At 35.2% G+C, this 57,671-nt stretch carries 50 protein-coding genes, 3 tRNA genes and 1 pseudogene (2 of these 54 cut by a window edge); 27 read left to right on the top strand and 27 right to left on the bottom strand.

From position 1 onward, the window contains the following. The 3 genes in view from ispH to ileS are tightly spaced (at most 55 nt apart) and all read right to left on the bottom strand, a layout consistent with a single transcriptional unit that may run on beyond the window. Positions 1 to 553: the 5' portion of a 4-hydroxy-3-methylbut-2-enyl diphosphate reductase gene (gene ispH / locus ACFQ02_RS06985; RefSeq protein ID WP_380820973.1), read on the bottom strand. The gene continues 389 nt to the left of window position 1, outside the view; 553 of the gene's 942 nt are visible here — the first part of the coding sequence; the start codon lies at positions 551 to 553; its stop codon lies beyond the left edge, outside the window. Further along, positions 550 to 1,047, bottom strand: a complete 498-nt coding sequence (lspA, locus tag ACFQ02_RS06980; protein WP_380820970.1) for a signal peptidase II — start codon at positions 1,045 to 1,047, stop codon at positions 550 to 552. The genes ispH and lspA overlap by 4 nt, the downstream gene beginning before the upstream one ends. Positions 1,048 to 1,102: 55 nt before the next feature. Next, on the bottom strand, positions 1,103 to 3,913 hold the full coding sequence (gene ileS / locus ACFQ02_RS06975; RefSeq protein WP_380820967.1) for an isoleucine--tRNA ligase: 2,811 nt from the start codon (positions 3,911 to 3,913) through the stop codon (positions 1,103 to 1,105). A 175-nt stretch (positions 3,914 to 4,088) separates the two neighbouring features. Between ileS and ACFQ02_RS06970 the strand changes: the two genes are divergently transcribed. Beyond that, on the top strand, positions 4,089 to 4,394 hold the full coding sequence (locus ACFQ02_RS06970) for an MTH1187 family thiamine-binding protein (RefSeq protein WP_380820964.1): 306 nt from the start codon (positions 4,089 to 4,091) through the stop codon (positions 4,392 to 4,394). 2 nt (positions 4,395 to 4,396) lie between these two features. Here the strand turns inward: ACFQ02_RS06970 and coaD are convergent, their stop codons facing one another. From coaD to tpiA, 3 genes are all read right to left on the bottom strand, one after another. Beyond that, positions 4,397 to 4,867 carry a pantetheine-phosphate adenylyltransferase gene (gene coaD, locus ACFQ02_RS06965; protein WP_380820960.1) on the bottom strand — a complete coding sequence of 157 codons (471 nt, stop codon included), beginning with the start codon at positions 4,865 to 4,867 and terminating at the stop codon, positions 4,397 to 4,399. 2 nt (positions 4,868 to 4,869) lie between these two features. Continuing rightward, positions 4,870 to 6,144, bottom strand: a complete 1,275-nt coding sequence (gene waaA, locus ACFQ02_RS06960) for a lipid IV(A) 3-deoxy-D-manno-octulosonic acid transferase (RefSeq protein WP_380821039.1) — start codon at positions 6,142 to 6,144, stop codon at positions 4,870 to 4,872. Between the two features lie 145 nt (positions 6,145 to 6,289). Then, entirely contained in the window at positions 6,290 to 7,057 is a 768-nt protein-coding gene (gene tpiA / locus ACFQ02_RS06955) for a triose-phosphate isomerase (protein WP_380821036.1), read from the bottom strand. Between the two features lie 164 nt (positions 7,058 to 7,221). On the opposite strand from tpiA, the gene ACFQ02_RS06950 reads away from it, so the two are divergent. Further along, on the top strand, positions 7,222 to 7,662 hold the full coding sequence (locus ACFQ02_RS06950; RefSeq protein WP_380820957.1) for a GNAT family N-acetyltransferase: 441 nt from the start codon (positions 7,222 to 7,224) through the stop codon (positions 7,660 to 7,662). Between the two features lies 1 nt (position 7,663). Here the strand turns inward: ACFQ02_RS06950 and yggU are convergent, their stop codons facing one another. The 5 genes from yggU to trmB form a co-directional block, all read right to left on the bottom strand. Continuing rightward, positions 7,664 to 7,963 carry a DUF167 family protein YggU gene (gene yggU, locus ACFQ02_RS06945; RefSeq protein ID WP_380821033.1) on the bottom strand — a complete coding sequence of 100 codons (300 nt, stop codon included), beginning with the start codon at positions 7,961 to 7,963 and terminating at the stop codon, positions 7,664 to 7,666. A gap of 62 nt (positions 7,964 to 8,025) precedes the next feature. Next, a complete protein-coding gene (locus tag ACFQ02_RS06940; protein WP_380820956.1) occupies positions 8,026 to 8,595 on the bottom strand; it encodes a YggT family protein in 570 nt (189 codons plus the stop codon). A 26-nt stretch (positions 8,596 to 8,621) separates the two neighbouring features. Continuing rightward, the gene (corA, locus tag ACFQ02_RS06935) at positions 8,622 to 9,569 is read right to left on the bottom strand and encodes a magnesium/cobalt transporter CorA (protein ID WP_380820955.1); all 948 of its coding nucleotides are present in this window, start codon (positions 9,567 to 9,569) and stop codon (positions 8,622 to 8,624) included. Positions 9,570 to 9,995: 426 nt separating this feature from the next. After that, positions 9,996 to 10,340: a YggL family protein gene (locus ACFQ02_RS06930; RefSeq protein ID WP_380820953.1), complete on the bottom strand. Its 345-nt coding sequence runs from the start codon at positions 10,338 to 10,340 to the stop codon at positions 9,996 to 9,998. 21 nt (positions 10,341 to 10,361) lie between these two features. After that, positions 10,362 to 11,111 carry a tRNA (guanosine(46)-N7)-methyltransferase TrmB gene (trmB, locus tag ACFQ02_RS06925; RefSeq protein WP_380820951.1) on the bottom strand — a complete coding sequence of 250 codons (750 nt, stop codon included), beginning with the start codon at positions 11,109 to 11,111 and terminating at the stop codon, positions 10,362 to 10,364. Positions 11,112 to 11,505: 394 nt separating this feature from the next. Between trmB and ACFQ02_RS06920 the strand changes: the two genes are divergently transcribed. The 14 genes from ACFQ02_RS06920 (at position 11,506) to ACFQ02_RS06855 (ending at position 31,863) form a co-directional block, all read left to right on the top strand. After that, complete coding sequence (locus tag ACFQ02_RS06920) at positions 11,506 to 12,516, top strand: ABC transporter permease subunit (protein ID WP_380820949.1); 1,011 nt, start codon at positions 11,506 to 11,508, stop codon at positions 12,514 to 12,516. A gap of 12 nt (positions 12,517 to 12,528) precedes the next feature. Continuing rightward, on the top strand, positions 12,529 to 13,428 hold the full coding sequence (dppC, locus tag ACFQ02_RS06915; protein WP_380820946.1) for a dipeptide ABC transporter permease DppC: 900 nt from the start codon (positions 12,529 to 12,531) through the stop codon (positions 13,426 to 13,428). Between the two features lie 9 nt (positions 13,429 to 13,437). Then, the gene (dppD, locus tag ACFQ02_RS06910; protein ID WP_380820943.1) at positions 13,438 to 14,421 is read left to right on the top strand and encodes a dipeptide ABC transporter ATP-binding protein; all 984 of its coding nucleotides are present in this window, start codon (positions 13,438 to 13,440) and stop codon (positions 14,419 to 14,421) included. Next, complete coding sequence (locus ACFQ02_RS06905; protein WP_380820940.1) at positions 14,414 to 15,418, top strand: peptide ABC transporter ATP-binding protein; 1,005 nt, start codon at positions 14,414 to 14,416, stop codon at positions 15,416 to 15,418. Before dppD ends, ACFQ02_RS06905 begins: the two co-directional genes overlap by 8 nt. 361 nt (positions 15,419 to 15,779) lie before the next feature. Further along, the gene (rplJ, locus tag ACFQ02_RS06900) at positions 15,780 to 16,271 is read left to right on the top strand and encodes a 50S ribosomal protein L10 (protein ID WP_380820938.1); all 492 of its coding nucleotides are present in this window, start codon (positions 15,780 to 15,782) and stop codon (positions 16,269 to 16,271) included. Positions 16,272 to 16,322: 51 nt separating this feature from the next. Continuing rightward, on the top strand, positions 16,323 to 16,691 hold the full coding sequence (gene rplL, locus ACFQ02_RS06895) for a 50S ribosomal protein L7/L12 (protein WP_380820935.1): 369 nt from the start codon (positions 16,323 to 16,325) through the stop codon (positions 16,689 to 16,691). Positions 16,692 to 16,943: 252 nt separating this feature from the next. Next, on the top strand, positions 16,944 to 20,972 hold the full coding sequence (rpoB, locus tag ACFQ02_RS06890; protein ID WP_380820933.1) for a DNA-directed RNA polymerase subunit beta: 4,029 nt from the start codon (positions 16,944 to 16,946) through the stop codon (positions 20,970 to 20,972). A gap of 91 nt (positions 20,973 to 21,063) precedes the next feature. Then, entirely contained in the window at positions 21,064 to 25,323 is a 4,260-nt protein-coding gene (gene rpoC / locus ACFQ02_RS06885; RefSeq protein WP_380820931.1) for a DNA-directed RNA polymerase subunit beta', read from the top strand. A gap of 190 nt (positions 25,324 to 25,513) precedes the next feature. Next, positions 25,514 to 26,314 carry an NAD(+) diphosphatase gene (gene nudC / locus ACFQ02_RS06880; RefSeq protein WP_380820929.1) on the top strand — a complete coding sequence of 267 codons (801 nt, stop codon included), beginning with the start codon at positions 25,514 to 25,516 and terminating at the stop codon, positions 26,312 to 26,314. Continuing rightward, a complete protein-coding gene (hemE, locus tag ACFQ02_RS06875) occupies positions 26,311 to 27,387 on the top strand; it encodes a uroporphyrinogen decarboxylase (protein ID WP_380820927.1) in 1,077 nt (358 codons plus the stop codon). The genes nudC and hemE overlap by 4 nt, the downstream gene beginning before the upstream one ends. A 3-nt stretch (positions 27,388 to 27,390) precedes the next feature. Beyond that, positions 27,391 to 27,981, top strand: coding sequence for a YjaG family protein (locus tag ACFQ02_RS06870; protein WP_380820925.1), 591 nt, complete (start codon positions 27,391 to 27,393; stop codon positions 27,979 to 27,981). Positions 27,982 to 28,136: 155 nt separating this feature from the next. Then, entirely contained in the window at positions 28,137 to 28,409 is a 273-nt protein-coding gene (locus tag ACFQ02_RS06865; protein ID WP_380820923.1) for an HU family DNA-binding protein, read from the top strand. Positions 28,410 to 28,627: 218 nt separating this feature from the next. Further along, positions 28,628 to 30,460, top strand: a complete 1,833-nt coding sequence (gene glmS / locus ACFQ02_RS06860; protein WP_380820921.1) for a glutamine--fructose-6-phosphate transaminase (isomerizing) — start codon at positions 28,628 to 28,630, stop codon at positions 30,458 to 30,460. 188 nt (positions 30,461 to 30,648) lie between these two features. After that, complete coding sequence (locus ACFQ02_RS06855; protein ID WP_380820919.1) at positions 30,649 to 31,863, top strand: MFS transporter; 1,215 nt, start codon at positions 30,649 to 30,651, stop codon at positions 31,861 to 31,863. 65 nt (positions 31,864 to 31,928) lie between these two features. On the opposite strand, the gene ACFQ02_RS06850 is transcribed toward ACFQ02_RS06855, so the two are convergent. From ACFQ02_RS06850 to metN, 3 genes are read right to left on the bottom strand one after another with little or no spacing between them, the layout of a single operon-like run. Then, the gene (locus tag ACFQ02_RS06850) at positions 31,929 to 32,765 is read right to left on the bottom strand and encodes a MetQ/NlpA family lipoprotein (protein ID WP_380820917.1); all 837 of its coding nucleotides are present in this window, start codon (positions 32,763 to 32,765) and stop codon (positions 31,929 to 31,931) included. Positions 32,766 to 32,793: 28 nt separating this feature from the next. Then, positions 32,794 to 33,483 carry a methionine ABC transporter permease gene (locus ACFQ02_RS06845; protein WP_380820915.1) on the bottom strand — a complete coding sequence of 230 codons (690 nt, stop codon included), beginning with the start codon at positions 33,481 to 33,483 and terminating at the stop codon, positions 32,794 to 32,796. Beyond that, entirely contained in the window at positions 33,473 to 34,510 is a 1,038-nt protein-coding gene (gene metN / locus ACFQ02_RS06840) for a methionine ABC transporter ATP-binding protein MetN (protein ID WP_380820913.1), read from the bottom strand. Before metN ends, ACFQ02_RS06845 begins: the two co-directional genes overlap by 11 nt. A 154-nt stretch (positions 34,511 to 34,664) precedes the next feature. Here metN and gmhB point away from each other — a divergent pair, with 154 nt between their 5' ends. Beyond that, the gene (gene gmhB, locus ACFQ02_RS06835) at positions 34,665 to 35,237 is read left to right on the top strand and encodes a D-glycero-beta-D-manno-heptose 1,7-bisphosphate 7-phosphatase (protein WP_380820912.1); all 573 of its coding nucleotides are present in this window, start codon (positions 34,665 to 34,667) and stop codon (positions 35,235 to 35,237) included. A 50-nt stretch (positions 35,238 to 35,287) separates the two neighbouring features. Here the strand turns inward: gmhB and ACFQ02_RS06830 are convergent, their stop codons facing one another. The 6 genes and pseudogenes from ACFQ02_RS06830 to ACFQ02_RS06805 all read right to left on the bottom strand — a co-directional run bounded on the left by ACFQ02_RS06830 (position 35,288) and on the right by ACFQ02_RS06805 (position 38,122). Continuing rightward, positions 35,288 to 35,617, bottom strand: coding sequence for a hypothetical protein (locus tag ACFQ02_RS06830; RefSeq protein ID WP_380820909.1), 330 nt, complete (start codon positions 35,615 to 35,617; stop codon positions 35,288 to 35,290). A 25-nt stretch (positions 35,618 to 35,642) separates the two neighbouring features. Next, a pseudogene (dnaB, locus tag ACFQ02_RS06825) lies at positions 35,643 to 37,040 on the bottom strand (replicative DNA helicase). A 45-nt stretch (positions 37,041 to 37,085) separates the two neighbouring features. Further along, complete coding sequence (locus ACFQ02_RS06820) at positions 37,086 to 37,736, bottom strand: ParA family protein (protein WP_380820907.1); 651 nt, start codon at positions 37,734 to 37,736, stop codon at positions 37,086 to 37,088. Between the two features lie 110 nt (positions 37,737 to 37,846). Continuing rightward, positions 37,847 to 37,933 (bottom strand) — tRNA-Leu (locus ACFQ02_RS06815). A 28-nt stretch (positions 37,934 to 37,961) separates the two neighbouring features. Beyond that, positions 37,962 to 38,035, bottom strand: a tRNA-Cys gene (locus ACFQ02_RS06810). A gap of 11 nt (positions 38,036 to 38,046) precedes the next feature. Then, positions 38,047 to 38,122 (bottom strand) — tRNA-Gly (locus ACFQ02_RS06805). Between the two features lie 312 nt (positions 38,123 to 38,434). On the opposite strand from ACFQ02_RS06805, the gene ACFQ02_RS06800 reads away from it, so the two are divergent. From ACFQ02_RS06800 to nrfF, 9 genes are all read left to right on the top strand, one after another. Further along, a complete protein-coding gene (locus ACFQ02_RS06800) occupies positions 38,435 to 39,544 on the top strand; it encodes a methionine biosynthesis PLP-dependent protein (protein ID WP_380820905.1) in 1,110 nt (369 codons plus the stop codon). A gap of 183 nt (positions 39,545 to 39,727) precedes the next feature. Further along, positions 39,728 to 40,051, top strand: coding sequence for a thioredoxin TrxA (gene trxA / locus ACFQ02_RS06795; RefSeq protein WP_380820903.1), 324 nt, complete (start codon positions 39,728 to 39,730; stop codon positions 40,049 to 40,051). Between the two features lie 346 nt (positions 40,052 to 40,397). Further along, positions 40,398 to 41,861 carry an ammonia-forming nitrite reductase cytochrome c552 subunit gene (gene nrfA / locus ACFQ02_RS06790; protein ID WP_380821030.1) on the top strand — a complete coding sequence of 488 codons (1,464 nt, stop codon included), beginning with the start codon at positions 40,398 to 40,400 and terminating at the stop codon, positions 41,859 to 41,861. Between the two features lie 81 nt (positions 41,862 to 41,942). Continuing rightward, on the top strand, positions 41,943 to 42,548 hold the full coding sequence (gene nrfB, locus ACFQ02_RS06785; RefSeq protein WP_380820901.1) for a cytochrome c nitrite reductase pentaheme subunit: 606 nt from the start codon (positions 41,943 to 41,945) through the stop codon (positions 42,546 to 42,548). Further along, positions 42,545 to 43,222 carry a cytochrome c nitrite reductase Fe-S protein gene (gene nrfC / locus ACFQ02_RS06780; protein WP_380820899.1) on the top strand — a complete coding sequence of 226 codons (678 nt, stop codon included), beginning with the start codon at positions 42,545 to 42,547 and terminating at the stop codon, positions 43,220 to 43,222. The genes nrfB and nrfC overlap by 4 nt, the downstream gene beginning before the upstream one ends. Next, entirely contained in the window at positions 43,219 to 44,187 is a 969-nt protein-coding gene (gene nrfD, locus ACFQ02_RS06775; protein ID WP_380820897.1) for a cytochrome c nitrite reductase subunit NrfD, read from the top strand. Before nrfC ends, nrfD begins: the two co-directional genes overlap by 4 nt. A 103-nt stretch (positions 44,188 to 44,290) precedes the next feature. Beyond that, a complete protein-coding gene (locus tag ACFQ02_RS06770; RefSeq protein ID WP_380820895.1) occupies positions 44,291 to 46,207 on the top strand; it encodes a heme lyase CcmF/NrfE family subunit in 1,917 nt (638 codons plus the stop codon). Further along, positions 46,200 to 46,730, top strand: a complete 531-nt coding sequence (locus ACFQ02_RS06765) for a DsbE family thiol:disulfide interchange protein (RefSeq protein ID WP_380820893.1) — start codon at positions 46,200 to 46,202, stop codon at positions 46,728 to 46,730. The genes ACFQ02_RS06770 and ACFQ02_RS06765 overlap by 8 nt, the downstream gene beginning before the upstream one ends. A 15-nt stretch (positions 46,731 to 46,745) precedes the next feature. Continuing rightward, positions 46,746 to 47,792, top strand: coding sequence for a heme lyase NrfEFG subunit NrfF (gene nrfF / locus ACFQ02_RS06760; protein WP_380820891.1), 1,047 nt, complete (start codon positions 46,746 to 46,748; stop codon positions 47,790 to 47,792). Between the two features lie 16 nt (positions 47,793 to 47,808). Here the strand turns inward: nrfF and ACFQ02_RS06755 are convergent, their stop codons facing one another. The 3 genes from ACFQ02_RS06755 to ACFQ02_RS06745 form a co-directional block, all read right to left on the bottom strand. Next, the gene (locus tag ACFQ02_RS06755) at positions 47,809 to 49,254 is read right to left on the bottom strand and encodes a surface lipoprotein assembly modifier (protein WP_380820890.1); all 1,446 of its coding nucleotides are present in this window, start codon (positions 49,252 to 49,254) and stop codon (positions 47,809 to 47,811) included. Positions 49,255 to 49,322: 68 nt separating this feature from the next. Continuing rightward, the gene (locus ACFQ02_RS06750; protein ID WP_380820888.1) at positions 49,323 to 51,554 is read right to left on the bottom strand and encodes a TonB-dependent receptor domain-containing protein; all 2,232 of its coding nucleotides are present in this window, start codon (positions 51,552 to 51,554) and stop codon (positions 49,323 to 49,325) included. A gap of 24 nt (positions 51,555 to 51,578) precedes the next feature. Continuing rightward, the gene (locus ACFQ02_RS06745; protein ID WP_380820885.1) at positions 51,579 to 52,727 is read right to left on the bottom strand and encodes a hypothetical protein; all 1,149 of its coding nucleotides are present in this window, start codon (positions 52,725 to 52,727) and stop codon (positions 51,579 to 51,581) included. A gap of 301 nt (positions 52,728 to 53,028) precedes the next feature. Here ACFQ02_RS06745 and rho point away from each other — a divergent pair, with 301 nt between their 5' ends. Next, complete coding sequence (rho, locus tag ACFQ02_RS06740; RefSeq protein WP_380820884.1) at positions 53,029 to 54,291, top strand: transcription termination factor Rho; 1,263 nt, start codon at positions 53,029 to 53,031, stop codon at positions 54,289 to 54,291. Positions 54,292 to 54,470: 179 nt separating this feature from the next. On the opposite strand, the gene ACFQ02_RS06735 is transcribed toward rho, so the two are convergent. The 4 genes from ACFQ02_RS06735 to fabD all read right to left on the bottom strand — a co-directional run. Then, positions 54,471 to 55,799 (bottom strand): anaerobic C4-dicarboxylate transporter, encoded by a 1,329-nt coding sequence (locus ACFQ02_RS06735; protein ID WP_380820882.1) that lies wholly within the window; start codon positions 55,797 to 55,799, stop codon positions 54,471 to 54,473. A gap of 203 nt (positions 55,800 to 56,002) precedes the next feature. Continuing rightward, positions 56,003 to 56,233 (bottom strand): acyl carrier protein, encoded by a 231-nt coding sequence (gene acpP, locus ACFQ02_RS06730; RefSeq protein WP_380820880.1) that lies wholly within the window; start codon positions 56,231 to 56,233, stop codon positions 56,003 to 56,005. Between the two features lie 271 nt (positions 56,234 to 56,504). Further along, positions 56,505 to 57,233, bottom strand: a complete 729-nt coding sequence (gene fabG, locus ACFQ02_RS06725) for a 3-oxoacyl-ACP reductase FabG (protein WP_380820878.1) — start codon at positions 57,231 to 57,233, stop codon at positions 56,505 to 56,507. Position 57,234: 1 nt separating this feature from the next. Continuing rightward, a protein-coding gene (gene fabD, locus ACFQ02_RS06720; RefSeq protein WP_380820875.1) for an ACP S-malonyltransferase crosses the window boundary here: on the bottom strand, positions 57,235 to 57,671 show its final stretch. The gene runs 508 nt beyond the window's last position; only the last 437 of its 945 coding nucleotides appear in the window; its start codon lies off the right edge, out of view; the stop codon is at positions 57,235 to 57,237.

Below are 57,671 nucleotides of genomic sequence, written 5' to 3'. Positions count from 1 at the left end.
ATTTTTCTTTTAGTGCTTCAATTACTTCGCTAGTATCATCAATAGACAATGTTGTTTGTGTCATAAAAGTGATCTCATCATCACTTTTTAAAGTAAGTTGAGCTACATCTTCAACATTTTCAACTAAAAATATACCGCCTTCTGAATTATCATATTGTCCCATCGTACCCTCTACTTCTGGATGACCTTCATGACCAATTAGCACAGCCTTAGTGCCTTTTCGGCTAGCACGAGCGACTTGCATATGCACTTTAGTTACTAGAGGACAAGTTGCATCGAAGATTTTTAGTTCACGCCGTTTAGCTTCTTGACGAACAGCTTGTGATACTCCATGAGCAGAAAAAATAACGATTGCTCCGTCGGGAACTTCATTTAATTCTTCTACAAAGATTGCCCCACGTTCACGTAAACCGTGTACAACAAAGCGGTTATGTACTACTTCATGACGAACATAAATAGGTGCTCCGTGAATCTCCAACGCTAGTTCAACGATGCTGATAGCTCGATCTACACCTGCACAAAATCCACGTGGATTAGCTAAAATAATTTTCAACTTTTTTTACCGCTCTTTTTATCACTATTTTTGATAGAATCCAATACTAAACAAGTAGCTCCTATACAAATTGCAATATCTGCAATATTAAACACAGGATAGTGCCAATCACGCCAATAAAAATCAAAAAAGTCAACGACAAAACCATGATAAGCTCTATCTGTAGCATTTGCTAATGCTCCACCGATAATTAATGAATAAGCACAATTTTGTAATTTTTGTGTGTCATTATTTTTATATAGCATTATCAGTAACACGAGTGAAATGACTATGGCTAAACCAATAAAAAAGATTTTTTGCCAGCCAGAATGATCTGCTAAAAGACTAAAAGCAACGCCATAATTTCGCACATAGGTAAGGTTAAAAATAGGTAATATATTGATACTATCGTAAAGACTAAAGCGAGTTACAACAAAATATTTAGTTAAAATATCCAGTATGAAAGTTAGAATTGCGAGCCATAAAAAATGGAGACCTGTTCTTGGTTTTATCATAATAAATCCTTAAGTTGAGAGAAAGTGCGGTAAAAAATACCGCACTTTCAATAAATTAAGCGAATTTTCTAATTTCGCCATCACCTTCTACATTTTCTATGCAACGTGAGCATAATGAAGAACTGTCTCTACTATCTGAATAGTGCCAACACCGTGGACATTTGTGATTTTGTGAGCGTATTACTTTTACGGCAAAACCTTTAATTTCACCTTCTGTAATATCAGCTTGAGTAAGTGGTTCCACTTCCGCTTTTGAGGTGATTAATACAAAACGCAGTTCATTTTCTAATTTTTTCAGTAAATCAGAAATTTCATCATTAGCAAAGATAGTTAATTCTGCTTCTAGTGCGGAGCCAATTATCTTATCATTACGTGCTTGTTCTAATACTCGATTAACCTCATCTCGTAAAGTTAGCACTTGTTGCCAATAATTGTCATTCATGATTTCTTTCTCATCAAGAGCAAATAGACCATTGTAAAATTCTTCAGTGAAAACAAATTCACTACGTTTACCAGGTATATGATGCCAAATTTCATCAGCAGTAAAAGATAAAATTGGCGAAATCCAACGAACTAAAGCTTCAGCAATATGCCATAATGCAGTTTGGCAACTACGTCTAGCAAGGCTATTTGCTTTAGTTGTATATTGACGATCTTTAATAATATCTAAGTAGAATGAACCCATTTCGATAGAGCAGAATTTCATTAAGCGTTGAACTACGGTATGAAATTGATAATTATCATAAGCATCTTTAATTTCATTCTGGACTCGTAATGCACAATCCACAGCCCATCGATCCAAGGAGATCATTTGCTCAGGTTTAACAAGATCATTCTCTGGATTGAAGCCATTTAAGTTTGCGAGTAAGAAACGAGCAGTGTTGCGGATACGGCGGTAGCTATCTGCGGCACGTTTTAAAATTTCATCAGATACAGACATCTCCCCTGTATAATCAGTGGAAGCTACCCATAAACGTAAAATATCGCCACCAAATTTATCCATTACTTGTTGTGGTGTCACAATATTGCCGATAGATTTTGACATTTTACGTCCTTGACCATCTACAGTGAAACCATGAGTTAATACTTGTTTATAAGGTGCCTCACGATCTGTTGCTGTGGACAACATTAGTGATGACATAAACCAGCCTCGGTGTTGATCTGAACCTTCTAAATATAGGTCCGCACGTTGACCATTAAATTCAGAACGATTTTTTACTACCGTATAATAAGTTGCTCCAGAATCGAACCATACGTCAAGAGTATCGGGAACTTTTATATAATTTTTAGCATCCTCTTCTCCTAATAACTCTTTTGGATCTAGATCCCACCATGCTTGAATACCCGTTTTTTCTACTCGTTTGGCTACTTCTTCTATTAGTTCTAAAGTGCGTGGGTGTAACTCTTCACTATCTTTGTGAATAAATAAAGCTACGGGTACACCCCAAGTACGTTGGCGAGATATACACCAGTCAGGTCGATTTTCTACCATTTTTTCAATACGAGCTTGACCCCAATCAGGAATCCACCGCACTTTTTTGATTTCATTTAAAGCTTGTTCACGTAATCCTTGAGTTTCCATTCCTACGAACCATTGTGGTGTAGCTCTGAAAATGATAGGAGTTTTATGACGCCAACAATGCGGATAGCTGTGGCGAATTTTTTCTAATTTTAACAATCTGTTAGTTTCTTTTAATTTAGCGATTACTAAGTCATTGCTTTCAAATACGCCTTTCCCTGTAAAAAATTCTGCATTATCGTTGAATACACCTGCATTGTTAATCAATCCAGCCATTTCTAAATTATATTTTTTCGCAACGATAAAGTCATCTTGACCATGATCTGGTGCAGTGTGAACTAAACCTGTTCCCCCATCTGTAGTAACATGATCTCCTAAAATAAATGGTACTCTGAAATTATAGAATGGATGGTTAAAATACAGTAGTTCTAAGTCTGAGCCTTTAGCTTCTCCTTGTACTGGTAATGCTTCGACACCGAGAGCTTGTCGTACATTTTCTACTAACTCTTTAGCTAAAATTAGACGTTGGTCATTGAACTGCACTAGCTGATAAGTGAGTCCAGGGTTCAATGCTATTGCTCGATTTGATGGTAAAGTCCAAGGCGTTGTTGTCCAAATTACGGCAGAGATTTGACCTTTACCCTCACCTTGTAAATTAAATTTTTTTAATACCGCACTTTCATTTTCCGCTGGAAAGGTAACATAAATTGACGGTGAAGTTTTATCTTCATATTCTACTTCCGCTTCCGCTAGAGAAGAAGCACAATCTAAGCACCAATGTACAGGTTTATAACCTTTGTATAAATGCCCATTTGATACCATTTTACCGAAAGCACGAATAATATTAGCTTCCGTATCAAAATTCATCGTTAGATAGGGATTATCCCAGTCACCTAATACACCTAATCGAATAAAATCTTTTTTTTGTGCAGCAACTTGTTCTTTCGCATACGCACGGCATTCTTCACGAAATTGTGCTTCTGAAATTTTTTGATTTGGTTTGCCTACTAAGCCTTCTACTTTCAATTCAATTGGTAATCCATGACAGTCCCAACCAGGTATATAAGGACTATCATACCCAAGAGCAGTTTTAGATTTTACAATGATGTCTTTTAAAATTTTATTCACTGCATGACCAATATGAATTGTTCCATTTGCATAAGGGGGACCATCGTGTAGGATAAATGATTTTTTCCCTTTTGATGCTTCACGTACTTTTTGGTACAAGTTTTTATCGTACCAGTTTTTTAGCATAGCTGGTTCTCGTTTTGCTAAATCCCCACGCATTGGAAAACCTGTTTCAGGTAAATTGAGTGTGTTTTTATAATCGACAGTTTGATTAGACATATTGTTATTCCATCTTGTAATAATAAATTAGGTAGTTTTTATGCAAAATAATCCAAGCATTATACGCATAAATCAAGTAAGATTAAAGATTGAATTACAGTCTAGATTCTACCAATATAAAAATTTCATGAATAATTTTTCATCATATTATAAAGTTTAATAGAGGAACAAGAAAATGGCAGTATTAGAACTCTGTGTGATCCCAATTGGTACAGATAATACATCAGTAAGTGACTATATTGCTAAGGCAATACAAGTATTACAGCACCATAATATTGAATTTGAATTAAATGCTATGGGGACGGTGATGCAAGGAGATATTGATCTTTTACTGAAAGCTACGAGGGAAATTCAAGAAACTATTTTCAATACTGGTGTAAAAAGAGTTTATTCAGTTATTAAAATTGATGATAGACGAGATAGAAATGTAAATATGCAAGATAAAGTTAGTTCAGTAGAAAAAAAGTTATCTTGCCTGTAAAGTTATTTTTGTTTTAGTGCATTTAGCACTACATTGGGTACCCAATGACTAACATCTCCACTGTGAAGATGCACTTCTCGTACGATAGTTGAACTGAGATAACTCCATTCTTCCTTGGGTGGAAAGAAGAGGCTTTCAACGCCATTAGTGAGAACACGGTTTAAACTTGCTAGTTGGCGTTCATATTCAAAATCTGTGCTATCTCGTACTCCACGAATTATGGCATCAATATTATTTTGCTTAATCACATTAGCGAGTAGATCAGAAAAACCGATTACTTTTACATTTGATAAGTGTAAAGTAGCATTCTCTACTAATTCTACTCGTTCTTTTAGACAGAAGAGCGGTTTTTTAGTTGGATTTTCTGCTACAGCTACAATAATTTTATCAAACAATATTGCACTTCTCTCAATAATATCTAAATGTCCATTAGTAATTGGATCAAATGTTCCTGGATAGATAGCAGTTTTCATTGTTATTTCTCTAAAAATGGTTTTAAAAGGTTAAATAAGCGTTGTAAAGCACCACGATTTTCAGTTAATACTTTATGACTCGCATTACCATATTGATAGCGAAGTGAAGGAGAGTTTAGAAAAATTTTCACTGTTCTCGCTAGAGTTTCGCTGTCGCTGGCAATTTGTATCACACCACGTACATCACAGAGTTTTCCGAAAATTTCAGGAAAATTAAAGGTGTGTTTTCCACTAATAATAGGTAATTTAAATGATGCAGGTTCAAGAGGATTATGCCCACCATGTTTTACTAGACTACCCCCGACAAAAGCGACATCAGATACGCCATATAATAACATCAATTCTCCCATAGTATCCCCAATCAAGATCTGCGTATCCGCTTGCGGAGTAATATTTTGACTACGTAGCACATAATTAAGCTTTTGATTTTTAGCCAAATTTTCTACAAACGAAAATCTTTCAGGATGACGAGGCACTAAGATTAGTAAGAGATTGGGAAATTGTTGTAACAAAGAGCGGTGACTTTGTAGAATAATTTCCTCCTCACCTTCATGAGTACTTGCAGCTATCCAAATAGGTCGTTTCCCTAAACTGAGTTTCAGTTCATTAATATCGGCTAATAATTTATTTTTAATGACTAAATCAAATTTAATATTGCCTGTTAATTTTAGTTTGAGTGAATTGTAGCCTAGTTGTAAATAACGTTTCTCGCTGATCTTATCTTGTGGTGCAATAAGAGTAATTTCTTGTAGTATTGGCTGTATTATATTTTTCACTAGAGCATAGCGTTGACTAGAACGAGCAGACAATCTTGCATTAGCAATAATGAAAGGCGTTTGGCGTAAGTAAAGTTGATGAATAAGATTTGGCCAAATTTCGGTTTCTATCACGATACATAGTTTTGGTTGTACGAATTGTATCAATTTTTGAATAGAATAAGGCAAATCGTAAGGCAAATAAACATGAAAAACGCTGTCTCCAAAAGCAGATTTAACTCGCTCTGATCCTGTTGGTGTTACGGTTGTAACTGTAATTGGTAGATGTGGATAATTTTGCTGGATCTTTTTGATCAATGATGTAGCAGCAATAACCTCGCCAACAGAAGCAGCATGAATAATGATGCCATTTGGTTGAAGTGCGGTTAATTTATGATAAATTCCATAGCGTTCAGGAAGGCGTTTTCGATAATTGGGTGATTTTATACTGCGTAGCAGCATAAATAACAATACAAAGGGCTGTATCAAGTACATTAGAACAGTATAAAGAAAACGCCACATTTCATTCAACCGATTAAGACGAAAAAGTGCGATTATTTTACCGCACTTTATTACAGAAAACATCAGAATTACTGATTTGACTTACAGATTAATATGAACCTATAGAAACTAACTATATTAAATATAAATAGTTTTTTATAAGCTACTAAGCTTTTGCCTTTTCAGCAGCCTTAACAATAGTAGCAAAAGCAGCAGCTTTTAATGATGCCCCACCAACTAATGCACCGTCAATATCTGGTTGAGTGAATAATTCTGCAGCATTTGCATCATTAACTGAGCCACCATACTGAATGATAACTTGTTCTGCTACTGTAGAAGATTTTTTTGCAATATGCTGACGAATAAAAGCATGGACTGCTTGTGCTTGTGCTGGTGTTGCTGATTTTCCTGTACCAATTGCCCAAATTGGCTCATAAGCGATAACCGCATTATTGAAAGCTTCTACACCTAATGTATTGATCACAGCATCAATTTGTCTGGCACAAACTTCTTCAGTTTTGCCTGCTTCATTTTCAGCTTCAGTCTCTCCTATGCATAGCACAGGCGTTAATCCTGCATCTTTTAAAAGCTGGAATTTTTTAGCAATAAATTCATTGCTTTCTTTGTGATAAGTGCGGCGTTCAGAATGCCCAATAATAATGTATTTTGCACCAAATTCTTTTAACATTACGGGTGAAATATCACCTGTAAATGCACCTTGCACGTTTACATCAACATTTTGTGCACCTAGTGCGATCTTACTATCAGTAAGTAAATTTTCAGCTTGGGCTAAGTACATCACAGGTGGTGCAATTGCTACATTACAACCTTTTACATCAACTAATGCAGTTTTTAATTCTGAAATTAAGCTGTCACAAAATGCTTTGCTACCATTTAATTTCCAGTTTCCCATGACTAGGGGAATGCGTGCCATAATTTTTCTCCCAAATAAAGTAAATAAAACTGGAGATAATATACCAATTTTATTATTTTTCGGCAATTTTTCCTTTTCTTTTGACTAAATTTTTTGATGATTATTTTTATTTTAAAAGTTACAATCTACTGTATAAAACTAACAAAAAATGAGCAGAACTAGTTATGAATATTTTTAAAGCAGAACAATGGAATCTTGAAAATTTACTGCCAATTTTTGAAGAGTATCGTGTAGCACAGGGAATGATGCAGAATCCTGACCGCACTTTTGCTTTTTTAAGTAATCGTATTCGTTTTAGTGAAAGCATCTTTTTTATTGCTGTTGATAGCAATAAAAGTGCGGTTGGTTTTGTGCAACTTTATCCACGTATTTCATCACTGCGTTTGCAGCGTTATTGGCAATTAGCAGATATTTTTGTGCGAGAAATCAAAGATAAAAATGAAATTTACGCTGAACTTTTAGCAAAAGCAAAAGAGTTTGTCCGTTATACTCAATCTACATGGTTAGTTACTGAACAATTAAGTGAGTACCAGCCCTTGTTAGAACATGAAGGTTTTCGTCGTAATCCACAAAAAAATATTTTTGAGTTAAATTTAACAGATTAATTTATTTAATAAAGTCTTTAATTTTACTCGGTAATTGTTTAGGGTCTAATATTAATAATTGTTTATGTCGATTAAGCTCGCCTTTTTTCAAAATGACCGCACTTTTAGCTACTTTAAAAGTTTTGCTTAAAAACTTAATCAAGTGTGCATTAGCCTGTCCTTCTGATGGTGGAGCTGTAATTGCAATCTTTAATTCATCATTATGCAATCCAACGATTTCATCACGGCTAGCTTTAGGTTGTAGAAAAACTCGTAATTTTAAATTATTACCCTGCTTTTCTATCGGTTTTTGTGATTCCATTGAATTTAGTTTTTCATTGGATTGCATAAATGTTTAAAATTCCCCGTTAATAAGAAGTTAAATTATGCTAATGACCAAAGGACAGGGAATAAGTCGTAACAAACTCGATTTAGATAAAATAATATGAAAGCCAGAATCATTGGTGAAAAATCGATCATTCCTGTATTAGGTAAAATGTTTCTAATTGGCTTTAAAAGTGGCTCCGTTAAATGATATAAAGTGAATTGCAAAACAGATTGCCCTCGATTAAACCAGCTTATAATCGCACCAACAAAAATTACATAAAGTACGGTTTCACCAATCGTACGGCAAAAATGCAATATCCCAACTAGGAGGTAAGTGTTCCAATAGGTTACAATGATTTTGTCGCCCATTAAGTTAATGAGTGGATATTTGATTACCCCTAGAATAAATAGTAATGTAATTCCTGCTAAGTTAATATTTTTAAAAGAAGGAATAATTTTTTGCAAAGGCAATAATAATGGATTAGTTAGCTTTGCTAGCGTTTGTGAAAGTGGATTATAAAAATCAATGCGACTAAATTGAAACCAAATACGCAGTACTAACACAAAGCAATATACATTAATTAACGTATGAATTAAAAATTGAATAGAATTTAAATTTAAAGCCATCACTTTTCCTTAAATCAGTTTTAAAATTAGAGCCAACCTTTACGTTTAAAATACCAGTAAGGTGCGAATGCTGCAAGTGCCATTAGTCCTAGGGCAAAAGGATAACCAAAAGAAAATCCTAGTTCAGGCATATTACTGAAGTTCATGCCGTAATTAGAAGCAACTAGTGTTGGCGGTAAGAAAATGACTGATACAACAGAGAAAATTTTAATAATACGGTTTTGCTCAATATTAATGAAGCCCATTGCAGCTTGCATTAGAAAATTAACTTTTTGGAATAGAGATTCATTATGAGGTTGCAAAGACTCGATGTCTCGTAAAATTTCACGTGCTTGTTCGAGCTGATTCGCTGGCAAACGAGTTTTTCGCACTAAAAAACTTAAAGCACGCTGAGTATCCATTAAACATAACCGCACTTTAGAGCTTGTATCTTCTTGCTCAGTAAGCGTTGCTAAAGCTTGGTCAAATGCTTCTCCTTGTGTACCATTTAAAATTACACGGCTTAATTTTTCTAAGTCTGCGTACACATTTTCTATTACGTCTGCTAATTGTTCGATTTTAGTTTCTAATAAATCCAACAAGACTTCGTAAGCGTTACATTCTACTAGTCGTTGGCTACGAGAACGCATACGATATAAACGAAAAGCTGGTAGATCACGATCTCGTAAAGTAAATAGACGTCCTCCACGAATAGTAAAAGCGACACTTGCGAGGTCAGCGTAATCTTCCTCATCTTCACAGTAAAAAAATGAGTGCAAATGTAAACCGTCTTCATCTTCAAAAAAACGAGCAGAAGCTTCAATATCTTCTAATTCTAAAAAGGAAGCAAGATTTTGCCCCAAACCATCTTGTAAAACTTCTCGTTCTTCAGTGGTTGGCTCGACTAAATCAAGCCAAATAGCCGAATTTAATTCAGCATTAGTTTCATCAATGCGAACTAAGCGACTTTCTAATAGAGTAAAAGCATTTATCATTTTGCATCTCCATTTAAACAATGGCACAAACGCATTGAACGCAACATTCCTATAACAACGAAACATACAAAAGTGCGGTGAAATTTGCTATAAATTATAGGAGTTCAAAAGATACCTGAATAGGTAATAACACTTACCTGCGATCCCGCCGATAAGTAAAAAGGCAGGATTTAGAAAATAAATTGCAACTGGTATCGACTGTGACTGTCCAAAGTGAATGTCCTCTTATTACTAAATCGTTGCGAATGTTACGCCTGAAAGCCTGTTTCGTCAAGATTTTTATTATTTGTGCTTCTCAATTATCTAATCCTATTTAGCTAGTTAAATTTTATTATTAATTAGAGATAGTCTTGATAAATTCGACGTACAACATATTATAAAGTGCAGCAAAATCTACCGCACTTTATCTTGTACTTAGTATTAAAATTAATTTAATTTTGTTGGGTAGTCCCACCAAATATCAAATAACTCGCTTAATTCGATATGCTGTAAACCATTTTTTTCTAGCCAATCTTTGACTAAAGAGCGATGATTTTCATCACATTTTCCAATTTTTTCTAAACAAACTAGCCCTTCCCAGTGTAGATAGCCACTACCCTCATAAGCTAAACCGTTGGGGCGAATTACTTCTGCAATAAAGCGATCTAAGGTAGCATCAATTTCAGCTACGGGTGTGTTATCTGCAAATTGCCAATTTACTAAAAAACCTAATTCTTGATATTCAGCAAGATGCATTTTTTTACGTTGTCGTTGGTTACGTTTAATTGCCATAATATTTTCCTTCTTATAGAGTTATGAAGTTTTGATGAAATAGAGATCCCACACACCATGCCCTAGATTACGTCCACGTTGTTCAAATTTAGTTAGTGGTCGAAAATCAGGGCGGGGAATGTAGTCATTACTAATAGAAGTATTCTGCAAACCTATTGTGCATTGTAATATTTCTAGCATATGTTCAGCATAATTTTGCCAATCTGTTGCCATATGAATAAAGCCCTGAGACTTTAATTTTTGCATTATCGTATTTATAAAATGTAGTTGTACAATACGGCGTTTGTGGTGCTTAGCTTTATGCCAAGGATCAGGAAAGAATAACTGTAAGCCACTAAGACTTTCTGTCTCAATACAGTCACGTAAAATCTCAGTAGCATCATGACAAATTACACGGAGATTTTTTACTTTTTTTTCTACTGCATAAGCAATACAAGCTCCTACACCAGGCGTATGCACTTCAATGCCAAGATAATTTTTGTCAGGATTTTGCTCTGCCATTTCTACTAACGATTTACCCATGCCAAAACCGATTTCTAAAATTACGGGATTGTGATTTCCATAAATAGTTGGAAAATCAAAAAACTGACTTTGATATTCTAATCCGTAGAAGTTCCAGTGAGCATTCATCATATCACGTTGAAAATTACTTAGTCGTCCTGTACGTAATACAAAACTACGAACTTTGCGTTTATAACGACCATCTTCAGTAAATTCTGCGGTTTCAATTGTTTTACGTTTGTGATCAGCAAAAGTTTCTATTATTGACATTTATTTTCCAGTAATTGTGTAATTTAAGAGATTGAAAATGTTTCTTGTTGTTTTGTTATATTTTACACATCTAGTAATCTAAATAAAAATTAATTTATTAGTGAAATAAATGATTGGATAAATGTTATTAATTTGTTTTGAGTTTTAAATATCTTTGATAAAAAAGTTGACCTATTAGCCTAACCTGTTTTATCTTCTTTTTAAGGAATCAACATTTTTAACTTAGTTATGCCGAATTGGAAAAAGTGACTATCAAAAATGAGATATTGATTTAGCCGATAAATAACATTTCTTATACAATGATAATACTAGTGTATATGCCAGCATTATTATTTGAAAGTGCGGTGGTTTTTTCGGATTATTTGCGACAAATTTTTATTTTAAGAGAAAATTTATGTTTCAATTTCTTTTTAAGCGAATTTTTATGGTAATACCGACTTTTATTGGTATTACAGTACTCACTTTCGCGTTGATCCATTTGATACCAGGTGATCCTATTGAAATTAGAATGGGAGAGCGAGGTTTAACACCTGAAATGCATGAAGAAATGAAAAAACAATTAGGCTTAGATCAGCCTTTGTATATTCAATATGCTAAGTACGTAAAAGGTATTTTTCAGGGGGATTTAGGGGAGTCTTTTAAAAATAATATACCCGTGATGGATGAATTTCTATCGCTTTTCCCTGCTACTATTGAATTGACAGTTTTTGCTATTTTATTCGCTATCATTGTGGGAATTCCTATAGGGGTTTTAGCAGCAGTAAAAAGAGGATCTGTTTTTGACCACACAGTCATGGCAGTGTCACTGACGGGCTATTCAATGCCGATCTTTTGGTGGGGATTGTTATTAATGTTAGTAATGTCAGTACAGCTTGATATTACACCTGTGTCAGGAAGAATTGGAGCTGAGTTTTGGATTGATGATATAACGGGATTTATGTTAATAGATAGTTGGCTTTCAGAAGAAAATGGTGCATTTAAATCCGCAGTTTCACATTTAGTATTACCGTCAGTTGTACTCGGTACGGTGCCATTAGCGGTTATTTCAAGGATGACTCGTTCTTCTATGCTAGAAGTGTTAGGGGAAGATTATATCCGTACCGCAAGAGCCAAAGGACTTGCACTAATTCGAGTGATTATTGTACACGCATTACGAAACGCATTAATTCCCGTGGTTACAGTGATTGGTCTGATTGTTGGACAAATGCTTTCAGGTGCGATTTTAACTGAAACTATTTTTGCATGGCCAGGTATTGGGAAGTGGGTGATCGAAGCTATTCGAGCGAGAGATTACCCTGTGGTGCAGGGAGCGGTATTAATTATTGCAACTATCATTATTTTAGTGAATTTATTTGTTGATTTGATGTATGGCGTGCTAAATCCACGTATTCGTCATAAGAAATAAGTGGGAAAATGTATGACTAATAATTCAGAAATTACTACTAATGTTCCTATTCAGCAGTCACCACTGCGAGAGTTTTGGCTTCATTTTAGCCATAATAGAGGAGCAGTAATAGGGCTGATTTATATTATTGTAGTATTTTTTGTTAGTGTATTTGCTGATTTTGTATCGCCACATGATCCAATTGCACAAGCCAGAGATTATTTATTAATGCCACCTGCTTGGTTAGAAGGAGGAAGTTGGGATTTCATTTTAGGTACTGATGACGTTGGGCGTGATATTTTGTCTCGTTTAATTCATGGTGCTAGATTATCGTTATTTATTGGTTTGTTAGTAGTATCGCTATCTTTTATTTTAGGTGTATCACTGGGATTGGTTGCTGGTTATGTAGGTGGCGTTGTAGATATTCTAATTATGAGAATTATTGATATCATGCTAGCTATGCCAAGTTTGTTATTAGCAATAGCAATTGTCGCAATTTTAGGTCCCTCTTTACTTAATGCTTCATTTGCTATTGCCTTAGTTTCGTTGCCTAGTTATGTACGATTAACTCGAGCTTCAGTGTTAAATGAAATTAATCGAGATTATGTTACAGCTTCTCGTGTTGCTGGAGCGAAAGCATTGCGTTTAATGTTTATTGTTATTTTGCCAAATTGTGTTGCACCACTAATTGTGCAAACTACACTTGGATTTTCTAATGCTATTTTGGATATGGCAGCTTTAGGGTTTTTGGGGATTGGTGCACAGCCACCAACGCCAGAATGGGGAGCAATGCTTGCAGAAGCACTGCAATTTGTGCAACGAGCTTGGTGGGTAGTCACTTTTCCAGGCGTGGCAATCTTATTTACTGTGCTTGCATTCAATTTGATGGGTGATGGGTTACGTGATGCTCTTGATCCAAAATTGAAACAATAAGGAAAGAATATGTCATTATTAACAGTAAGTAATCTCTCAGTGTCCTTTGGTGATGAAAAAACATTGTTCAAAGCAGTAGATCGTATTAGCTATGAAGTTAACAAAGGTGAAGTACTCGGAATTGTTGGCGAATCAGGTTCTGGGAAATCAGTAAGTTCTTTGGCAATTATGGGATTGATTGATTACCCAGGAAGAGTAAAAGCTACCGCACTTTCTTTTGAAAATATTGATTTACTATCTATTAATGAAAAAGAAAAGCAGAAATTAGTAGGTGCGGATATTTCGATGATATTCCAAGATCCGATGACTAGTTTAAACCCATGTTATAGCGTTGGGTTTCAAATTATGGAAGTCTTGAAAGTTCATCAAGGAGGAACTAAGAAAGAGCGTCGTCAACGTACGATAGAATTATTGCGAATGGTAGGGATCCCTGATCCTGAATCTCGTTTGGATGTGTATCCGCATCAGCTTTCGGGAGGAATGAGCCAAAGAATAATGATCGCTATGGCGATTGCCTGTAAGCCAAAGTTATTGATTGCAGATGAGCCGACCACCGCACTTGATGTTACTATTCAAGCTCAGATTGTAGATTTATTATTGGATTTACAGAAAAAAGAAAATATGGCGTTAATCTTAATTACACATGATTTAGCTTTAGTAGCGGAAGCTGCACATCGTATTATTGTGATGTATGCGGGACAGATTGTGGAAGAGGGCAACGCTGAAGAAATTTTTAAATTACCAAAGCATCCTTATACTCAAGCTTTATTGCGATCTTTACCTGAATTTGTAGAGGGAAAATCACAATTACATTCTCTTTCAGGTGTTGTACCTGGAAAATATGATCGTCCTCAAGGTTGTTTATTAAATCCACGTTGCCCATATGCAACTGAGCATTGCCGTCAGGTTGAGCCTGAGCTACGCCCATTTGAACAAGGGAGAGTGAAATGCCATACTCCATTAAATTCACAAGGAGAACCGAGCTATGCTTAATCAGAACTTAGAACAAACAGAGCCGTTACTTGAAGTAATTGATTTAAAAAAATATTATCCAGTGAAAAAAGGATTATTTTCTTCTCAAAGATTAGTAAAAGCGTTAGATGGCGTTTCTTTTTGCTTAAGTAAAGGGAAAACTCTTGCTGTAGTAGGTGAATCAGGCTGTGGAAAATCAACTCTCGCACGTTTATTGACAATGATTGAACACCCAACAAATGGAGAGCTTTATTTTAATGGACAAAATTTTTTAGAAAACGATAAAGAAACACAAAATTTACGTCGACAAAAAATCCAAATCGTATTTCAAAATCCTTATGCTTCATTAAATCCACGTAAAAAAATAGGTATGATTTTAGATGAACCTTTGCTAATTAATACCGCACTTTCTAAGACGGAACGTAAAGCAAAAGTTCTAGAGATTATGGAAAAAGTAGGGCTTCGAGCAGAATTTTATGATCGTTATCCTCACATGTTTTCTGGTGGACAACGCCAACGCATTGCGATTGCTAGAGGGTTAATGCTTAACCCCGATATTATGGTGGCTGATGAACCTGTATCTGCTTTAGATGTATCAGTACGAGCCCAAGTATTAAATTTAATGATGGATTTGCAAAAAGAACTTGGACTTTCTTATGTGTTTATTTCTCATGACTTATCAGTAGTAGAACATATTTCTGATGAAGTAATGGTGATGTATTTGGGACGATGTGTAGAATATGGTACAGTAGAGCAAATATTTAAATATCCTAAACATCCTTATACTCAAGCTTTATTATCAGCTACGCCAAGACTTTCTTTAAATACACGCAGGGAACGTATAAAATTGGAAGGAGAATTGCCAAGTCCATTGAATCCACCACTGGGTTGTGCATTTCATGCTCGTTGTCGTTTTGCTCAGGAATACTGTAGAAAGGTCCAACCACAATTACAAATTCATAAAGATGGTACGAAAGTAGCATGTTTCGTAGCTGAGTTAAATGAACAGTCGAAATAATAAAGAGCGGTTAGTTTTCGCTATGATCTGTGGGATTGTAGTAATAATGAAAATGAAATTAATGGCTTAATTTTATTTTTTATTGCTTTACAACTGATCAATTTGTGATATAATCCGCCACCTAAATTTCACTTAATTGTGGAATATTACTGATGGTGCTTGCCAATCAAGCCCCATCGAAGACCGTAGGTGAAATTGTGTTAGCAATTTCTTAATTTTTTGACCTACGTAGATGGTGAACAGACAGAATTTTCTGCTTCTGGACACCTTAACATCAATAAACCCTATGATAAAATTATAGTGTTTTTTGATATATTTAGTCAGTTCCGCTTCGGCGGAGTGTATCAGGAGCTAAAAGCCAATGGCATTAAATCTTCAAGACAAACAAGCAATTGTTGCTGAAGTAAATGAAGCAGCCAAAGGTGCCCTGTCAGCAGTGATTGCAGATTCTCGTGGTGTTACTGTTGATAAAATGACTGAGCTACGTAAAGCAGCTCGTGAAGCTGGCGTTTCAATGCGTGTTGTACGTAATACTTTATTGCGTCGTGCAGTGGAAGGTACAGATTATGAATGCTTAAAAGATACGTTCATCGGTCCAACACTTATCGCATTTTCTAACGAACATCCAGGTGCAGCAGCACGTTTGTTTAAAGATTTTGCAAAAGCAAATGATAAGTTTGAAATTAAAGGTGCAGCCTTTGAAGGTAAGATTCAAGATGTTGAATTCTTAGCAACATTACCAACTTACGATGAAGCGATTGCACGTTTAATGGGTACAATGAAAGAAGCTGCAGTAGGAAAACTTGCTCGCACTTTGGCAGCGTTACGCGACAAATTACAAGAAGCAGCTTAATTAAAGCTTTTCTTAATTGGTTTAATTTATTTACTTTAGGAATTGATTGTTATGTCATTAACTAACGAACAAATTATTGAAGCTATTGCTTCTAAAACTGTAACTGAAATCGTAGAATTAATTACTGCGATGGAAGAGAAATTTGGTGTTTCAGCAGCTGCAGCTGCAGTAGCTGTGGCAGCTGGTCCTGCTGAAGCAGCAGAAGAAAAAACTGAATTTGATGTTGTACTTGCAGCAGTTGGTGCAAATAAAGTAGCTGTAATCAAAGCTGTACGTGGAGCAACAGGTTTAGGCTTAAAAGAAGCTAAAGACCTTGTTGAGTCTGCGCCTGCAGTATTGAAAGAAGGCATTGCTAAAGCGGAAGCTGAAGCACTTAAGAAAGAATTAGAAGAAGCTGGTGCACAAGTAGAAATCAAATAATTTTTGGTTGACTTTGCCCTGTTTTTTCAGGCTTAATGGCTGGTGGATTTCCATCGGCCATTTTGTGTTATCCCGATATAGAAATAAATCTACCGTTTATCTATTTCTATTGATTCAAATAAGGTATATTATTTGAATGTCACCCCACTACAGAAGTAAGGTTCAGAGTGCGGTCATTATTAAACGGATTAATTGCCGCAATGTGATAAGTATTGTGCGGTTGGACCACTGAAAATTAAGTAGAGGAAACCCATGGTTTACTCATATACCGAGAAAAAACGAATTCGTAAAAACTTCGGCAAACGTCCGCAAGTTTTAAATGTACCTTATTTATTGACTATCCAACTTGATTCGTTCGATAAGTTTATTCAAAGAGATCCTGAAGGACAACAAGGCCTAGAGGCTGCATTTCGCTCAGTATTTCCAATAGTCAGCAATAATGGTAATACAGAACTACAGTATGTTAGCTATCAATTAGGTGAGCCAGTCTTTGATGTAAGAGAATGTCAAATTCGTGGTACTACCTACGCAGCTTCGTTACGCGTCAAATTACGTCTTGTAAGTTATGATAAAGACGCAGCACCTGGCACAATCAAAGATATAAAAGAACAAGAAGTTTACATGGGTGAAATTCCATTGATGACCAATAATGGTACTTTTGTAATTAATGGTACCGAGCGTGTTATTGTGTCACAGTTACATAGAAGCCCAGGTGTGTTCTTTGACAGCGATAAAGGGAAAACTCACTCATCAGGTAAAGTGCTTTATAATGCACGTATTATTCCTTATCGTGGATCATGGTTAGATTTTGAATTTGATCCAAAAGATAATCTATATGCTCGTATTGACCGCCGTCGTAAATTACCAGCGACTATTATTTTGCGAGCTTTAAACTATTCTACAGAAGAAATTTTAGGACTTTTCTTCGACAAGATTACTTTTGAGATTCAAGATAACAAATTGTTAATGACATTAGTTCCAGAAAGATTGCGAGGGGAGACTGCATCTTTTGACATAGAAGCTAATGGTAAAGTTTATGTGGAGCGAGGTCGTCGTATTACGGCTCGTCATATTCGAGTATTAGAAAAAGATCAAATTACTCAAGTAGAAGTGCCGACAGAATATATTGTTGGTAAAGTTATAGCGAAAGATTATGTTGATCTAGATACGGGTGAATTAGTTTGTGCTGCTAATACTGAGATTACTTTAGAGCTATTGGCTAAGCTGTCACAAGCAGGTTATCAAGTTATTGAAACTTTATTTACTAATGACTTAGATTTTGGTCCTTATATTTCAGAGACTTTACGCGTAGATCCATCTAGTGATCGATTAAGTGCGTTAGTTGAAATTTATCGTATGATGAGACCAGGTGAGCCACCTACAAAAGAAGCAGCAGAAGGCTTATTTGATAATTTATTCTTTTCTACCGAACGTTATGATTTATCCGCAGTTGGGCGTATGAAATTTAATCGCTCTTTAGGTATTGAGGATGTTACTGATAGCGGCACTTTAAGTAAAGACGATATTGTCAATGTAATGAAGAAATTAATTGACATTCGTAATGGTCGTGGCGAAGTGGATGATATTGATCATTTAGGTAATCGTCGTATTAGATCTGTAGGTGAAATGGCAGAAAATCAATTCCGAATTGGGCTTGTTCGTGTTGAAAGAGCAGTAAAAGAGCGGTTATCTTTAGGAGATCTTGATTCTGTTACTCCACAAGATTTGATTAACGCAAAACCTATTTCTGCAGCAGTGAAAGAATTTTTTGGTTCTTCTCAGCTTTCACAATTTATGGATCAAAACAATCCATTATCAGAAGTGACACATAAACGTCGTATTTCAGCATTAGGTCCTGGCGGGTTGACTCGTGAGCGTGCTGGTTTTGAGGTACGTGACGTACACGCAACTCATTATGGTCGCGTTTGCCCTATAGAAACACCTGAAGGTCCAAATATCGGATTGATCAACTCTCTTTCTGTATATGCTCGAACTAATGATTATGGATTTTTAGAAACACCATATCGTAAAGTAGTAAACGGTCAAGTAACAGAAGAAATTGAATATTTATCTGCAATCGAAGAAGGTAAATATGTGATTGCACAGGCTAACTCTAATCTTGATGAGGATCTTCGTTTTACTGATGCCTTTGTTACTTGTCGTGGTGAGCATGGTGAATCAGGCCTATACCGCCCAGAAGATATTCACTACATGGATGTTTCAACTCAGCAAGTTGTTTCTGTTGCGGCTGCACTCATTCCATTCTTAGAACACGATGATGCGAACCGTGCATTGATGGGAGCTAACATGCAACGTCAAGCGGTTCCAACTTTACGTGCAGATAAGCCGTTAGTTGGTACTGGTATGGAAAAGCCAGTTGCACTTGATTCTGGTGTTGCGGTAGTAGCAAAACGAGGCGGTACAATTCAATACGTAGATGCTTCTCGTATCGTAGTAAAAGTAAATGAAGATGAAACTTTTGCTGGAGAAGCGGGAATTGATATTTATAACTTAGTAAAATACACTCGTTCAAATCAAAATACTTGTGTTAATCAAATTCCTTGCGTTAAATTAGGTGAACCTATTGAACGTGGAGAAATTTTAGCAGATGGTCCATCTACTGATCTTGGTGAACTCGCATTAGGACAGAATATGAGAGTGGCATTTATGCCATGGAATGGTTATAACTTTGAAGATTCTATGTTAGTTTCTGAACGAGTAGTGCAAGAAGACCGTTTTACTACTATTCATATTCAAGAGCTTTCTTGTATAGCTCGTGATACTAAATTAGGTTCCGAAGAAATTACTGCAGACATTCCAAATGTAGGTGAAGCCGCATTGAGCAAGCTTGATGAGTCAGGTATTGTATATATTGGTGCTGAAGTAAAAGGTGGGGATATTTTAGTTGGTAAAGTTACACCGAAAGGTGAAACTCAGCTTACGCCAGAAGAAAAATTGTTAAGAGCAATTTTTGGTGAAAAAGCATCTGATGTAAAAGATTCCTCGTTACGAGTTCCAAATAGCGTATCAGGTACAGTTATTGATGTACAGGTCTTTACTCGTGATGGTGTTGAAAAAGATAAACGAGCTCTAGAAATTGAAGAAATGCAACTTAAACAAGCGAAAAAAGATCTTGTGGAAGAGCTAGAAATCTTAGAAGCTGGTTTATTTGCTCGAGTGCATTCGTTATTAATTTCAAGTGGTATCGATGCGAAAACTTTAGATAAATTGAACCGCACTCAATGGCTAGAGCAATCTCTTGATGATGAATTGAAGCAAAATCAGCTTGAGCAACTTGCAGAACAGTATGAAGAATTGCGTAAAGATTTTGAACATAAATTAGAAGTTCAACGCAGTAAAATTATTCAAGGTGATGATCTTGCTCCAGGCGTGTTGAAAGTCGTAAAAGTTTATCTTGCAGTAAAACGCCAAATTCAACCAGGTGACAAAATGGCTGGTCGTCATGGAAACAAAGGGGTAATTTCGAAAATTAATCCTGTGGAAGATATGCCATATGATGAAAATGGTCAGCCTGTGGATATTGTGTTAAATCCATTAGGGGTACCTTCTCGTATGAATATTGGTCAGATCCTTGAAACTCACTTAGGTTTGGCAGCAAAAGGTATTGGCGACCAAATTAATGCTATGATCAAACAAAAGCAGGATATTGAGAAATTACGTGGTTATATCCAAAAAGCTTACGATCTTGGTGATAGTTCTCAGCAAGTTGACCTCAGTACTTTTACTGATGAAGAAGTCATGCGTTTAGCTGAAAATTTACGTAAAGGTATGCCACTAGCAACTCCAGTATTTGATGGTGCTCATGAAAAAGAAATTAAAGCACTGTTAGAATTAGGCGGGTTGCCAACCTCTGGTCAGATAACTTTGTATGATGGTCGTACTGGTGAGAAGTTTGAACGTCCAGTAACTGTTGGTTATATGTATATGCTCAAATTGAACCACTTAGTTGACGATAAAATGCATGCCCGTTCAACTGGATCTTATAGTTTAGTCACTCAGCAACCACTAGGTGGTAAGGCCCAATTTGGTGGTCAACGCTTTGGGGAAATGGAGGTCTGGGCGTTAGAAGCATATGGTGCAGCTTATACACTACAAGAGATGTTGACAGTGAAATCTGATGATGTAAATGGTCGGACGAAAATGTATAAAAATATCGTTAGTGGAACTCATCATATGGATCCAGGTACTCCAGAATCTTTCAATGTTATTATGAAAGAGATTCGTTCGTTGGGTATTAATATTGATTTAGACGAAGAATGATATTTTAAATTCTAAAGTACGCCCAAGTGCGGTGGAATTTTAAAAATTTTAACCGCACTTGAATAAGTTTAACTCCGATAGGAGCAGATCTGTGAAAGACTTAGTCAAGTTTTTAAAAGCACAATCAAAAACAAGTGAAGATTTTGATGTGATTAAAATTGGTTTAGCATCGCCAGACATGATTCGTTCATGGTCTTATGGTGAGGTTAAAAAGCCAGAAACTATCAATTACCGTACGTTTAAACCAGAACGAGACGGGCTTTTCTGTGCTAGAATTTTTGGACCAGTAAAAGATTATGAGTGTTTGTGTGGAAAATACAAGCGTCTCAAACACCGTGGTGTTATTTGTGAGAAATGTGGTGTTGAAGTAACACAAGCTAAAGTGCGTCGTGAACGTATGGGGCATATTGAGTTAGCCTCACCAGTAGCTCACATTTGGTTTTTAAAATCATTGCCATCTCGTATTGGTTTGTTATTAGATATGCCTTTGCGTGATATTGAACGAGTACTTTATTTTGAATCTTATATTGTAATAGAGCCAGGAATGACAGATCTTGAAAAAGGTCAGCTGTTAACTGAAGAACAATATATTGATGCTGAAGATCGTTGGGCTGATGAATTTGATGCGAAAATGGGAGCTGAAGCAATCCAAGCGTTGTTACGTGATATGGATTTGCAGCACGAATGTGAGAAATTGCGTGAAGAGCTACAAGAAACTAATTCGGAAACTAAGCGTAAAAAAATTACTAAGCGTCTGAAATTATTAGAAGCGTTTATTCAATCAGGTAATAAACCTGAGTGGATGGTAATGACTGTATTACCAGTGTTACCACCAGATTTACGTCCATTAGTTCCTCTCGATGGAGGACGTTTTGCTACTTCAGATTTGAATGATCTATATCGTAGAGTAATTAATCGTAATAATCGTTTAAAACGTTTATTAGATTTGATTGCACCAGATATTATCGTGCGTAATGAAAAGCGGATGCTACAAGAGTCTGTCGATGCATTATTAGATAATGGACGTCGTGGTCGAGCAATTACAGGTTCTAACCGCCGACCATTAAAATCGTTAGCTGATATGATTAAAGGTAAGCAAGGTCGTTTCCGTCAAAACTTGCTTGGAAAACGAGTAGACTATTCTGGTCGTTCTGTAATCACTGTAGGACCTTACTTGCATTTGCATCAATGTGGCTTACCGAAAAAAATGGCATTGGAATTGTTCCGTCCATTTATTTATTCAAAACTAGAAAGTCGTGGTTATGCTACAACAATCAAAGCTGCGAAAAAAATGGTTGAACGCGAAGAGGCTATTGTATGGGATATTTTAGCAGAGGTTATTCGTGAGCATCCAATTCTATTGAACCGTGCACCAACATTGCATCGTTTGGGGATTCAAGCGTTTGAACCAATTCTAATTGAAGGTAAAGCAATTCAGTTACATCCATTAGTTTGTGCGGCGTTTAACGCTGACTTCGATGGTGACCAAATGGCAGTTCATGTGCCATTAACGCTTGAAGCTCAATTAGAAGCTAGAGCTTTGATGATGTCAACTAACAATATTTTATCACCAGCAAATGGTGAACCTATCATTGTGCCTTCACAAGACGTGGTATTAGGTCTTTACTATATGACCCGTGAGAAAGTGAATGGTAAAGGTGAAGGAATGCTATTGCAAGACCCACGTGAAGCTGAAAAAGCATATTGCACAGGTCAAGTAGAGTTACATTCTCGAGTTAAAGTGCGGATTACCGAGTGGGTTAAAGATGCTTCAAATGAGTTGAAGCCAAAAACTGAGTTAGTAGATACTACTATTGGCCGTGCCATATTATGGATGATTGCACCTAAAGGTATGCCATTTAATTTGTTTAATCAAGCTTTAGGTAAAAAAGCAATTTCTAAATTGATTAATGAAAGCTATCGTCGCTTAGGCTTGAAAGCAAGTGTTATGTTTGCTGATAAAATAATGTATACGGGTTTTGCGTATGCTGCTCGCTCGGGATCCTCTGTCGGTATTGATGATATGGTTATCCCTGAGCAGAAATATAGCATTATTTCTGAAGCGGAAAAAGAAGTCGCTGAGATTCAAGACCAATTTAATTCAGGTTTAGTTACAGCTGGGGAGCGATACAATAAAGTAATCGATATTTGGGCTGCTGCTAATGATAAAGTCGCGAAAGCTATGATGACTAACTTAGAAACAGAAGAGGTTATCAATCGTGATGGTCAACCTGAAAAGCAAAAATCTTTTAACAGTATTTTCATGATGGCTGATTCTGGGGCTCGTGGTTCTGCTGCACAAATTCGTCAGCTAGCAGGAATGCGTGGTTTGATGGCTCGTCCAGATGGTTCAATTATTGAGACACCAATTACAGCAAACTTCCGTGAAGGATTGAACGTTTTACAATACTTTATTTCAACTCATGGGGCACGTAAAGGTTTAGCTGATACAGCGTTAAAAACTGCAAATTCAGGTTATTTGACTCGCCGTTTGGTTGATGTAGCACAAGACCTTGTTATTATTGAGGATGACTGTGGTACACATGAAGGTGTAGTAATGACCCCGCTCATTGAAGGTGGGGATGTGAAAGAGCCGTTACGTGAACGAGTATTGGGTCGAGTAGTTGCTGAAGATGTCTTGAAACCAGGTACGGGCGAAGTTCTTATTCCTCGTAATACGATGATTGATGAAAAACTTTGCGATTTAATTGATGAAAATTCAGTTGATACCATCAAAGTACGTTCAGTTGTAACTTGTGATACTGATTTTGGGGTTTGTGCAAAATGCTATGGTCGTGATTTGGCTCGTGGACACTTGATTAACCAAGGTGAGGCAGTAGGTGTTATTGCTGCACAATCTATCGGTGAACCTGGTACACAGTTAACCATGCGTACATTCCATATCGGTGGAGCTGCATCTGCAGCAGCTAAAGAATCTAGCATACAAGTAAAAAATACTGGTACTTTGCGTTTGGCTAATGTGAAATTCGTTACTAACAAAGACAATAAATTAGTACTAACTTCTCGTAATACAGAATTAACGATTATTGATGCTTTCGGACGTACTAAAGAACACTATAAAGTTCCTTATGGTGCGGTATTAAATAAAGCAGATGGACAAGAAGTTAATGCTGGTGAAACAGTAGCAAATTGGGATCCTCATACTATGCCTGTAGTTTCTGAGGTATCGGGTTTTGTTAAATTTGTAGATATTATCGATGGTTTAACTGTTACTCGTCAGACTGATGAATTAACGGGACTTTCCTCTATCGTAGTACAAGATGTAGGTGAACGTGCGACAGCTGGTAAAGATCTACGTCCTGCTTTGAAATTAGTTGATGCAAAAGGTAATGACATATTTATTCCAAACACTGATGTTATTGCTCAGTATTTCTTACCAGGTAAAGCTATTGTTACTTTAGATGATGGTGCAGAGGTTTCAATTGGGGAGCCTTTAGCTCGTATTCCTCAAGAGTCTGTTGGAACAAAAGATATTACTGGGGGTCTTCCACGCGTAGCGGATCTTTTCGAAGCACGTAAACCGAAAGAGCCAGCTATTTTAGCAGAGATTTCGGGTATTGTGTCTTTTGGTAAAGAAACGAAAGGTAAACGCCGTTTGTTAATTACCCCAGCAGAAGGTGATGTACATGAGGAAATGATTCCAAAATGGCGTCAACTCAATGTGTTTGAGGGAGAAATGGTACAGCGTGGAGATTTAATTTCTGATGGTGCAGAAACACCACATGACATTTTACGTTTACGTGGCGTTCATGCTGTAACTGATTATATCGTTAATGAAGTACAAGAAGTGTACCGCTTACAAGGGGTGAAAATTAACGATAAACATATTGAAGTTATTGTTCGCCAAATGTTGCGCAAGGCAATTATTACAAAAGCATACGACTCTGAGTTTTTAGAGGGTGAGCAAGTAGAAGTTGCAAGAGTGAAAATTGTCAATCGAAAACGTGCAATGGAAGGTAAGCCTTTAGTGGAATTTGAGCGAGAATTGCTTGGTATTACTAAAGCAAGTTTAGCAACAGAATCGTTTATTTCTGCTGCATCATTCCAAGAAACTACACGCGTGTTGACAGAAGCAGCTGTAGCAGGTAAACGTGATGAATTACGTGGATTAAAAGAAAATGTTATCGTGGGAAGATTAATTCCTGCTGGTACAGGTTTCGCTTATCACCAAAATCGACATAAAAATCGCTTGGCAAGTATTGTAACGGAGCCTCAAGTGAAATTGTCAGTTGCCGATGAAGAAGCGATAGCTTCTGAATTTACCGTAACCGCAGAAGATGCAACTGCATCATTGGCTGAAATGTTGAATATGGCAGATGAAGCTGAGTAAAAATTTGCTATAGTTTAAAACCCGAACTTAGTTAAGTTCGGGTTTTTTGTATGAATAATGTACTATAAAAATGAGATCTAAAAGTGCGGTTAATAAATTCGCAATTTTACTTACTGCATTTATATGTATAAAATACTGAACTTATAGAAGTTCATTTCTTGATAAAGAGCGGTGAAAATAAAGGAAATTTATGCAAAAACTGAAGCCTTCAGATAGTGGATTTTGGATTTTAACTCAAGCAAGTTGTGTTGCTATTGAAGCTGGTGATCTGCCTTTTGGAACAGCGTTAAAAATGGGCATTTGTGGCTTGCTAGGTAAAAAAATAGGTATGTGGAATGGGCAACCTGTATGGTGGGTAGAAGAATCAATATCGCAAAACTTTAATTATGTGTCATTGCGTAGCCTACTTCATTTACCAGAACAGCAGTTTTGTTTGTTGAATCGTGCTATTGGGCTTAATCATTTTTTTAAAACGCATCAATTCTGCGGGAAATGTGGAAGAAAAGTACAGTTTGTAAAAAATGAATGGGCAGTACAATGCGTTAATGAATCTTGTGGACAACGTTTTTATCCCGTTATTTGTCCATCAATTATTGTAGTAGTAAGGCGTGGACAAGAAATGTTATTAGTTAACCATTTAAGACATAAAGGTGGTATTTATACCGCAGTAGCAGGATTTGTAGAAATTGGTGAAACTTTTGAGCAATGTGTACAGCGAGAGGTTTTAGAAGAAACGGGGATCAAAATAAAAAATATTCGCTATTTTGGTAGTCAACCATGGTCTTTTCCAAATTCTCAAATGGTAGGATTTTTAGCTGATTATGATAGTGGGGAATTGAAATTTCAAGTAGATGAAATTTATGATGGAAAATGGCAACATTGTGATGATCCTTTTCCAGAATTGCCACCTAAAGGGACAATTGCATTACAGTTAATTGAAGCAACTGTAGCACTTTGTAAAATAGAAAAAATAAGTAAGGAAAAACAATGACAGTGTTAAAAAATGATCGCTATTTGAAAGCGTTATTACGTGAGCCAGTGGATATGACACCAATTTGGATGATGCGACAAGCAGGACGATATTTACCTGAGTATAAAGCCACTAGAGCATTAGCTGGTGACTTTATGTCTTTGTGTCGTAATGCAGAATTAGCCTGTGAAGTGACACTTCAACCTTTACGTCGTTATGAATTAGATGCTGCGATTTTATTTTCCGATATTTTAACTATTCCTGATGCGATGGGATTGGGATTGAGTTTTGGAGCTGGAGAAGGACCTAAATTTGCATATCCAGTAGATAGTCAAAGAGCGGTACAAAATTTACCAATACCTGATCCTGAGGACGAATTACAATATGTTATGAACGCTGTGCGAGTTATTCGAAGAGAACTCAAAGGAGATGTTCCATTAATTGGGTTCTCAGGTAGTCCTTGGACGTTGGCGACTTATATGGTAGAAGGTGGGAGCAGTAAATCTTTCACGAAAATAAAGAAAATGCTGTATTCTGAACCGCATTTATTGCATCAATTATTAGATAAGCTAGCTGAGTCGGTAATATTGTACTTAAATGCTCAAATTAAAGCGGGTAGTCAAGCTGTGATGATTTTTGATACTTGGGGTGGAGTGCTAGGACATCGTGAGTATAAAGACTTCTCTTTACAGTACATGCATAAAATTGTTGCTAATTTAGTTCGGGAAAATGAAGGTCGTAAAGTGCCAGTTACTTTGTTTACTAAAGGTGGCGGTGGGTGGTTGGAAGCTATCGCTGCAACTGGATGTGATGCGGTTGGTTTGGATTGGACTGTAAATCTAAGTGAAGCAAAAAGACGCATTGGTAATAAAGTAGCTCTTCAGGGCAATTTAGATCCTTCAGTGTTATATGCATCACCAGAGTATATAAAAATGGAAGTTAAGAAAATTTTATCTGACTTTGGACAAGGTAGTGGACATATTTTCAATTTAGGTCATGGGATTCATCAAGATGTTCCAGTACAGAATCCTAAAATTCTTGTTGATGCAGTTCATCAATATTCTAAAGCTTATCATCAACAAAGTGCGGTATAGTTTATGCAAAATCCTATTCATAAGAGATTGGCTAATCTTGAAAGCTGGCAACATTTGACTTTTATGGCATGTCTTTGTTCCAGAATGTATCCTAATTTTCATTTATTTTGCAAGGTGACAAATCAACCTGAAAAAGCGAAAATTTACTATTCTATTTTAAATTTAGTATGGGAATTCTTAACTGTTAAAGGTGCAAAAATCAATTTTGAAAACCAATTAGAAAAGTTAGAAAATATTATTCCAAATATTAACGACTATGATTTTTACGGCATTTTTCCTGCAATTGATTCATGTGAATCGCTTGCTGAAACATTGCATAGTATCATCGCAGGCTCAACGTTAGAACAAGCGATAAGAATCAGTCAGATTTCATTGCATACTGTTGCTAGTATGCTAGAAATGGAATCCGATCACGAATTGTCAGAGCAAGAATTGAGAAACTCAGAAGCAATTCAACAAGAATTAGACCTCCAATGGCAAATTTACCGTATTTTACGAGCGTGTGAAAAACGTGATATTGAACTGATTTTAGATTTGAAAAGTGAGCTAGTGAACAGTAGAATTTCAAATATTGGAGTAGAAATTAAACAATAATGTGATTTAGTTAGCAAATTTTATATATAGTGCTTTAGTTTATATAAAATTTAGATTATCCTTTATAAGACTATGGTTACAGTAGTTATGGTTCTCAGGCAATCATATTGTTGTTGTGATGCCGTTAATTTAAATAAAATAGAAGGTACAAATTTATGAACAAAACAGATTTAATTGAGGCAATTGCAGAATCTGCTGACTTAACTAAAAAACAAGCAAAAGTAGCATTAGAAGCTACGTTAGAGGCTATTACGGCAAGTCTAAAATCAGGCGACACTGTTCAATTAATCGGCTTTGGAACATTCAAAGTAAATGAACGTAAAGCACGCACTGGTCGTAACCCACAAACAGGAAAAGAAATTCAAATTCCAGCCTCTAAAGTACCTGCGTTTGTTGCTGGCAAAGCGTTAAAAGATTCTGTCAAATAAGAAAACCTATTAATTATAATGACCCCCTAAATTATAGGGGGTTTTTGTTATGATAAAATTATTAGCGTTATTGCTTTACTTTTCAAAAATACTCTATTTTATGAAGTTTTTTATTTACTTTGAATGTCAATATCTATAATCTTGCGAAAGGAGATTAATTGTCCTGCAAATTATTGTGTAAGTGCGGTTTATCATTTTATTTTTAAAAGGAAAAAGTTATGTGTGGTATTGTTGGTGCTGTTGCACAGCGTGACGTGGCTGAAATTTTAATCAACGGATTACATCGTTTGGAGTATAGAGGATATGATTCAGCGGGATTAGCTGTAGTAAATGAAAAAAATGAGTTGCAACATGTTCGACGTCTTGGAAAAGTAAAAGCATTAGATGAAGCTGTTGAACAAACTCCACTCCTAGGAGGGACAGGTATTGCCCACACTCGTTGGGCAACTCACGGCGAACCCTCTGAAGCCAATGCACACCCTCATCTATCAGGCAATTTTGCAGTAGTACATAACGGTATCATTGAAAATTATGAAGAACTACGACAACTTTTAATTGAACGAGGATATATTTTTCTTTCACAAACAGATACTGAAGTTATTGTGCATTTGATTCATTGGGAAATGCAGAATACTAATAATCTACTACATGCAGTGAAACAAGTAGTTTCACAGCTAACAGGTGCATATGGTATGGTTGTTATGGACAAAAATGATCCAAGCCATTTAGTTGCAGCACGTTCAGGTAGTCCTTTGGTGATTGGTTTAGGGATTGGTGAAAACTTTTTGGCTTCTGATCAATTAGCATTATTAAGTGTAACTAGACGTTTTATTTTTTTAGAAGAGGGAGACATCGCTGAAATTACTCGCCGTACTGTAGCAATTTATGATGCTACGGGACAAAGAGTTGAACGTGTAGTTCATGAGTCTAATTTGGAAAATGATGCTACCGAAAAAGGGAAATTTCGTCATTTCATGCAAAAAGAAATTTTTGAACAACCTACCGCACTAATTAATACAATGGAGGGTCGAATCAATCATAACAATGTTATTATTGAAAGTATTGGTAATGGAGCAAAAGATATATTGAAGAACGTAGAGCACGTACAGATTGTTGCTTGTGGTACTTCTTACAATTCTGGTATGGTTGCTCGTTATTGGTTTGAATCTTTAGCTGGAATTAGTTGCGATGTAGAAATTGCTTCGGAATTTCGCTATCGAAAATTCGTTACTCGTCCAAATAGTTTATTATTAACGCTTTCTCAATCAGGTGAAACAGCGGATACATTAGCTGCATTACGTCTAGCAAAGAAAAAAGGGTATATGGCAACAATGACAATTTGCAATGTTGCAGGCTCTTCTCTAGTACGTGAATCAGATCTTGCTTTCATGACTCGTGCTGGAGTAGAAATTGGTGTGGCCTCAACTAAAGCATTTACTACACAGTTAGCTACGATGTTGATATTAGTGGCAGTAATTGGAAAATTAAATGGACGTATTAATGATGAAAAAGAGAAAGAAATTGTAAATGCTTTACAATCTGTACCAAGTGAAATTGAAAAAGCTTTGATCTTTGATAAAAAGATCGAAAAACTGGCTGAAGATTTTGCAGAAAAACATCATACTCTCTTTTTGGGGCGAGGAGAGTTCTATCCAATAGCAATGGAAGCTGCTCTTAAATTGAAGGAAATTTCTTATATTCATGCAGAAGCTTATGCTGCTGGTGAATTAAAACATGGACCATTGGCACTGATTGATGGAGATATGCCCGTCATTGTTGTTGCACCGACGAATGACTTATTAGAAAAATTGAAGTCTAATATTGAAGAAGTAAGGGCTAGAGGCGGACAATTATATGTATTTGCAGATAAAGAAGCAGGATTCATTGAGACTGACGGAATGAAAATTATTACAATGCTTACAGTAAATGAAATAGTTGCACCTATATTTTACACTATCCCAATGCAGCTATTGGCATATCATGTAGCTCTTATTAAAGGAACAGATGTCGATCAACCTCGCAATTTAGCAAAATCAGTAACAGTGGAATAGAGTTTCAAGTTTTTATATAAGCGTGAGTGAAGGAAATTTTTCCTGTAATTGATTAAATACTACTAACATTTATTCACGGTGTTTTAGTTGCGAAAAGAGTTTAAATTCGTTACACTACGCCGTGATTTTTTCAATCAACCTTTCAAATTAACTTTAAATGCTATCTGTGAATAGCAAAAGGATTTCATATGACAAATAATTATGGCTGGAAAGCTTTATTGGGATCTGTTGTGGGCTACGCAATGGACGGTTTCGATTTACTCATTCTTGGTTTTATGTTAACGGCAATTTCTACTGATCTAGCATTGTCACCAGCTCAAGCAGGCTCACTTGTTACTTGGACTTTAATTGGAGCAGTAGTTGGCGGTATTGTATTCGGTACTTTAAGTGATCGTTATGGACGAGTGAGAGTATTAACTTGGACGATAGTTCTTTTTGCAGTATTTACAGGACTGTGTGCTTTTTCTCAAGGGTATTGGGATTTACTAATTTATCGTACTGTTGCAGGTATTGGTTTAGGCGGTGAATTTGGCATAGGAATGGCATTAGCAATAGAAGCTTGGCCAGCACGTCATCGAGCAAGAGCAGCTTCTTACGTAGCTTTAGGGTGGCAACTAGGCGTTTTAGTGGCTACTTTATTAACCCCGTTATTGTTACCTATAATTGGTTGGCGTGGTATGTTTATTGTTGGTATTTTCCCTGCATTTGTAGCTTGGATTTTACGCTCAAAGTTACATGAACCTAAGATATTTTTACAAAGACGTACCGCACTTCAATTAGAAAAAGAAAAATTATCTAATTTTGATTCTTTTAAATTACTAATAAAGGACAAAGCGACAATAAAAATAAGTATCGGTGTAGCTATTTTAACGTCAGTACAAAATTTTGGTTATTACGGGATTATGATTTGGATGCCGAATTTTCTTGCCAATCAGCTTGGATTTAGTCTAACCAAATCTGGACTTTGGACTGCGATAACAGTTTGTGGCATGATGGGGGGAATTTGGATATTTGGACAAATTGCGGATAGATTTGGGCGTAAGCCAAGCTTTATTTTGTTTCAATTTGGTGCTGTGATTAGTATTGTCGTCTATTCCCAATTAACTAATCCAGTTGCGATGTTAGCTTCAGGAGCTTTCTTAGGTATGTTCGTAAATGGTATGATGGGAGGCTACGGAGCCTTAATGGCGGAAGCTTATCCGACTCAAGCTAGAGCAACGGCACAAAATGTTCTTTTTAACTTTGGGAGAGCTGTGGGTGGTTTTGGTCCTATTGTTGTTGGTACTTTAGTGTCTGCTTATTCTTTTTCTCTTGCTATTGGTTTTTTAGCTTTAATTTATGTAATTGATATGATTGCAACTTTATATTTAATCCCCGAATTAAAAGGTAAGACTTTGGAGTAATTTGAGAAAACTAGAAAAATCCCCGTCTACTGACGGGGATTATCATTGAAAAAGTGCGGTATCAATTACCAACCTTTTACTACGCCATCTTTATAGAAAGAAGTTGCTTTTTGGAATACTTCTTCTGTTTGGAAAGCTTTTACAAAATCTTGTACTGCTTTGCTATCTTTGTTATCAGTACGTGCAACAATAATATTTACATATGGTGAATTTTTATCTTCTACAAATACACCATGATCATGACTATTTAAACCTAATTGACCAGCGTAAGTATTATTCACTACTGCGATATCTACATCATCTAAAGAACGTGCAGCAACAGAGGCATCAACTTCTTTTATTTTTAAATTTTTTGGATTTTCAACAATATCCAAAGAGGTGGAAAATAAATTAGTATTATCTTTCAATTTAATTAATCCTTGTTTCTCCAATAAAATCAAAGCACGAGCAAGGTTGCTTGGATCATTAGGAACAGCAATTACAGCACCATCTTTTAATTCACTTACGTTTTTAATTTTTTGTGAATATCCTGCTAGTGGGTATACAAAAGTATTACCAACAATAACTAAGTTATTGTAGCCATTTTCTTTTGAATCTCGATCAAGATAAGGTTTATGTTGGAAAATATTAATGTCTAGATCCCCTTTGCTTACAGCTGGATTTGGCATCGGATATTCGTTAAATTCTACAAACTCTACATCAAGATTATATTTTTCTTTTGCAATTTTAGCAGCGATTTCAGCAACTTGATGTTCTGGTCCAGACATTACTCCCACTCTGATTTTTTGTGCTGCAGGTTGTGGATTAGCTGTAGCAGTATCAGTTTTTTTGTCGTCTTTACAAGCAACTAATGCAAAAACAGAAGCGAGTGTTGCAATACCTAATAATTTTTTTAATTTCATAAAACGTCCTTCTTTTTAATGATTTGAATTAGCGGTGATCAAAATGTGCCGCCAGTTTATTGCCGTATCTCTCGCATATCATGACGATCAATACAATAATAATAGTTGAAACCCATAGTACATAAGGCATGTTACGGTGTAGACCATAAGAAATAGCCGTATTGCCTAGGCCTCCTCCGCCTACAGTTCCAGCCATCGCTGAATAGCCTATGAGAGTGATTAAAGTTAAAGTCATGGCTTTCAATAACATTGGTAAGGCCTCAGGTAAATAAAAGCGAGTTACTAATTGCCAGACACTTGTTCCCATTGCTTTTGCTGTTTCGGTTAAACCGCTGGGAATGTCTCCTAATGCATTTACTGTTAAGCGAGCGTAAAAAGGCAAAGCTGCTACGCTTAATGGAATAATAGCAGCGGTTGTGCCTAGCGTTGTTCCCACTAAAAAACGAGTGATAGGCATTAGGTCAAATAACAAGATAATAAACGGAATTGATCTTCCTACATTAATAATAATTTCTAAAGTGCGGTTAATTTTTTTGTTTTCTAAGGCTTGCCCAGTACGGGTAAGAAAATTCAATATACCTAGTGGCAAACCAAATAAAATAGCAAAGAAGGTAGCAAGTAAACTCATGTATATCGTTTCAAATGTACTCATTCCGATTAATTGCCAAATTTGCGGTGTAAGTTGACGAGAAAATTCGCTAGTAAATTCAGACCACATAACCTAATACCTCCACACGAACATTGTGTTCCATCAAATAAATTTTTGTTTGTGTAATGGAATCTTCATCGCCTTCAGCTTCTGCAATAGTAAAACCAAATTTAACTCCACCAGCGTAGTCAATTTGTGAAGTTAAAATACTCAATTCAATTCCAAATTTTTTTGAAGCCTGTGATAGTAATGGGGCATCAACAGAGCGTCCCGTAAATTCAAATTTAATAATCGGATAAGATTTACTATGTACTGGAGTAGGAGACAAGTTTTCAATATACTCATCAGGTAAATTGATATGAAAAGTAGAACGAATAAACTCCTGTGCTAGCTGAGTTTGTGGATTAGAAAAAATTTCACTCACAGAACCTTGCTCTATCAATTTTCCTTGATCAATTACGGCTACATGATCGCAGATACGTTTCACAACATCCATCTCATGAGTAATCAGCAAAATCGTTATGCCTAAAGTGCGGTTAATTTCTTTTAATAATTTTAAAATGGCTTGAGTTGTAGCTGGGTCTAAAGCACTAGTAGCTTCATCACAAAGCAACACTTTCGGGGCACTAGCTAAAGCACGGGCAATTGCTACTCGTTGTTTTTGACCGCCTGATAAATTGGCAGGATATGCATCATATTTATCTGTTAATCCAACAAGATCGAGTAATTTATTCACCTTTTCACGCGTTTGTGCTTTATTAACTCCAGCCAATTCTAGCGGTAATGCGACGTTGCCATACACAGTACGAGAGCTAAGTAAATTAAAGTGTTGAAAAATCATACCAATATTGCGTCGTTCTTGAATTAGCTGTCTATCTGCGAGTGAAGTGAGATCTTTACCATCAATAATGACAGAACCCGAAGTTGGTTTTTCTAATAAATTGACGCAACGAATCAGCGTGCTTTTACCTGCACCTGAAGCACCAATTACACCACATATTTTCCCTTTTGGTACATTTAAGCTGACATTATTAAGTGCGGTCAGCTTATTGCCTGAAATATCGAAAACTTTTGTAATATTTGTTAGCTTAATCATAGCCCTTATTTAACTCTATATTTTTTGAAGTATTTTAGACGTCTAGAATGCTATGTCAACCATTATTATTAAGATTTTTTATAATGTAGTGCTATTAGTCGGCTAGATATTGAGTAATAATATGCAAATATTAGGAGAAATCTAAGGATTAAGTATGAAAAAAGCAATTTTTTTAGATCGCGATGGTACATTAAATATTGATTATGGTTATGTACATGAGATTGATCAATTTCATTTCATTGAAGGTAGTATTGAGGCATTAAAAAAATTAAAAGAGTTGGGATATTTGCTAGTTTTAGTAACTAATCAGTCAGGCATTGCTAGAGGCTATTTTTCTGAAGATGAATTCCTAAAGTTGACAGAATGGATGGATTGGTCATTGGCAGATCGTGGAGTAGATTTAGATGGAATTTATTATTGCCCGCATCATCCTAATGGACATGGGAAATACAGCAAAAATTGCGATTGTCGTAAACCAGAATCGGGTATGTTATTGCAAGCAATTAAAGAACTAGAAATTGATCCTGAACAGTCTTTTATGGTGGGAGATAAAATTGAAGACTTGCAAGCTGGGTTAAATGCAAAAGTGCGGTATAACATTTTAGTGAAAACGGGAAAGCCAATTGATGATAAAAGTAAAGCGTTAGCCTATAGAATTATTGATAGTATTGCAGATTTACCTAATTTAATAAAAGAGTTAAACACACATTCAATTGATCAAAACTGAGGATCTTGCGTCTCTTGAAAGAGTTTTTTTAACGCTTGTAAATGAGTATCTCAGCCATCTGCAATAGTATAGAAATCCTCACCAGGTCGTTGAGTCACATTAGGAGCGTGATCTAATCCGCGAAATTTGATCGAGGCTTTAATTTCTTCATAAGCTGGATTTTTGGTTTTACGCGGATTACCATCGTAGGGTCTTAATTTGTCTAAGGTAACGACAATCAATTTTTTCTGAGTCTGCTGTTGACTATTAATTGGCGTGATCGTTTGTTGATAGTTAGGTGAATTATTCTGAATAGCAGGCACAGATAATTGAGCTAACATATCACGTTTTCTATCGGCTTTACTACGACCGCCGATGAGTCGATTTAATTTATCATTCATTTTTATATCTCTTTTTTAACCTTTGTTATATTTCTCGTTTTAATCTGTCATATTCATGAGGAGAGATATTCTCAAAGGCTGAGAACTCTCCTTTGAAATGCGTTAATACCGTACCGACAGGTCCGTTTCGTTGCTTTCCTATGATAATTTCAGCGATACCTTTTAACTCAGTATCCGTGTGATAGACCTCATCTCGATAAATAAACAAAATCATATCGGCATCTTGTTCTAATGCACCTGAGTCTCGTAAGTCAGAAGACATAGGGCGTTTATCGGCTCGTTGTTCTAAATTACGATTTAATTGAGAGAGAGCGATAACGGGACAATTCATTTCTTTTGCTAATGCTTTAAGGCTTCGTGAAATCATTGAAATTTCTAGATTACGGTTGTGACTGTCTTGAAGTTCAGGGACAGACATCAACTGCACGTAATCAATAATAATGATAGATGGCATACCATATTGACGAGCATTGTGACGAACTCAGGTGCGTAACATTTGAGGTGTCAAATAACTACTATCATCAATTAACAATCTATCCGACCAATGTGTACTGATATACCTCATTGCTTCCCCAATTTTTGCCCAGTCCACCTCACATAAGCTATTTGCTTGACGGATTTTTTGACTTGATATTCGAGCATGCATAGCAATGAAACGTTGCATTAATTGTTGAGCTGGCATTTCTAGACTAAAATATTGAGCGGGTTTATCAGGGATAGTGTTTAACGCAGTTTCAATAAATTTAAGTGATAGAGCGGTTTTCCCCATAGATGGACGAGCGGCTAATAAAATCAAATCGCCTTGTTGCCCACCTGCGGTATATTCATCTAATTTATCGATACCGAAAGAAACGCCAGTAACGAAAGAGTTACTTTCGCTACTCAGTGTCATTTGTTTTACCACAGCTTGTAATATCTCGCCAACATTAACCGTAGTATCTTGTTGAACATGGTTAAAAGTTAATTCTGTGAGAGTTTTTTCAGTGTGTTCAACTAAGGAATCAAGTTTTTCTTGAGAATTAACTTTAATCGATTCAGTACGTAAATGATTCCCTAAAGAGAAGAGTTCTCTTGCTTGAGCATCTCTTTTAACGATACCAGCATACGCTATGATATTGGCAGTACTAGGCGTATTGTTTGAAAGTTCTGCAAGATAAGCTAATCCGCCTAAATCGGTTAAAAGTGATTTTTCTTTTAAAGCACGCTCTAAAACTAAAATATCAACATGTTGGTTTTTCTCAAACATGGATTTCATTACAGCAAAAATCTTTTGATGCTGTACTAGGAAGAAGTTTTTTTCTTCTAGAATTAAGCTGATGTCATCCCACTTGTTATTTTCTAATAATAAACCACCTAGCACAGCTTGTTCAGCCTCAACAGAATGAGAGGGTAGTGTGATTTGATTTTTGTTATGGTTGACCATAAATTACTCCAATTTATTCCACAAATTCATCCCTAAGTTATTTCGTTATTTTTTAATAAATCTATCAGCCCATTGTGGAAACAATAGGGTGCAGAGTTGACGGATGTTTTCATCTTCTTTACTGCTGTGTATATGCACAGGTAAAGAACGGCTTGCCGCTTCTCGGTAAGCCACTCGGTTAGGAATGGTGAAATTAAGTAATTCAATATGTGGATTTGGTGTATTGGCAAAGATGTCATAGAGCGTTTCTACAATTTCTTTTGCATCTTTGGTATGGTCTAAGCAGTTAATAACAGCTTTAAGTGGAGGAAGGGTTAGTCCATAATCGGTGAAGATTTCAAGGGATTGGTATAGATTCAATGTACCGCGTACAAATTCTCTTGCTGAAACCAATTCAGGTTTGATTGGCGATATAACTAAATCACTGGCAAGCACTGTCATGTCAACAGTAATACCTCTTGTGCCTCGAGTATCTATCATAATAAGTTCATAGTCTTCAATTTGATGGACTAATTTATTGAACAGTAACGCCCCTGCAGGATGATTTTTTAACTCAGTTGTTAAACGGTCATTTGGGTCGTTAGATTGAATAATATCAAGGTGAGTAAACTCAGTTTTAGAAATGAGTTGACTGTAGTGTAAATCAGGTCGATTAAATAGTTCATAAATACCATATGGTGATTTTAGTGACGCCACCTTTGGTGGACATGACAGAAGCGATTAAGGTGTTGTATTTTATGTACATACAAAATTCCTATAAGTTAGTTGGAACGTTATGATGTTTTATGTATACAACAGATTTAAGATGGTGCCCGAGGGCGGACTTGAACCGCCACGACTCGAAAGTCGAGGGATTTTAAATCCCTTGTGTCTACCGATTTCACCACTCGGGCAGAGTGATTGCTGACTTGGGTTACATTATGGAGGCGTGTCCCGGAGTCGAACCGAGCTACATGGATTTGCAATCCAGTGCATAACCGCTTTGCTAACACGCCGTAGCGTAAATTGGAGCGGGAAACGAGGCTCGAACTCGCGACCCCAACCTTGGCAAGGTTGTGCTCTACCAACTGAGCTATTCCCGCTTTTCGCTGCAACACATTCGCTGTCAGTGGCGTGCATTTTACTAACTTATAAAAATCTGTCAATGATTAAAATAAAAAAAAAGTTTAATTGCCTAAAAAAAATGCAAGAAAAATTAAATTGATTTAAAAAAAAGCAATTAATATCTAAATTTAATACAATTTTAAAAGTTTATTTAGCTTGTAATTTCAAAATATGTATTAAAAGATAAAATGCTCTTTAATCAATTTTAGGTTTATGACAGAATGACTAAGTTAGTCTAATGGTTTAAACTCAATAATTAATTGTAATTTTGGAGTATTTAGTGAGGTTATATGGCACAGCAGTATAATATTGAAACATTACTGGCTCAGGCTGGTAATAGAACAGATGAACGAACAGGGGCAGTTTCTACGCCTATTTTTCTTTCAACAGCTTATGGACACAAAGGGATCGGAGAGAGTACAGGATTTGATTATACAAGAACTAAAAATCCTACTCGTACAGTTTTAGAAGAAACTATTGCAACTCTTGAAGGAGGGGATAAGGGATTTGCTTGTGCATCAGGTATGGCTGCAATTCAAATCTTAATGTCGTTATTTGCAGCTCCAGATGAGTGGATTGTATCTAGTGATGTTTACGGTGGAACATACCGTTTGCTAGATTTTGCTTATAAAAATACACACGGAGTAAAGCCTGTTTATGTAAATACTGCTTCTGCTACTGAAATTGAAAGAGCTATTACTAAAAATACAAAAGCTATTTTTATTGAAACACCTTCTAATCCACTGATGGAAGAATGTGATGTGGCACTGATTTCTAGAATAGCTAAAAAACATAATTTGTTATTAATTGTAGATAATACTTTTTTAACTCCAGTATTATTTCGTCCAATAGAACATGGTGCAGATATTGTGATCCATAGTGGTACAAAGTATCTCGCAGGTCATAATGATGCCTTAGTCGGGCTTATAGTGGCAAAAGGAGAAACATTATGCGAACGATTATCCTACATTCAAAATGGGGCTGGTGCGGTTTTATCTCCCTTTGATAGCTGGTTGACTATTCGTGGTATGAAAACGCTAGCTTTACGTATGGAACGTCATCAAAAAAATGCGACGGCGTTGACAGCATTTTTAAAATCTCAACCACAAGTTAAAGATGTGCTTTACCCAAATAAAGGCGGGATGCTTTCTTTCCGTTTACTGAATGAGAAGTGGGTAAACCCATTTTTAAAATCAATAAAATTAATTACTTTTGCTGAAAGTCTTGGGGGGAGCGAGAGTTTTATTACTTATCCAGCAACTCAGACCCATATGGATATACCTGAGGCAGAACGAATTGCTCGGGGAATTTGTAATTGTTTGTTACGATTTTCAGTAGGTTTAGAAAATGTGGAAGATATTAAGGCGGATTTACTACAAGCATTTGCTCGATTAGATTAAAAAAGTGCGGTCATTTTTACAAAAATTTAACTTGAATTGTTAATTTAGTATTGTAAATTTAACTTTTAGCAATTAAAGTGATTTGTATTCGATATATGATCTTTGTGTTATCATAATCGTAGGTAGTTATAATAATGTAAAAAGCTAATAAGATGATATATCTTATAGACAGGAGAATAGAAAATGAGTGAAGTTTTACATGTTACAGATGCATCATTTGAAAGTGATGTATTGAGATCTGATATTCCCGTATTGTTAGACTTTTGGGCCCCTTGGTGCTCACCTTGTCGTATGATTGGACCAATTTTAGATGAGCTTGCAGTGGAATTAAATGGTAAAGTAAAAATTGCAAAGATCAATATTGATGAAAATCAAGCTGTACCAGCTAAATTTGGTGTTCGTAGTATTCCAACTCTTCTTCTTTTTAAAGAAGGTAAAGTTGTTGCAACTCAAGTTGGTGCATTGCCAAAAAATCAATTATCAGCTTTTATTAGTCAGAATATATAATCAATATTAGTAGAAATCCCATTGTATGATGGGATTTTTACGTCTTTTCTATTTAGCAATAATTTATACAGTAAATCTAGTTAATATATTTCAATTTAAGATAACTCTCTTTCAGTATTTTTAATCAAAATTTTGATCAAAAGCAAAGAATGTGAAGATAATACTGAAACTAATTTATATTTTTACTATTATTCTAATTGGTAAAACCTTTTTAATTTTATCTTTTTGTTTTTAATAGTAAAAGTTCTCATTCTTAATTATTTATGTGTCAGTAATTTTAATGAGAATAGTTTAGTTAGTTTTCTATGGGGTGATTATCGTGAATATACTAAATAAAGTTATTGCTATGATTTTAGCTGGAACTAGCTTTTTGATTGTGCAACAAGCGATTGCTGAAGATAAAAGTGTCTCGGAGCGTAGAGCTCCAACTAAGGCTGAAATGACTAAACCTAATCAAAATTTAATCATTGAAGCCAATAATTCGTTGTTTGCTTCAAAATATCCTAAGCAATATCAAGGCTGGTCTGATACGGCAAAATCTAATGAAATTGTATCCGCACTTGAAGAAAATCCTCGTCTGATTGTATTGTGGGGAGGATATGGTTTTGCTAAAGCTTATAATAAACCTCGAGGACACTTTTATACTATTACTGATGTAAGAAATATTTTACGAACAGGTGCTCCAGTTGATGATAAAACAGGTCCAATGCCAATGGCTTGTTGGACTTGTAAAGGTCCAGATGTACCTCGCTTAATTGCAGAGTGGGGTGAAGAAGAATACTTTAGAGGAAAGTGGGCAAGAGGCGGTGGAGAAATCGTTAATTCAATTGGTTGTGCAGATTGTCACGATACTAAATCAAAAGACTTTGCTGAGGGTAAGCCCGCATTACGTATTGCTCGTCCTCATGTGGCACGTGCTTTAGATATTATTGGCAAAGAGTTTACTATGTCGACGAAAAGCGATAAGCGTGCAGCAGTTTGTGCCAATTGTCACGTAGAATATTATTTTGATAAAGCACAGGCTAACAATGTGGTGTTTCCTTGGATGAAAGGTGTTGATGTGGATAGCATGGAAAAATATTATGACGAGATTGAGTTTTTCGATTGGAAACATTCTCTTTCAAAAGCTCCAATGCTTAAAACACAGCATCCTGATTATGAGACTTGGTTAATGGGAACGCATGGTAAAAATGGAGTGACGTGTGCAGATTGCCATATGCCGAAAGTACAAGGAGCTGATGGCAAAGTTTATACAGATCACAAAATTGGTAACCCATTTGATAATTTTGAAAATACTTGTTCAAATTGCCACGACCAAAGCAAAGAAACTTTACGTAAAGTTATTTCGGATCATAAAAAAGACATAAAAGATGTGATGTCTAAATTAGAAGATCAGATTGTAAAAGCTCATTTTGAAGCAAAAGCCGCTTGGGATGCAGGTGCAACAGAAGAGGAAATGAAAGAAGCATTGAAAGCTATTCGCCATGCACAATGGCGTTGGGATTATTCTGCAGCTAGTCACGGTGGTCATATGCATGCTCCTGATATTATTTTGAAAGTGATTGCAAGTGGCTTAGATCGTGCAGTTGACGCTAGAGCAAAATTAGCATTGGTTTTAGCAAAACATGGTGTACAGCAACCAATTGACTACCCTGACATTTCCACCGCAGAAAAAGCGTGGAAAGTAATGGGTGTTGACATTGAAAAAGAGAGAGCTAATAAAGAAAAATTTTTGAAAGAAATTGTACCTCAATGGAATAAATATGCGTTGGAAAAAGGTTTAATTTTAGAAGTACCACCAGCGAAATAATGTGAGAAGTGACCGCACTTTATTTAGATATAGAATAAAAAAAGAGCGGTCTATCATTGAATGATATTTGAGGTAATCAAAATGAACGTTACAGTAAAAATTATGCTAAAGCTGATAGTATTGCTTTCTCTATTTACTTTTGTTTTACCAGTAAGTGGAGAGTTGATTTACCATCCAACTTTAGAAAATCAACGTAATCCAAATGACTATTGTGCTAAATGTCATAAATTCGATGCTAATAGTGAACAATTTGGTGGTGATTTACATTTCGGTAAATTTAATGGAATCCACTTGTCAAAAAGCAATCCTGCAACAGGCAAGCAAATTACTTGTATAAGTTGTCATGGTAATATTTCGGAGAAGCATCGTCTCGGAACCAAAGATGTGATGCGTTTTGAGAGCGATATTTTCAATAAAAAAACACCGATGTTTTCAGTAGAAGAGCAAAATCAAGTTTGTTTTTCGTGTCATCAACCCGATAATTTACGTGAAAAATTTTGGGCTCACGATGTTCATGCTATGAAATTGCCTTGTGCTGCTTGCCATTCATTGCATCAAAAAGAAGATCCTGTGCAAAAATTAGAAAAAAAAGAGCGGGTTAAAATATGTGTTGATTGCCATAGCAAACAGCAACAACATCATAACCAAGACCAACTTACAATAACCGAACAAAAGGATAAAAAATGACTATTTGCTCACGCCGAAATTTTGTTTCTGGCATGGGAGCTTTAATCCTGATGACGGGAACAACAATAAAATCAGTTGCACAAAATGAAAAATCATTAAAAACTGTTCGTTATGCTATGGTGCATGATGAAACAGCTTGTATTGGTTGTACTGCTTGTATGGATGCTTGTCGAAAAGTGAATTCTGTACCTGAAGGCGTTTCACGTTTGGAAATTATTCGGAGTCAGCCTTATAGTGAATTTCCTCACGTAAAATATGAATTTTTCCGCCATTCTTGTCAGCATTGCAGTAATGCTCCTTGTGTTTCAGTGTGTCCTACAGGTGCCTCCTACATTGATAAACAGACGGGTATTGTAGATGTTAATAGAGATTTGTGTGTAGGTTGTCAATACTGTATAGTTGTTTGTCCATATCGTGTACGTTTTATTCACCCAGTACACAAGTCAGCAGATAAGTGTAATTTCTGTCGAGACACCAATTTAGCCAAAGGAAAGCAACCTGCTTGCGTAGAATCTTGTCCAACTAATGCTTTAACTTTTGGTGATATTAATGATCCGAATAGTTCGATTTCATTGAAATTGAAAACGACACAGAATTACCGCACAAAAGTAGAACTTGGTACACAACCTAATCTTTATCATATTCCATCTAAAGAAGGGGAGATTAGACGATGAGCAACGTATTTGATTTTCCATCTTTAGTGTGGGATGCACCAATTGCTTTATATTTGTTTTTACTAGGAATCTCAGCGGGAGCAGTGACTATTACTATTTTATTGAAACGTAGTGGAATAGCGGGTGAAAACCCTGCTGAAAATGCGGTATTACGTTGTAATGCTTGGCTTGCACCAACAACTATTATTATTGGTTTACTGCTATTGATTTTTCATTTGACTAAGCCTTGGACATTTTGGTATTTAATGTTTAATTATCATCGCACTTCAATTATGTCAGTAGGGGTAATGCTGTTCCAACTATATATGCTATTTTTAATCATATGGCTTGCTATTATTTTTAAAAATAACTTATTTCTATTTCTTTATAGATTTTTCCCTAATGTTGCAAAATTAACTATTAAAATTATTGATCTTGCCGCTAAATTTACTAATTTAATTGAAATTATTACATTATTATTAAGTATTGCATTAGGGGCTTATACAGGATTTTTACTTTCCGCTTTAATTAGTTATCCGATGTTAAATAGCCCTGTTTTGCCTGTATTATTTCTTGTTTCGGGAACATCTTCAGGTATTACTGCTTTAATTTTTTGTACTTTGTTATTTAGTAAAGAAAAATCAGCGACAAGTTCTATTTCTATTGCTTTTTTACATAAATACGAAAATCCACTTGTTTTTGCAGAAATTTTCCTATTATTTGCTTTCTTTTTTGGGTTATATCTTGGTGGGGGGCAAAAAACTGTCGCGTTTTATACCGCACTTAGTGGTGGATTTTGGGCTTCTGTATTTTGGATTGGTGTGGTTGGATTGGGAATTATCATACCACTATTGCTAAATATGATAATAAAAGATGAAACTAAACACAGCAAAGGATTTATGTTATTGCATTCAGGGTTGGGGTTATTGGGTGTGCTTTGCTTGCGGTTCTTCATTCTTTATGCGGGACAGATGACTCTAGTGTAAGTGATAGAAAATCCGATATTTAAGTATCGGATTTCACTCTAAATTAATTTTTATGTTCTTTAGCATACTTTCACTGGCTTTAAAAGGAGATTAACAGAAATCTATGTTACCTGAGTTTGCTTTTATCTCGCTTTTGTTTGCACTATTTTCTTCATTGCTACTTGCTATAGTTCCACAAATAGGGATTTGGCGAAACGATGCTAGACTGATGTCTTTAGCATGGCAGTTTAGCTATATTTTCACAATTTCCACCGCACTTTCACTATTTTTATTAGTGTACTCTTTTACGATAGATGATTTTTCTGTTCTCTATGTTTCCTCACATTCTAACTCTCAATTACCTTTATTATTCAAAATTGCCGCCACTTGGGGTGGGCATGAAGGTTCAATGCTATTTTGGCTATTTTCTTTATCGCTATGGCTTAGTAGTTTTGCTTTTTTTAGTCGAAAAATAGATCCTATTATTGCGAGTCAGACTCTTGCAATTTTAGGTTTGATTTGTTTTGGATTTACATTGTTTATTTTATTTTTTTCTAGCCCTTTTGACCGCACTTTTCCTGCTCTTATTGAAGGGAGAGATCTTAATCCAATGTTACAAGACATAGGGCTAGTGTTTCATCCACCATTGCTTTATATTGGTTATGTAGGGTTTGCAATAAACTTTTCACTGACACTCGCCGCCTTATTAAATGGCGGTTTTAGTAGCGTAATTGCACGATATATGCGTAGTTGGGTGCTTGTTTCTTGGTTATTTTTAACACTAGGTATAATGTTAGGATCTTGGTGGGCGTATTATGAATTAGGTTGGGGAGGCTGGTGGTTCTGGGATCCCGTAGAAAATGTATCTTTAATGCCTTGGTTACTTGGTTTAGGTTTATTCCATAGCTTGTCCATAATAGAAAAGAAAGGAATTTTTAGCTATTGGACGGTACTATTTTCACTTGCTAGTTTTATATTTAGCTTACTTGGTACTTTCGTTGTTCGTTCTGGTGTATTGAATTCTATTCATGCTTTTGCTATAGATGCAGAACGTGGTATAGCATTATTGACGTTATTTTTCTTATTAACTTTTATTTCTCTCAGTATATTTGCATTAAAAATAAATATTAAATCGAATACAGTAAAATTTAGTTGGTTTTCGATAGAACTATTTATATTAATTAGTAATTTAATTTTTAGTATTGCTACAGTAACTGTATTTCTTGGTACATTTTATCCAATGTTTTTTATGGCTGTTGGATGGGGGAGAATATCTGTTGGTGCCCCTTATTTTAATTCTATATTTTTACCATTGATCGTAATTAATTCTATTATAATGATTATTGTTTCTCATCTGTTTTTTAGTAAAAATAATCGAACTTTATTCGTAAAAAGTTTTATTTCATCAATAGCTTCTATATTATTAAGTTATTTATTAATTAAATATAATGTCCAACAAAATACAGAATTAAAATTTAATATTGTAGCATTCATTTTTATTGTATTAGCAATATGGTTGTTACTAAATCATTTATGGATAATTCAGCGTAAAATAACATTTAAAAAGTTGGGGCTAGTTTTTGCTCATTGTGGTGTTTCTATTTCTATTATCGGAGCAATAATGTCTAGTTATTTTGGAAGTGAAATAGGAGTAAGGTTATCACCAAATGAACATTGTAAACTAGCAGGATATGAATTCCATTATCAAGGATTTACTAATGAAATAGGCGAAAATTATACTGCAGAGAAAGCTCATTTTGCTGTTTATAAAAATAATCAACTTATTACAAAACTTTATCCTGAAAAACGTTATTATGACGCACGTAATATGAATATGTCAGAAGTAGCATTATCGTGGGGATTTTTAGGTGATATTTATATTGTGATGGGGGATAAACTAGGCAGTGGTACTTTCTCATTTAAATTACATTATAAGCCCTTTGTTCGTTGGCTATGGATTGGTGGAATTCTAATGTCATTAGGTGCATTTTTTGCAACTTTAGGATTAAAAAAGAAACAAAATTGTTTTAGTTATGAATAAAAAAATTATATTGTTTTTTCCCTTATTAATAGCAGTGTTTTTATGTGAGTTATTATTTTTAGGATTAAAAAATGATCCTAAAAATATTGACTCTGCTTTAGTTGGAAAGTCTGTTCCTGAATTTGATCAAACGAGTTTATTACAACCTTGGAAAGTTATTTCTAATCAAGATCTGCCAAAACAATATTTTTTGATTAATGTGTGGGGGACTTGGTGTCATTATTGTCTTAAAGAGCATCGTTTTTTATTAGAATTAAATAAACAAGGTATACAAATTATTGGGGTGAATTATCGGGATAAATTACAAAGTGCGGTGCAAATGTTAGAAAATTTAGGTAATCCATTTGTTTTAACAATTAATGATAGCGAAGGCAAGTTAGCAATGAAATTAGGCGTTAATGGCACACCTGAAACTTATTTAGTTGATAGTAATCATATTATTCGTTACCGATATTCTGGTGAGCTAACTCCACAAATCTGGCAACAAAAATTTATACCAAAAATTGAAAAATTAACTGATTAATATCCATTATAAAATATGCAAAGATTTATTATATTAATTTTTACTTTATTTAGTTTACTTTGTCATGCTGAGATAGTAGATACATATCAATTTAATTCAGCACAAAATAGAATAAGAGCGGTGGATTTAGCGAAATCTTTACGATGTCCACAGTGTCAGAATCAAAATCTTGTTGAATCTAATTCCCCTATTGCTTCAGACTTGCGTATTGAAGTTTATAAAATGGTGGATGAAGGGAAAACAAATGAAGAAATTATTGATATAATGGTAACTAGATTTGGTGATTTCGTACGCTATAATCCTCCACTTAAAGCGACAACTATAATATTATGGATATTACCACTGATTCTATTCATCATAGGAATAATGAGCTTATTTTATTATGTTAAAGATAATAAAAAATTAAATCAAAATAATGAGAATGCTCAGTATTTATTATATAAAAATCTACAGTTTTCAAAATCCTCTATAACAAAAAATAAAGTAAATTTATTATTTTTGATTCTTATTTTACTACCTTTTATTTATTATTTTTCTTTAGACCGTTTTGAATTAGTGCAGAATGCGAAGAGCAAGTTTTTTGATGATAAACAGAGATTTGAACAGATGAAGATAAATAATGAAAATGATAGTTATATTATAAAATTGCAGAATAAGTTAAGAGAAAATCCAAATGATGACAAAAAGTGGTTTGAATTAGCTGAAGTGCATATGCAAAATAATGAGTTTGATTATGCTTTAATTGCTTATAAAAATGTAGCTAAAATAGTCGGATTTAATGCTGAAATTGCAGGTAAAATTGCAACCTCTCTCTATTATAAAAATAAACAGAATATTAATACAGAAATAAAACAATATATTGATTTTGCACTCAATTCTGATAGTAATGAAGTCGCAAGTTTATCTTTACTAGCAAGTGATGCTTTTTTAAAACAAGACTATAATGAAGCGATCAAATTATGGCAAAAAATTTTAGATAGTGGAAAATCTAGCATTAATCGTCGTGCGATTGTTGAAAGCATGAAAATGGCGGAAAGTTTGCAAAATAATTTTAAAAACTGACCGCACTTTTAGAGAGTTAAAAATCTTTTTCAAATAATAGATTAATTTGCTGTTTTTTGAAACTGTAAAAATCAGGTATTGTAGAGCGAGTTTTGTGATATTTATATTGTATCTTTGGTACAACTCCAAAAATAGAAAAGTCTCTTTTCCATATATTCAACGTTAAGTCATATTCTGTATCAAAGCGTTTTTTATTAAATAGATATTCTTTTTCTTTAAAAAAACGTTTAGCAAATTGTATGCCGATTTTAGTAGAAACATAGTAATCCCAATCCTGTTTCCAGCCCATACGGATAGCATATCGTCGAGATTTTTCCTGAAGATTTATTGTATTATCTAATAGCACATCACTTCCAATATAAAAATATTTTTTACTATCTGCTAAATAGACTAATGTAGTGGAATAGAGCTGCTTATAGTGTGGGTTACTTTTATTTTTATAATTAGTTTTAGTATATTCAAATGCAAATGAAGACTGCCATTTATTCGCTAATTTAATATCATTTTCAAAGCGTAATCCATAGGAATGACTATATTGTTTTTGATCAAACCAGCGTTTCTCAAATAAAGGTGATATAGACATACGATTTTTAGCGTTTTGGTATTGATAACCAACTAATGCTCGATTTTCAATATCATTATATTTTTTATTATTCCAATAATATTTTCCTGATAGTAAATTATTGAATAAAAATTTTTGATGATCGGCAATATTGAATGATTTTTCTAAATTAATGTAATAAGCAAATCCTTTACCTTTTTGTGGCAAACTGTCGGGGCTTTTATTAAATCTTCGGTTGGCAAGATAAATATAAGGTTGTGATGAAGCGTTATTAATATTATTTTCATTTAAAAAATTAACACCCATTTCAAAATCAAATTCATTATCTTGTTGTATAGCATATTGATAAGCTGCAATACGTTTTTGAATAAAATATGGTAGTTTTTGTTGTTGTAGTTGAGAGAAATTCTGTTTAGCTGAATTAAACGATTTGTCTTCAAATTGCCATTGAGCTAGTTTATAACGAATTTTATTGATATTAGGATATTTTTCTAATAATTTTTGATAAATATTAATAGCTTCAGTGTAGTCTTGTTGATAATGGGCATATTCCCCTAAAGCATAATCTATTAGAATAGGATCATGATATTGGTATTTTTTATACATAGCAACTAAATCGGGAATTAATTCTGGTCTGTTCTTATCAATAGCAAGATTTAAAAAATAATGAATTAGCTGTGGATTCTTAGCCAATTGCTGATCGCTAATTTCAATTTCCTCATCTCTTGAAATATCTTCTGTATCAACAGTTATTTTAGTTAGTTTAGGACTCGCCGAATTAACTTCTATTTCTTTAAGATCATTAAAATGTTTGTATTCAATTGATGAAATATTATTTTCTGCAAATAAAAAAGAAGAAAAGAATGTTGTTAAATATAGGATTTTATTTTTATAGTTCATTTTAATTCCAAACTAAATAAAAAAATAAAGTTCTCTCTTAATTAAAAGAGAGAACTTGTCAAAGAAAATTAAAATCTTAATTCACCACCGAGAATGAACGTTCTACCTCTTGCATAGTTAGTCACGTTTTCTTCACCTCTAATAGTATTTTGACTGTTTAATGGATCAATATATAGTTTATTAAATGCATTTTGTACGCTTGCTTTTAGCATTAAATTTTTATTTACTTTATATGTAGCATAAAAATCAACGATTATTGGACTTACTGGCAATTTTTCTTTTTCAATACTATATTTTCCATCTTCATTTGTCTCTACATATGGATTCAAACGATATGCTGTACCCATATATTTTAAAATACTGCCTAAAATTAGTTTTTGATTGAATAGTTTAAAACCAGTATCAAGCGAACCGTAATATTCAGGCAGTTCATAAATATCACCATAGCCAAATCCGTCAGTAGAAGCTTGTACTCCTAATGGTTGAGATGTTTTTTGATGACTATAAGTTAAATGACTAAAGAAATAGTAGTTATCATAATTTAGCTCTAACTCAATACCACTATGTTTTATTGGATCTAGTGAATTAACTGATATTTGGGCTTGAAAACCAGCAGGTCCAATATCATTAGGATCTTCAGTTAACTCATTTTTTTTACTGAGATGAAATGATTTTGAAAAAATATAATTTTCATATTTAGTGCGGTAATAAACGAGTTTAGCCCCTAGTTTATCATTTTCCGTGAACACGCCGTGTTTAAACGTATTAAAACCAACTTGGGCAGTCGTTGCTTTCTCAGGCTTTAAGAAAGGGTTCATTGAACCACCACCTTCATTATTGAAGAATATTTCTTGGATATTCGGCATACGAGTGGTTTTTGCATAACTCACAAACGGCTTAAACCAAGGTGATAATTCTACTGATAATTGAACAGAAGGGTTTAATGAATAATTAACCATTTTTACATTCCACGCTCCCATTGGGACACAAGAAATAGCCTCTTTAGTCGGACCAGTACATTCTGGTTTAAAGCCCGAAAAAATGGAGCGAGTATACAGTAATCCACCTTCAACGGTATAAATATCTTTTTCCCATTTTGATGATAAAAATGAGCTAAATATTTTTTGTTTTCCTGTTGGAGAAAATGGGGTGTGTTCAAGATTATCCTGATTTTTTCCTTTAGCAGAACGTGAGTAATCATTCGTGAAATAATTTGCACCATACTCTAAAGTCAGTTTTGAATCGTTGAAATTAAAGTAGCTTCTATTTTGTAAGTTAAAATAATATGAATTATTTTTAGTTGAACCGTCTGATAATTCCCATAGTAGTGAATCATCATCAAATTGTTGATCAGATTTAGTTTTAGATGCTAAAACTTCAAAATCAATTAAATCTGAATTAGGCGTATAATTATATTTGATTGAATAGGACTTGTTGATAATATCCCGTCCTCCAATATTACTCAAATAATCAACTCCACTAAGTAAAATATGCTGATCAGAGGTTGGATTAACTTCAACTTTCGCTAACCACGATTTAGGGCGTTGATCCATACGTTTATTATATTTGTTAATAGAAGCGTAAGTACCATCACCACGTTTGAAATTTGAGCCAATATGACGCTGACTATAAGCAACTAAAGCACCTACTGAACCTGTATCAGTAAACGCTTTAGTTTTTCCAGCGACGCCAAGCATACCGCTGTATCCAAGAGCATTTGTACCATATTGGAATCTGCTGATAACCCCCACTTTATTGCCAGCAAAAATAACATCATCAACACCGATAGTACGAAGTTGTGCACTACCCGCTAGTGAGTTTGTTCCTGCTGCACCCGAAGAAAATCCTTTGTGTACAGTTAAACTGGCTAAAAAATTAGGTTCAACCATTGTACCGAACTGGCTACTTGGTCCTAATCCACCTTCATCATTATCGTGATATCTACGATTTCCATTAGCAGAAGTACCAAAGAAAGTTTGTGGTACACCATCTACTAGGGTAGAAACGCGTCCCAGTCCAGTCATACCACGAACATTAATGCTTAACGTACCTTGTGTGGCATCCATATTGGTATAAACACCAGGTAATGAACGTACTACACTGTTTAAACTTTGCAGACGTTTATCTGAACCACGAACAACCACAGCCCCAGCCGTGTTAAAAGCTTTATCAGCTTTGTTATCGCTAATTTCCCCCGACACATCAATTTCGTCAATTTCAATATCAGTTTCTGCATAAGCAGCGCTATAAATACCGCTTAAAGTGGTCGCAATAAGGAGTGAGATAAAAGTTTTTTTCATTATTATTCCTAAATATTATTCAATTTATTGTTTAGTTTCTTCTGTTGCACCAAAGCTTGCGAAGCTATCGCCACCTTGAATTTCACCGACAACTTCTGTTGCTTCATTACCTGCAAAAATACCGCCCCAAACACCAGTGTCGCGATCTGAACCATTCATTTTTTTGTATTTGAAGCCTCCAGTATTTTTGCGGAAAGAAATCACACCATTTGCACTCTCAATTTTGGCTGGATTTAATGTAATATCTAAAGTGCGGTAAGTTTTTTTGATTTTTTCATTTTTAGCAACCATTTCGTCGTATTCTTCTTTAGATATTAGCGTTAAATCTCGGTCTCTGTCCGCTTCTTCTTGTTTTGTAGTGTATTCACTTAAATTTTCACCATCAAGCTTAGCTCTACTATCAAGTAATGCATCATCTCGTTTAGTTATTTTTCCACTTATTTCTAATTTGCTAAAATCTGCCGTTAATTCTAAGTCTGCTAAATGTACTTCTTTACTGTCTTTAGCTTTATTGGTAATAACATGCCCTTTATAAGTAGCTGTTCCTTTTGATTTTAATTCACTAATTGGTTTCGTAGTTGGTATTGCCACATAACCAGCTGCTAATCCATATACTTTTTCGCCTTGCACAGTTGATGGTGATTCTGATTTCCAAGTGAAATAAGTAGAGTCTTTTTGATTGACGAAATGAAATTTGTAACTTCCTTCTGTCCCATATTGCTGTAAAGTATCTTTATCAATTGTGCCAGTGTTCATAAAATCGGGGTTATAGCCTACTTCTTTTCGATCTTGTTCTTTGCGGAAGTCTTTGTTATTACCGAAACGCATATCACCATTTAAATAACCAGCGGCATTTTGGTCAGGTGAAATTTTTCCTCTTTGTTTTTCATTGTATGGGTCATTTACAGCAACATCACTAGAAGGTGGAAAGCCTGTAAGTTGTCGCCAAGTCACTTTTTTGCCTTCTTCTGAAAGTTTGTCTGAGGGTTCAGATGGGGTAGAAGGTTTATCAGAAGGTCCAGATGGTTGAGATGGTGGTGTTTGGCTAGGAGCTGGTGTGGATTGGTTACTAGAGCCTGAGCAAGCGGAGAGACCAAAAAGTGCGGTTAAAAAAAGAGTTGAATAAGTGAGTTTTTTAGTGAGTTTATCTAAGTTAAGTTGGGTTGTTTTCATTTCTTAATTATTCCTAGTAATAATTAATATAATTTTAAGATCGATAATTATTATCAATAAACTTTACATTGTAAATAATTTTAATTTCCAAAGAGCTAAAGTGTGATCTAGATCAAAAAATAAAATCTATTGGTATCATGTTAATGACGATAATCAAAACTTTTATGAAAATGAGTAAATTAATTTTTTCATGAATAACTAGACAGCAAATAGATTTAGTGGTAACTTACGCACATTCATTTGTGCTTAACATTCCATCGAATTATTTCAAATCTTATAATCTAAATAAACATTTCAAATTATGCATTTAACAGAACTAAAAAATACACCTGTACCAGTTTTAGTAAAACTTGGTGAAGAACAAATGGGCTTAGAAAATTTAGCTCGTTTACGTAAGCAAGACATTGTTTTTGCGATTTTAAAACAACACGCTAAAAGCGGTGAAGATATTTTTGGTGGTGGAGTGCTAGAAATTTTACCTGACGGTTTTGGTTTCTTGCGTTCAGCAGATAGTTCCTATCTTGCAGGTCCTGATGATATTTATGTGTCACCAAGCCAAATTCGCCGTTTTAATTTACAAACTGGTGATAAAATCGAAGGCAAAATTCGCCCGCCAAAAGAAGGAGAGCGTTATTTCGCTTTACTGAAAGTTGATCAAGTTAATGATGATCGTCCAGAAGTTTCTCGTAGTAAAATTCTTTTTGAAAACCTGACTCCTTTACATGCTAATTCTCGTTTAAGAATGGAGCGTGGTAATGGCTCAACAGAAGATTTAACAGCTCGTATTTTAGATTTAGCTTCTCCTATTGGAAAAGGACAACGTGGTTTGATTGTAGCACCACCAAAAGCTGGTAAAACGATGTTGTTGCAAAATATTGCTCAAAGTATTACACATAATTATCCTGAATGTGAGTTGATTGTATTGTTGATTGATGAACGTCCAGAAGAAGTAACTGAAATGCAACGTTCAGTGAAAGGTGAAGTAATTGCTTCAACTTTTGATGAGCCAGCATCACGCCATGTTCAAGTTGCAGAAATGGTAATTGAAAAAGCAAAACGTTCTGTGGAACATAAAAAAGACGTTGTGATTTTATTAGATAGTATTACTCGTCTTGCTCGAGCTTATAACACAGTAACTCCTGCATCAGGCAAGATTTTATCAGGGGGGGTAGATGCTAATGCATTACACCGTCCAAAGCGTTTCTTCGGTGCTGCACGAAATGTTGAGGAAGGCGGCAGTTTAACAATTATTGCTACCGCACTTGTGGATACAGGTTCAAAAATGGATGAAGTCATCTTTGAAGAATTTAAAGGTACGGGTAATATGGAATTGCATCTTTCTCGTAAAATCGCGGAAAAACGTGTTTTCCCTGCTATTGATTTTAATCGTTCAGGTACGAGAAAAGAAGATTTGCTTACTACACCAGATGAACTACAAAAAATGTGGATTCTGCGTAAGATACTTAATCCTATGGGCGAAGTCGAAGCAATGGAATTCTTAATTGATAAACTTTCTATTGCGAAAACTAACGAAGCATTTTTTGATATTATGAAACGTTCGTAATAGAAAAATTGTAGTGAATAACCCATTTTAATTAGAGTACTATAAAAAAGGCTGAATTGAATATCAGCCTTTTGTTTTTTTGAAATATTAAAAATATAGTTTATTGTTGAAATTTTTATCGAAAAAAGTGCGGTAGTTTTCACCGCACTTTTGATTAATAGAGTAGAAAATAGTTTTTATTAAATTACAAATTGGGCAATAATACAGCCAATAATACAAGCGATAGTCACCCCAATTAGTCCTGGCACCATAAAGCTATGATTAAAGTAATATTTACCTATTTTAGTTGTACCCGTTACGTCAAAGTTGACGGTTGCAATATCAGATGGGTAGTTTGGAATAAAGAAATATGCATAAGTTGCAGGGATTAGACCAACTAATAATGGAGCAGGCAAACCTAAACTTATTCCTACAGGTAGCATCATTACAGCCGTTGCGGCTTGGCTATTAATCACAACAGAAACTGCAAACAATGCGAGTGCAAATGTCCAAGGGTAATGCTCTACCATTGAAGTAACAGCTGCTTTGAAACTTGGCATAGCATATTGGAAATAAGTATCACTCATCCATGCAATACCAAAAATTGCAATTGCCGCAACCATACCTGATTTGAATACAACGCCATTTGGTACAGTTTGCGGATTAGTTTTAGTCGCAAGTAAAATAATTCCACCAAAGCAAAGCATCATAATTTGAATGATTAATGACATTTTAATTGGTTTGCCTGTGCCGATAGTTCGTATTTCAGGGAGCATTGCGATTACAACAACAGTAATTAATGCGAGTATGAACAAATAAACAGACCATTTAGCGGTACTTGGTAATTCATCATTTAGTGAAGTGGTTGTGGTGTTTAGAATACGTTCACGCCATACAGGATCTTGCAAACGGCGTTGATATTCTTTGTCTTCTTCCAATTCTTTACCACGACGTAGGCTGTAAAGAGAAAGAGCCAATGTACCACAGAAAGTCGCAGGAATAGTTACTGAAATGATATTTAATAAAGATACATGTTCATAACCAGGAATCTGTGCAATTTGAGTCAAATAAAACGCAATAGCAGCGGCTAATGGACTAGAAGTTATTGCTAACTGAGAAGCTACGGAAGCTGCTGCCATTGGGCGCTCAGGGCGAATTTTATTTTTTAGTGCAATATCACCAATGATAGGCATAATAGAGTAAACAGAATGTCCAGTTCCTAGCATAAACGTCATTAAATAAGTCACTATTGGACCTAATAATGTTACTCGTTTAGGATTGCTTCTGAGGATTCTTTCTGCTATTTGTAGCATGAATTTTAACCCACCAGCAGCTTCCAAGATCGAAGCACAAGTAACAACGGATAAAATAATTAACATTACATCAATGGGAGCTTTCCCAATTGGCATTCGGAAAATAAAAACTTCAATAGCAAGCCCAATACCTGACACTACACCAAGTCCGATGCCACCATAGCGGCTCCCAGTGTAAAGCATAATAAGTAGAAAGATAAATTCTAGATAAAGCATGTGTAAACCCCTAATAGTTATAGTTTAATCCCAACAAATCATACTCTAATTTTAGATATTTCGACAATAATATGAGTGGAAAAATACAATTTATTTTCGTAAAAGATAATTTAGATCAAAATTACAAACGTTTTGATAAACTTGAATAATGGAAAGGAGTGAATAAAGTAACAGGGCGATGATTTATCGCCCTTTGAGTGAAATTATTGATTATTTTGAACGTAGTCAATCGCTGATTGAACTGTTGTAATTTTTTCTGCTTCTTCATCAGGAATTTCGATGTCAAATTCTTCTTCCAAAGCCATTACTAATTCAACAGTATCTAGAGAGTCAGCACCTAAATCTTCAATAAAAGATGCTTCAGGTTTAACATCTTCTTCTTTTACACCTAATTGTTCAACAATGATTTTCTTTACGCGTTCTTCAATGCTCATTTTGCTTTTTCCTATAAATGGTTAGCGATAAAATAATGGTTTTATAGTGTATGTATTTTTCGCAAAGTTGCAACCCATTTTTTCAAGGTCAAACCACAAACAGTAATAATTCAAATACACACAATTGTAAGTTACGTTACGTTGCCTTAACGCAACAGGCAACGTAACAAAGTTACATTGCTATAAAATTTTAGCAAAAACACCGCTATTTTGCTATGCTTTTGTTAAATAAATTCCAAACTTAAAATAGTTTTGAATCGTTTTCTTTCATTTATGCCATATACATGCCGCCATTGACGTGCAATGTTGTGCCAGTAATGTAAGCTGCATCATCAGATGCTAAAAATGCTACTGCTTTAGCAATGTCTTTAGGTTCACCTAAATGTCCTGCAGGAACTTGCGACAAAATATCAGATTTTTGTTCATCAGTAAGAACTGCAGTCATGTCTGTTGCTATAAAACCTGGTGCAACTACATTAACAGTAATTCCACGAGAAGCAACTTCTTTTGCTAATGCTTTAGTAAAACCAATTAAACCAGATTTTGCTGCACAGTAATTAGTTTGACCAGGGTTACCAGTAGAACCAACAACAGAACCAATGGTAATAATCCGACCATAACGCTTTTTCATCATTGTACGTAGCATAGCTTTAGATAAGCGGAAAACAGAAGTTAAGTTAGTTTGTAATAGATCAAACCAATCTTCTTCTTTCATTCGCATTAGCAGACAATCTTTCGTGATACCTGCGTTATTGACTAGAATATCAATATCACCGAAATCCGATTTTATTTGAGCCAATACTGACTCAATAGATTCTTGATCTGCTACATTCAGGACCACACCTTTACCTTTTTCGCCTAAATAAGCCGAGATTGCTTCTGCACCTCGTTGTGAAGTCGCAGAACCGATGACAAATGCACCTCTACGGCTTAATTCCTCTGCGATTGCACGACCGATTCCTCGTGTCGCACCTGTGACTAATGCAATTTTTCCTTGCATATTATTCTCCATTAAGTAAATTTTTCACGTTAGACAATGAATTGTTATCATTTACTGCAACTGATTTTAATTCTTTTACAATGCGGCTAGTTAAGCCCGTTAGCACTTTATTCGGCCCAATTTCAAATAAGATTTCAACACCACTTTGAGCAATTTTCTCAATAGACTCTGTCCAACGTACAGGGCTATAAAGCTGACGAATAAGTGCGGTGCGAATTTGATCGACTTCTGTTTCAGTTTTAACATCAACGTTATTTATGACGGAAACAACAGGGGTTTTAATTGTGATATTTTCTAATGCTATAGCTAATTGATCTGCTGCAGGTTTCATTAAAGCACAGTGAGAAGGTACACTAACAGATAACGGTAATGCTCGTTTTGCACCCGCTGCTTTACAAACTATTGCTGCACGTTCTACTGCTGATTTTGTTCCAGCAA

This window comes from Seminibacterium arietis, from assembly GCF_042675725.1.
Classification (GTDB): Bacteria; Pseudomonadota; Gammaproteobacteria; order Enterobacterales; family Pasteurellaceae; genus Seminibacterium; species Seminibacterium arietis.
Note: the sequence above shows the minus strand (reverse complement) of the source record. Positions and strands in the feature narration are given on the sequence as shown.

What these genes read in the sequence shown, in the direction of transcription:
- lspA (WP_380820970.1), bottom strand. Translation starts at nt 1,047, where the DNA reads ATGATAAAACCAAGAACAGGTCTCCATTTTTTATGGCTCGCAATTCTA.
- ileS (WP_380820967.1), bottom strand. Translation starts at nt 3,913, where the DNA reads ATGTCTAATCAAACTGTCGATTATAAAAACACACTCAATTTACCTGAA.
- ACFQ02_RS06970 (WP_380820964.1), top strand. Translation starts at nt 4,089, where the DNA reads ATGGCAGTATTAGAACTCTGTGTGATCCCAATTGGTACAGATAATACA.
- coaD (WP_380820960.1), bottom strand. Translation starts at nt 4,867, where the DNA reads ATGAAAACTGCTATCTATCCAGGAACATTTGATCCAATTACTAATGGA.
- waaA (WP_380821039.1), bottom strand. Translation starts at nt 6,144, where the DNA reads ATGTGGCGTTTTCTTTATACTGTTCTAATGTACTTGATACAGCCCTTT.
- tpiA (WP_380821036.1), bottom strand. Translation starts at nt 7,057, where the DNA reads ATGGCACGCATTCCCCTAGTCATGGGAAACTGGAAATTAAATGGTAGC.
- ACFQ02_RS06950 (WP_380820957.1), top strand. Translation starts at nt 7,222, where the DNA reads ATGAATATTTTTAAAGCAGAACAATGGAATCTTGAAAATTTACTGCCA.
- yggU (WP_380821033.1), bottom strand. Translation starts at nt 7,963, where the DNA reads ATGGAATCACAAAAACCGATAGAAAAGCAGGGTAATAATTTAAAATTA.
- ACFQ02_RS06940 (WP_380820956.1), bottom strand. Translation starts at nt 8,595, where the DNA reads ATGGCTTTAAATTTAAATTCTATTCAATTTTTAATTCATACGTTAATT.
- corA (WP_380820955.1), bottom strand. Translation starts at nt 9,569, where the DNA reads ATGATAAATGCTTTTACTCTATTAGAAAGTCGCTTAGTTCGCATTGAT.
- ACFQ02_RS06930 (WP_380820953.1), bottom strand. Translation starts at nt 10,340, where the DNA reads ATGGCAATTAAACGTAACCAACGACAACGTAAAAAAATGCATCTTGCT.
- trmB (WP_380820951.1), bottom strand. Translation starts at nt 11,111, where the DNA reads ATGTCAATAATAGAAACTTTTGCTGATCACAAACGTAAAACAATTGAA.
- ACFQ02_RS06920 (WP_380820949.1), top strand. Translation starts at nt 11,506, where the DNA reads ATGTTTCAATTTCTTTTTAAGCGAATTTTTATGGTAATACCGACTTTT.
- dppC (WP_380820946.1), top strand. Translation starts at nt 12,529, where the DNA reads ATGACTAATAATTCAGAAATTACTACTAATGTTCCTATTCAGCAGTCA.
- dppD (WP_380820943.1), top strand. Translation starts at nt 13,438, where the DNA reads ATGTCATTATTAACAGTAAGTAATCTCTCAGTGTCCTTTGGTGATGAA.
- ACFQ02_RS06905 (WP_380820940.1), top strand. Translation starts at nt 14,414, where the DNA reads ATGCTTAATCAGAACTTAGAACAAACAGAGCCGTTACTTGAAGTAATT.
- rplJ (WP_380820938.1), top strand. Translation starts at nt 15,780, where the DNA reads ATGGCATTAAATCTTCAAGACAAACAAGCAATTGTTGCTGAAGTAAAT.
- rplL (WP_380820935.1), top strand. Translation starts at nt 16,323, where the DNA reads ATGTCATTAACTAACGAACAAATTATTGAAGCTATTGCTTCTAAAACT.
- rpoB (WP_380820933.1), top strand. Translation starts at nt 16,944, where the DNA reads ATGGTTTACTCATATACCGAGAAAAAACGAATTCGTAAAAACTTCGGC.
- nudC (WP_380820929.1), top strand. Translation starts at nt 25,514, where the DNA reads ATGCAAAAACTGAAGCCTTCAGATAGTGGATTTTGGATTTTAACTCAA.
- hemE (WP_380820927.1), top strand. Translation starts at nt 26,311, where the DNA reads ATGACAGTGTTAAAAAATGATCGCTATTTGAAAGCGTTATTACGTGAG.
- ACFQ02_RS06870 (WP_380820925.1), top strand. Translation starts at nt 27,391, where the DNA reads ATGCAAAATCCTATTCATAAGAGATTGGCTAATCTTGAAAGCTGGCAA.
- ACFQ02_RS06865 (WP_380820923.1), top strand. Translation starts at nt 28,137, where the DNA reads ATGAACAAAACAGATTTAATTGAGGCAATTGCAGAATCTGCTGACTTA.
- glmS (WP_380820921.1), top strand. Translation starts at nt 28,628, where the DNA reads ATGTGTGGTATTGTTGGTGCTGTTGCACAGCGTGACGTGGCTGAAATT.
- ACFQ02_RS06855 (WP_380820919.1), top strand. Translation starts at nt 30,649, where the DNA reads ATGACAAATAATTATGGCTGGAAAGCTTTATTGGGATCTGTTGTGGGC.
- ACFQ02_RS06850 (WP_380820917.1), bottom strand. Translation starts at nt 32,765, where the DNA reads ATGAAATTAAAAAAATTATTAGGTATTGCAACACTCGCTTCTGTTTTT.
- ACFQ02_RS06845 (WP_380820915.1), bottom strand. Translation starts at nt 33,483, where the DNA reads ATGTGGTCTGAATTTACTAGCGAATTTTCTCGTCAACTTACACCGCAA.
- metN (WP_380820913.1), bottom strand. Translation starts at nt 34,510, where the DNA reads ATGATTAAGCTAACAAATATTACAAAAGTTTTCGATATTTCAGGCAAT.
- gmhB (WP_380820912.1), top strand. Translation starts at nt 34,665, where the DNA reads ATGAAAAAAGCAATTTTTTTAGATCGCGATGGTACATTAAATATTGAT.
- ACFQ02_RS06830 (WP_380820909.1), bottom strand. Translation starts at nt 35,617, where the DNA reads ATGAATGATAAATTAAATCGACTCATCGGCGGTCGTAGTAAAGCCGAT.
- ACFQ02_RS06800 (WP_380820905.1), top strand. Translation starts at nt 38,435, where the DNA reads ATGGCACAGCAGTATAATATTGAAACATTACTGGCTCAGGCTGGTAAT.
- trxA (WP_380820903.1), top strand. Translation starts at nt 39,728, where the DNA reads ATGAGTGAAGTTTTACATGTTACAGATGCATCATTTGAAAGTGATGTA.
- nrfA (WP_380821030.1), top strand. Translation starts at nt 40,398, where the DNA reads ATGATTTTAGCTGGAACTAGCTTTTTGATTGTGCAACAAGCGATTGCT.
- nrfB (WP_380820901.1), top strand. Translation starts at nt 41,943, where the DNA reads ATGAACGTTACAGTAAAAATTATGCTAAAGCTGATAGTATTGCTTTCT.
- nrfC (WP_380820899.1), top strand. Translation starts at nt 42,545, where the DNA reads ATGACTATTTGCTCACGCCGAAATTTTGTTTCTGGCATGGGAGCTTTA.
- nrfD (WP_380820897.1), top strand. Translation starts at nt 43,219, where the DNA reads ATGAGCAACGTATTTGATTTTCCATCTTTAGTGTGGGATGCACCAATT.
- ACFQ02_RS06770 (WP_380820895.1), top strand. Translation starts at nt 44,291, where the DNA reads ATGTTACCTGAGTTTGCTTTTATCTCGCTTTTGTTTGCACTATTTTCT.
- ACFQ02_RS06765 (WP_380820893.1), top strand. Translation starts at nt 46,200, where the DNA reads ATGAATAAAAAAATTATATTGTTTTTTCCCTTATTAATAGCAGTGTTT.
- nrfF (WP_380820891.1), top strand. Translation starts at nt 46,746, where the DNA reads ATGCAAAGATTTATTATATTAATTTTTACTTTATTTAGTTTACTTTGT.
- ACFQ02_RS06755 (WP_380820890.1), bottom strand. Translation starts at nt 49,254, where the DNA reads ATGAACTATAAAAATAAAATCCTATATTTAACAACATTCTTTTCTTCT.
- ACFQ02_RS06750 (WP_380820888.1), bottom strand. Translation starts at nt 51,554, where the DNA reads ATGAAAAAAACTTTTATCTCACTCCTTATTGCGACCACTTTAAGCGGT.
- ACFQ02_RS06745 (WP_380820885.1), bottom strand. Translation starts at nt 52,727, where the DNA reads ATGAAAACAACCCAACTTAACTTAGATAAACTCACTAAAAAACTCACT.
- rho (WP_380820884.1), top strand. Translation starts at nt 53,029, where the DNA reads ATGCATTTAACAGAACTAAAAAATACACCTGTACCAGTTTTAGTAAAA.
- ACFQ02_RS06735 (WP_380820882.1), bottom strand. Translation starts at nt 55,799, where the DNA reads ATGCTTTATCTAGAATTTATCTTTCTACTTATTATGCTTTACACTGGG.
- acpP (WP_380820880.1), bottom strand. Translation starts at nt 56,233, where the DNA reads ATGAGCATTGAAGAACGCGTAAAGAAAATCATTGTTGAACAATTAGGT.
- fabG (WP_380820878.1), bottom strand. Translation starts at nt 57,233, where the DNA reads ATGCAAGGAAAAATTGCATTAGTCACAGGTGCGACACGAGGAATCGGT.